The sequence below is a fragment of the Raineya orbicola genome, assembly GCF_002843425.1.
In the GTDB taxonomy this organism is placed as follows: domain Bacteria; phylum Bacteroidota; class Bacteroidia; order Cytophagales; family Thermonemataceae; genus Raineya; species Raineya orbicola.
Genome location: NZ_NKXO01000008.1, coordinates 1 through 56,999, shown reverse-complemented (window position 1 = coordinate 56,999; position 56,999 = coordinate 1). Strand labels below are relative to the sequence as shown.

57 protein-coding genes and 1 tRNA gene (1 of these 58 running past the window's edge) are annotated in these 56,999 nt (G+C 37.8%); 27 read left to right on the top strand and 31 right to left on the bottom strand.

The genetic code is table 11. The annotated features are described in order from the left end of the window. Together alaS and Rain11_RS03505 are read left to right on the top strand one after the other, a co-directional pair. A protein-coding gene (gene alaS, locus Rain11_RS03510; protein ID WP_101357953.1) for an alanine--tRNA ligase crosses the window boundary here: on the top strand, positions 1-1,703 show its 3' portion. 970 nt of this gene lie to the left of the window's left edge; 1,703 of the gene's 2,673 nt are visible here — the last part of the coding sequence; the start codon falls outside the window, past its left edge; the stop codon is at positions 1,701-1,703. Between the two features lie 93 nt (positions 1,704-1,796). Beyond that, entirely contained in the window at positions 1,797-2,456 is a 660-nt protein-coding gene (locus Rain11_RS03505) for a peroxiredoxin (RefSeq protein WP_101357952.1), read from the top strand. Positions 2,457-2,473: 17 nt separating this feature from the next. Here the strand turns inward: Rain11_RS03505 and Rain11_RS03500 are convergent, their stop codons facing one another. Both Rain11_RS03500 and Rain11_RS03495 read right to left on the bottom strand, forming a co-directional pair. Beyond that, a complete protein-coding gene (locus Rain11_RS03500; protein ID WP_101357951.1) occupies positions 2,474-2,905 on the bottom strand; it encodes a DUF2061 domain-containing protein in 432 nt (143 codons plus the stop codon). 140 nt (positions 2,906-3,045) lie between these two features. Next, the gene (locus Rain11_RS03495) at positions 3,046-4,983 is read right to left on the bottom strand and encodes a gliding motility-associated C-terminal domain-containing protein (RefSeq protein ID WP_101357950.1); all 1,938 of its coding nucleotides are present in this window, start codon (positions 4,981-4,983) and stop codon (positions 3,046-3,048) included. Between the two features lie 420 nt (positions 4,984-5,403). Between Rain11_RS03495 and Rain11_RS03490 the strand changes: the two genes are divergently transcribed. From Rain11_RS03490 to Rain11_RS03465, 5 genes are all read left to right on the top strand, one after another. Beyond that, on the top strand, positions 5,404-5,772 hold the full coding sequence (locus Rain11_RS03490) for a T9SS type A sorting domain-containing protein (RefSeq protein WP_101357949.1): 369 nt from the start codon (positions 5,404-5,406) through the stop codon (positions 5,770-5,772). Between the two features lie 44 nt (positions 5,773-5,816). Beyond that, the gene (locus Rain11_RS03485) at positions 5,817-6,638 is read left to right on the top strand and encodes an outer membrane protein assembly factor BamD (RefSeq protein WP_133121487.1); all 822 of its coding nucleotides are present in this window, start codon (positions 5,817-5,819) and stop codon (positions 6,636-6,638) included. Positions 6,639-6,892: 254 nt separating this feature from the next. Continuing rightward, entirely contained in the window at positions 6,893-7,171 is a 279-nt protein-coding gene (locus tag Rain11_RS03480) for a DNA-directed RNA polymerase subunit omega (protein WP_243390539.1), read from the top strand. Between the two features lie 1,072 nt (positions 7,172-8,243). Beyond that, positions 8,244-10,811 (top strand): choice-of-anchor D domain-containing protein, encoded by a 2,568-nt coding sequence (locus tag Rain11_RS03470; RefSeq protein WP_165778065.1) that lies wholly within the window; start codon positions 8,244-8,246, stop codon positions 10,809-10,811. A 138-nt stretch (positions 10,812-10,949) separates the two neighbouring features. After that, complete coding sequence (locus tag Rain11_RS03465) at positions 10,950-11,381, top strand: hypothetical protein (protein WP_133121486.1); 432 nt, start codon at positions 10,950-10,952, stop codon at positions 11,379-11,381. A gap of 41 nt (positions 11,382-11,422) precedes the next feature. Here Rain11_RS03465 and Rain11_RS03460 read toward each other — a convergent pair whose 3' ends face one another. Then, positions 11,423-11,821 carry a thiol-disulfide oxidoreductase DCC family protein gene (locus Rain11_RS03460; protein WP_101357943.1) on the bottom strand — a complete coding sequence of 133 codons (399 nt, stop codon included), beginning with the start codon at positions 11,819-11,821 and terminating at the stop codon, positions 11,423-11,425. Positions 11,822-12,660: 839 nt separating this feature from the next. On the opposite strand from Rain11_RS03460, the gene Rain11_RS03455 reads away from it, so the two are divergent. The 3 genes from Rain11_RS03455 to Rain11_RS03445 all read left to right on the top strand — a co-directional run bounded on the left by Rain11_RS03455 (position 12,661) and on the right by Rain11_RS03445 (position 15,651). Then, entirely contained in the window at positions 12,661-13,458 is a 798-nt protein-coding gene (locus Rain11_RS03455; RefSeq protein ID WP_101357942.1) for a hypothetical protein, read from the top strand. Positions 13,459-13,509: 51 nt separating this feature from the next. Further along, the gene (locus Rain11_RS03450) at positions 13,510-14,469 is read left to right on the top strand and encodes a glycosyltransferase family 9 protein (RefSeq protein WP_101357941.1); all 960 of its coding nucleotides are present in this window, start codon (positions 13,510-13,512) and stop codon (positions 14,467-14,469) included. Positions 14,470-14,544: 75 nt separating this feature from the next. Continuing rightward, positions 14,545-15,651: a vWA domain-containing protein gene (locus Rain11_RS03445; protein WP_101357940.1), complete on the top strand. Its 1,107-nt coding sequence runs from the start codon at positions 14,545-14,547 to the stop codon at positions 15,649-15,651. Position 15,652: 1 nt separating this feature from the next. Here Rain11_RS03445 and Rain11_RS03440 read toward each other — a convergent pair whose 3' ends face one another. From Rain11_RS03440 to Rain11_RS03430, 3 genes are all read right to left on the bottom strand, one after another. Further along, positions 15,653-16,453, bottom strand: a complete 801-nt coding sequence (locus Rain11_RS03440; RefSeq protein ID WP_101357939.1) for an ABC transporter permease subunit — start codon at positions 16,451-16,453, stop codon at positions 15,653-15,655. Between the two features lie 39 nt (positions 16,454-16,492). After that, the gene (locus Rain11_RS03435; protein WP_101357938.1) at positions 16,493-17,386 is read right to left on the bottom strand and encodes an ABC transporter ATP-binding protein; all 894 of its coding nucleotides are present in this window, start codon (positions 17,384-17,386) and stop codon (positions 16,493-16,495) included. Positions 17,387-17,749: 363 nt separating this feature from the next. Then, on the bottom strand, positions 17,750-18,103 hold the full coding sequence (locus Rain11_RS03430) for a hypothetical protein (RefSeq protein ID WP_101357937.1): 354 nt from the start codon (positions 18,101-18,103) through the stop codon (positions 17,750-17,752). 149 nt (positions 18,104-18,252) lie between these two features. Between Rain11_RS03430 and Rain11_RS03425 the strand changes: the two genes are divergently transcribed. The 7 genes from Rain11_RS03425 to Rain11_RS03395 all read left to right on the top strand — a co-directional run bounded on the left by Rain11_RS03425 (position 18,253) and on the right by Rain11_RS03395 (position 24,247). After that, a complete protein-coding gene (locus Rain11_RS03425; RefSeq protein WP_101357936.1) occupies positions 18,253-18,693 on the top strand; it encodes a single-stranded DNA-binding protein in 441 nt (146 codons plus the stop codon). 92 nt (positions 18,694-18,785) lie between these two features. Next, on the top strand, positions 18,786-19,889 hold the full coding sequence (gene hemH, locus Rain11_RS03420) for a ferrochelatase (protein WP_101357935.1): 1,104 nt from the start codon (positions 18,786-18,788) through the stop codon (positions 19,887-19,889). Positions 19,890-19,946: 57 nt separating this feature from the next. Continuing rightward, the gene (locus Rain11_RS03415) at positions 19,947-20,300 is read left to right on the top strand and encodes a carboxymuconolactone decarboxylase family protein (RefSeq protein ID WP_101357934.1); all 354 of its coding nucleotides are present in this window, start codon (positions 19,947-19,949) and stop codon (positions 20,298-20,300) included. 66 nt (positions 20,301-20,366) lie between these two features. Beyond that, on the top strand, positions 20,367-21,392 hold the full coding sequence (gene porQ / locus Rain11_RS03410) for a type IX secretion system protein PorQ (protein ID WP_101357933.1): 1,026 nt from the start codon (positions 20,367-20,369) through the stop codon (positions 21,390-21,392). A gap of 47 nt (positions 21,393-21,439) precedes the next feature. Beyond that, entirely contained in the window at positions 21,440-22,240 is an 801-nt protein-coding gene (locus Rain11_RS03405; protein ID WP_101357932.1) for an RMD1 family protein, read from the top strand. A gap of 126 nt (positions 22,241-22,366) precedes the next feature. Then, positions 22,367-23,647 (top strand): phosphoribosylamine--glycine ligase, encoded by a 1,281-nt coding sequence (gene purD, locus Rain11_RS03400; RefSeq protein WP_101357931.1) that lies wholly within the window; start codon positions 22,367-22,369, stop codon positions 23,645-23,647. A gap of 72 nt (positions 23,648-23,719) precedes the next feature. Continuing rightward, positions 23,720-24,247: a V-type ATP synthase subunit I gene (locus tag Rain11_RS03395; RefSeq protein WP_101357930.1), complete on the top strand. Its 528-nt coding sequence runs from the start codon at positions 23,720-23,722 to the stop codon at positions 24,245-24,247. Between the two features lie 140 nt (positions 24,248-24,387). Here the strand turns inward: Rain11_RS03395 and Rain11_RS03390 are convergent, their stop codons facing one another. Continuing rightward, positions 24,388-24,579 carry a hypothetical protein gene (locus Rain11_RS03390; RefSeq protein WP_101357929.1) on the bottom strand — a complete coding sequence of 64 codons (192 nt, stop codon included), beginning with the start codon at positions 24,577-24,579 and terminating at the stop codon, positions 24,388-24,390. 295 nt (positions 24,580-24,874) lie between these two features. Between Rain11_RS03390 and cysD the strand changes: the two genes are divergently transcribed. Continuing rightward, positions 24,875-25,777 carry a sulfate adenylyltransferase subunit CysD gene (cysD, locus tag Rain11_RS03380; protein WP_101357927.1) on the top strand — a complete coding sequence of 301 codons (903 nt, stop codon included), beginning with the start codon at positions 24,875-24,877 and terminating at the stop codon, positions 25,775-25,777. A gap of 56 nt (positions 25,778-25,833) precedes the next feature. Here the strand turns inward: cysD and Rain11_RS03375 are convergent, their stop codons facing one another. The 6 genes from Rain11_RS03375 to Rain11_RS03350 form a co-directional block, all read right to left on the bottom strand. After that, entirely contained in the window at positions 25,834-26,967 is a 1,134-nt protein-coding gene (locus Rain11_RS03375) for a site-specific DNA-methyltransferase (RefSeq protein WP_101357926.1), read from the bottom strand. A gap of 38 nt (positions 26,968-27,005) precedes the next feature. Then, positions 27,006-27,788: a restriction endonuclease gene (locus Rain11_RS03370; protein ID WP_101357925.1), complete on the bottom strand. Its 783-nt coding sequence runs from the start codon at positions 27,786-27,788 to the stop codon at positions 27,006-27,008. Positions 27,789-27,842: 54 nt separating this feature from the next. After that, positions 27,843-29,027 (bottom strand): class I SAM-dependent methyltransferase, encoded by a 1,185-nt coding sequence (locus tag Rain11_RS03365; protein ID WP_101357924.1) that lies wholly within the window; start codon positions 29,025-29,027, stop codon positions 27,843-27,845. A gap of 53 nt (positions 29,028-29,080) precedes the next feature. Beyond that, on the bottom strand, positions 29,081-29,359 hold the full coding sequence (locus Rain11_RS03360; protein ID WP_101357923.1) for a hypothetical protein: 279 nt from the start codon (positions 29,357-29,359) through the stop codon (positions 29,081-29,083). 68 nt (positions 29,360-29,427) lie between these two features. Further along, entirely contained in the window at positions 29,428-30,624 is a 1,197-nt protein-coding gene (locus Rain11_RS03355; protein WP_101357922.1) for a CaiB/BaiF CoA transferase family protein, read from the bottom strand. A 29-nt stretch (positions 30,625-30,653) separates the two neighbouring features. After that, the gene (locus tag Rain11_RS03350; protein ID WP_165778064.1) at positions 30,654-31,676 is read right to left on the bottom strand and encodes a WD40/YVTN/BNR-like repeat-containing protein; all 1,023 of its coding nucleotides are present in this window, start codon (positions 31,674-31,676) and stop codon (positions 30,654-30,656) included. Between the two features lie 168 nt (positions 31,677-31,844). Here Rain11_RS03350 and Rain11_RS03345 point away from each other — a divergent pair, with 168 nt between their 5' ends. Next, positions 31,845-33,596: an ABC transporter substrate-binding protein gene (locus Rain11_RS03345; RefSeq protein ID WP_101357920.1), complete on the top strand. Its 1,752-nt coding sequence runs from the start codon at positions 31,845-31,847 to the stop codon at positions 33,594-33,596. 8 nt (positions 33,597-33,604) lie between these two features. Then, positions 33,605-34,522 carry an aspartate carbamoyltransferase catalytic subunit gene (locus Rain11_RS03340; RefSeq protein WP_101357919.1) on the top strand — a complete coding sequence of 306 codons (918 nt, stop codon included), beginning with the start codon at positions 33,605-33,607 and terminating at the stop codon, positions 34,520-34,522. Between the two features lie 41 nt (positions 34,523-34,563). Here the strand turns inward: Rain11_RS03340 and Rain11_RS03335 are convergent, their stop codons facing one another. The 3 genes from Rain11_RS03335 to Rain11_RS03325 all read right to left on the bottom strand — a co-directional run bounded on the left by Rain11_RS03335 (position 34,564) and on the right by Rain11_RS03325 (position 37,772). Further along, complete coding sequence (locus tag Rain11_RS03335; protein WP_101357918.1) at positions 34,564-35,295, bottom strand: polyprenol monophosphomannose synthase; 732 nt, start codon at positions 35,293-35,295, stop codon at positions 34,564-34,566. A 99-nt stretch (positions 35,296-35,394) separates the two neighbouring features. Further along, complete coding sequence (locus Rain11_RS03330; protein ID WP_101357917.1) at positions 35,395-36,075, bottom strand: DUF4290 domain-containing protein; 681 nt, start codon at positions 36,073-36,075, stop codon at positions 35,395-35,397. A 71-nt stretch (positions 36,076-36,146) separates the two neighbouring features. Then, on the bottom strand, positions 36,147-37,772 hold the full coding sequence (locus tag Rain11_RS03325) for a CTP synthase (protein ID WP_101357974.1): 1,626 nt from the start codon (positions 37,770-37,772) through the stop codon (positions 36,147-36,149). 198 nt (positions 37,773-37,970) lie between these two features. Here Rain11_RS03325 and Rain11_RS03320 point away from each other — a divergent pair. Further along, positions 37,971-38,041: transfer RNA gene (locus Rain11_RS03320), tRNA-Gln, on the top strand. A 52-nt stretch (positions 38,042-38,093) separates the two neighbouring features. Here Rain11_RS03320 and rsmG read toward each other — a convergent pair. From rsmG to Rain11_RS03285, 7 genes are all read right to left on the bottom strand, one after another. Further along, on the bottom strand, positions 38,094-38,726 hold the full coding sequence (gene rsmG, locus Rain11_RS03315; protein WP_101357916.1) for a 16S rRNA (guanine(527)-N(7))-methyltransferase RsmG: 633 nt from the start codon (positions 38,724-38,726) through the stop codon (positions 38,094-38,096). 16 nt (positions 38,727-38,742) lie between these two features. Beyond that, the gene (locus Rain11_RS03310) at positions 38,743-40,050 is read right to left on the bottom strand and encodes a DUF1015 domain-containing protein (RefSeq protein ID WP_101357915.1); all 1,308 of its coding nucleotides are present in this window, start codon (positions 40,048-40,050) and stop codon (positions 38,743-38,745) included. Positions 40,051-40,186: 136 nt separating this feature from the next. Further along, positions 40,187-40,414: a hypothetical protein gene (locus tag Rain11_RS03305; RefSeq protein ID WP_101357914.1), complete on the bottom strand. Its 228-nt coding sequence runs from the start codon at positions 40,412-40,414 to the stop codon at positions 40,187-40,189. Positions 40,415-40,418: 4 nt separating this feature from the next. Continuing rightward, positions 40,419-40,655, bottom strand: a complete 237-nt coding sequence (locus tag Rain11_RS03300; RefSeq protein ID WP_101357913.1) for a hypothetical protein — start codon at positions 40,653-40,655, stop codon at positions 40,419-40,421. Positions 40,656-40,783: 128 nt separating this feature from the next. After that, complete coding sequence (locus Rain11_RS03295) at positions 40,784-42,616, bottom strand: MBOAT family O-acyltransferase (RefSeq protein WP_133121484.1); 1,833 nt, start codon at positions 42,614-42,616, stop codon at positions 40,784-40,786. Positions 42,617-42,678: 62 nt separating this feature from the next. Continuing rightward, complete coding sequence (gene ruvA / locus Rain11_RS03290; protein WP_101357911.1) at positions 42,679-43,275, bottom strand: Holliday junction branch migration protein RuvA; 597 nt, start codon at positions 43,273-43,275, stop codon at positions 42,679-42,681. Between the two features lie 44 nt (positions 43,276-43,319). Beyond that, entirely contained in the window at positions 43,320-45,614 is a 2,295-nt protein-coding gene (locus Rain11_RS03285; protein WP_101357910.1) for a PAS domain-containing sensor histidine kinase, read from the bottom strand. Between the two features lie 136 nt (positions 45,615-45,750). On the opposite strand from Rain11_RS03285, the gene Rain11_RS03280 reads away from it, so the two are divergent. Beyond that, positions 45,751-47,712: a KUP/HAK/KT family potassium transporter gene (locus Rain11_RS03280; protein WP_101357973.1), complete on the top strand. Its 1,962-nt coding sequence runs from the start codon at positions 45,751-45,753 to the stop codon at positions 47,710-47,712. Positions 47,713-47,750: 38 nt separating this feature from the next. On the opposite strand, the gene rplT is transcribed toward Rain11_RS03280, so the two are convergent. From rplT to Rain11_RS03265, 3 genes are all read right to left on the bottom strand, one after another. Then, positions 47,751-48,104 (bottom strand): 50S ribosomal protein L20, encoded by a 354-nt coding sequence (rplT, locus tag Rain11_RS03275; protein ID WP_101357909.1) that lies wholly within the window; start codon positions 48,102-48,104, stop codon positions 47,751-47,753. Positions 48,105-48,200: 96 nt separating this feature from the next. Next, positions 48,201-48,395, bottom strand: coding sequence for a 50S ribosomal protein L35 (gene rpmI, locus Rain11_RS03270; RefSeq protein ID WP_101357908.1), 195 nt, complete (start codon positions 48,393-48,395; stop codon positions 48,201-48,203). A gap of 83 nt (positions 48,396-48,478) precedes the next feature. After that, positions 48,479-48,907, bottom strand: coding sequence for a PaaI family thioesterase (locus tag Rain11_RS03265; protein WP_101357907.1), 429 nt, complete (start codon positions 48,905-48,907; stop codon positions 48,479-48,481). A 129-nt stretch (positions 48,908-49,036) separates the two neighbouring features. Between Rain11_RS03265 and Rain11_RS03260 the strand changes: the two genes are divergently transcribed. Together Rain11_RS03260 and Rain11_RS03255 are read left to right on the top strand one after the other, a co-directional pair. Beyond that, complete coding sequence (locus tag Rain11_RS03260; protein ID WP_101357906.1) at positions 49,037-49,408, top strand: DUF6686 family protein; 372 nt, start codon at positions 49,037-49,039, stop codon at positions 49,406-49,408. 10 nt (positions 49,409-49,418) lie between these two features. After that, positions 49,419-49,691, top strand: a complete 273-nt coding sequence (locus tag Rain11_RS03255) for a (2Fe-2S) ferredoxin domain-containing protein (protein WP_101357905.1) — start codon at positions 49,419-49,421, stop codon at positions 49,689-49,691. Positions 49,692-49,735: 44 nt separating this feature from the next. On the opposite strand, the gene Rain11_RS03250 is transcribed toward Rain11_RS03255, so the two are convergent. The 4 genes from Rain11_RS03250 to Rain11_RS03235 all read right to left on the bottom strand — a co-directional run bounded on the left by Rain11_RS03250 (position 49,736) and on the right by Rain11_RS03235 (position 54,484). Continuing rightward, on the bottom strand, positions 49,736-51,880 hold the full coding sequence (locus Rain11_RS03250; protein ID WP_101357904.1) for a GAF domain-containing protein: 2,145 nt from the start codon (positions 51,878-51,880) through the stop codon (positions 49,736-49,738). 41 nt (positions 51,881-51,921) lie between these two features. After that, positions 51,922-52,461: a hypothetical protein gene (locus Rain11_RS03245; protein ID WP_101357903.1), complete on the bottom strand. Its 540-nt coding sequence runs from the start codon at positions 52,459-52,461 to the stop codon at positions 51,922-51,924. Between the two features lie 111 nt (positions 52,462-52,572). Further along, entirely contained in the window at positions 52,573-53,712 is a 1,140-nt protein-coding gene (locus tag Rain11_RS03240; RefSeq protein ID WP_101357902.1) for a DUF4476 domain-containing protein, read from the bottom strand. A 79-nt stretch (positions 53,713-53,791) separates the two neighbouring features. Further along, complete coding sequence (locus Rain11_RS03235; protein ID WP_101357901.1) at positions 53,792-54,484, bottom strand: ATP-binding protein; 693 nt, start codon at positions 54,482-54,484, stop codon at positions 53,792-53,794. A gap of 138 nt (positions 54,485-54,622) precedes the next feature. On the opposite strand from Rain11_RS03235, the gene Rain11_RS03230 reads away from it, so the two are divergent. Genes Rain11_RS03230 through Rain11_RS03220 form a run of 3 tightly spaced genes read left to right on the top strand, consistent with a single transcriptional unit; the run spans position 54,623 to position 56,047 of the window. Further along, entirely contained in the window at positions 54,623-54,919 is a 297-nt protein-coding gene (locus tag Rain11_RS03230; protein WP_101357900.1) for a nucleotidyltransferase family protein, read from the top strand. A gap of 19 nt (positions 54,920-54,938) precedes the next feature. Next, entirely contained in the window at positions 54,939-55,415 is a 477-nt protein-coding gene (gene ribH, locus Rain11_RS03225; protein WP_101357899.1) for a 6,7-dimethyl-8-ribityllumazine synthase, read from the top strand. A gap of 14 nt (positions 55,416-55,429) precedes the next feature. After that, positions 55,430-56,047 (top strand): histidine phosphatase family protein, encoded by a 618-nt coding sequence (locus Rain11_RS03220; protein ID WP_101357898.1) that lies wholly within the window; start codon positions 55,430-55,432, stop codon positions 56,045-56,047. Between the two features lie 26 nt (positions 56,048-56,073). Here the strand turns inward: Rain11_RS03220 and surE are convergent, their stop codons facing one another. After that, positions 56,074-56,850 (bottom strand): 5'/3'-nucleotidase SurE, encoded by a 777-nt coding sequence (gene surE / locus Rain11_RS03215; RefSeq protein WP_101357897.1) that lies wholly within the window; start codon positions 56,848-56,850, stop codon positions 56,074-56,076. Positions 56,851-56,999 lie beyond the last annotated feature (149 nt).

Here is a 56,999-nt window from a genome sequence, read left to right as displayed (position 1 = left end):
ATTCGTATTTGGGTTTCAAAGAACCTTTCTTTAATGAAATTGTACCGCTTTTAGCTTCTCAATTTGAAAACGTGTTCCCTGAACTCAAAGCCCAAGAAAAATTTGTACAAAATGTGATTTTAGAGGAAGAAAAATCATTCTTGCGAACTTTGGAAAACGGCTTGCAAACCCTTTCGCAGGCACTTGCCAAAAATGAAAATTTGAAAGAAGGAAAGGTTTTAGAGGGAAAACTCGTTTTTGAGCTTTACGATACTTACGGCTTTCCTGTGGATTTAACAGCTCTGATTGCCAAAGAAAAAGGGCTTTCCATTGATACACAAGGCTTTGAAAGAGAGTTAGAAATTCAGCGAGAACGCTCTCGCAAAGCACAAGCCCAAGAAGCCTCAGATTGGGTGATACTTGCTCAAAATCACGCTGATGTGGAGTTTATTGGCTATGATTATGCACAAAGCACTGCTAAAATTTTGCGTTATCGTAAAGTAAAAGAAAAAAATAAAACCCTTTATCATTTCGTATTGGATAAAACGCCTTTCTATGCCGAAAGTGGTGGGCAAATAGGCGATTCGGGGACTTTCACCATATCCAACACCCAAGAAAAAATTTTCATTCAAGATACCAAAAAGGAAAATGACCTTATCATTCATATCTCTGAGGACAAACATTGCGAAAAATTTATTCAAGTTTTAGAGCAAAACCCCAATACAGAGGTGATAGCTCAAATTGATGAACCGAAACGACTGCTTACTCGTAAAAATCATTCGGCTACGCATTTGCTTCACGCCGCTTTGCGTAAAGTTTTGGGCAATCACGTACAGCAAAAAGGTTCATTAGTGAGCGATAAGCTCTTGCGTTTTGATTTTTCGCATTTTGCTAAACTTACCGATGCCGAAATTGAGCAAATTGAGCGGATAGTCAATGAAAAAATTCGCCAAAATATCACTCTTGACGAACGCCGCAATGTTCCGCTCAAAGAAGCTACCGAAAAATTAGGTGCTACGGCTCTTTTTGGTGAAAAATACGGCGATTTTGTGCGTGTCATTACTTTTGATGAAACCTTTTCTCGTGAGCTTTGTGGGGGCACTCACGTGCTTGCTACGGGGGAAATTGGATTTTTTAAGATTATTTCAGAAAGTTCTATTTCGGCAGGAGTAAGGCGTATTGAAGCCATTACGGCTTTGGAAGCTGAAAATTGGGTGCGTAACGAAGAAAAACTTTTGGAACAAATTCGTGAAATGCTCAAAAATCCCAAAGATTTACTGAAAGCTGTTCAGCAACTTAATGAACAAAAAAATCTACTTGAAAAGAAAGTTGAAAGTTACGAGCAAACACAAGCCCAAGCCGAAAAACAGAGAATTTTGAAAGAAAATTTACAAAAAATTGGTAGTATCCATTTGCTTGTTGCTCAAATTCAGGTGGCAAATGCAGATTTGATGAAACAAATTGCCTTTGAACTCAAAAATCAGATAGAAAACTTGGTGGCTGTTTTGGTGGCAAACATTCAAGAAAAACCGCAAATCGCTGTAATGATTTCTGAAAATTTGGTACAAGAAAAGGGATTAGATGCCTCCAAAATTATCAAAGAACTTGCCAAAGAAATTAGAGGCGGTGGTGGAGGGCAAAATTTCTTCGCCACAGCAGGAGGTAGCGATAGTAGTGGAATTAGCAAGGTGCTGGAAAAAGCTCCAAAACTCTTATCTTTATAGATAAAATCTATCAAAACAATAGAAAAAATAATTTTCTAAAACACAGAAATACCTGTTAAATTTGTTGATAAATAAATGTAAAAACATATTTATATGGAAGCACAAGAAAAAGTTTATGCAATGCCTCGTATAGGCGATAATGCCCCTGATTTTGAGGCAGTAACCACTATGGGAAAAATCAAATTTTCTGAATTTGCCAAAGGTAAATGGGTGATTTTATTTTCGCACCCTGCGGATTTTACGCCTGTATGCACTACTGAAATGAGCGGATTTGCTCAACGCAAAGCCGAGTTTGATGCTCTCAATACCGAACTTATTGGCTTGAGCATTGATAGTATCCATTCGCATCTTGCTTGGGTAAATAATGTACGCGAAAAAACAGGTGTATATTTCAATTTCCCTATTATTGCCGATTTGGATATGAAAGTTGCCAAACTTTACGGAATGTTGCAACCCAACGAAAGCGAAACCGCCGCAGTAAGAGCTGTTTTCTTCATTGACCCCGAAAAGAAAATCCGTCTGATTATGTACTATCCTTTGAGCGTAGGACGTAATATGGACGAAATCTTGCGTGCCTTGAAAGCCCTTCAATTTGCCGATAAGCACAAGGTAGCTATTCCTTTGAATTGGCAACCCGGCGACAAAGTGATTGTGCCTGCACCCAAAACTCTTGACGAAATGAACGAACGCCTCGCCAATACCGAATACGAAGTGATTGACTTCTATCTTTCTAAAAAAGTAGTGAAAGAGTAAGAATCACGGCGAAGGCTTTACACTTTACTAGTAAAGCCTTCTTTTTTTTGCGATTTTAGTCTTTTGTAGCTCAGGTATTGCCAAATTCTTTCGTGCAAGTAGTACAAAAAGATTTTGGAAAAGAATTCTACCGTTCCAATTTGGAGAGCCCAAATAAGTTTTTTAGTAAGGAAAAACGAAATAATCATAGTATCCAGTGTTCCTACTATACGCCAACTAAAAGCCTTCACAAAACTTCGGGTATGGCTTTCGGTGTTTTCCTTTTTACCCCAAGCTATTTTTTCCCAAGTTTTTTCGTGCAGATAGTACAAGAGGATTTTACTGGCAAACTCAATAACACTTATCGCCGTAGCCGTAGGAATATTTTGGGTAAAAAGCCAACCTACTACAAAGGTATCTACCGAACCCGTAATTCGCCAACTGATTGCTTTTGCTAAACTTCTACGCATTGCTCAAAAATTGGCTTCAAAGATAGCGAAATTTTGAATTTCTCTATTCTCCTGCTTCTTGCTTCTTGTTTCTTGTTTCTTGCTTCTTGCTTCTTGCTTCTTGTGTCTTGCTTCTTGTTTCCTGTTTCCTGTCTCCAAATTTAATACATTATCGTCAGCGTACCTTTGTAGGTGGTATTTTGGTAGTCAATGAGGTAAAAATATACGCCTGATGGTAGGTTTTCGCCATTCCAACGGAAATTTTTGTCAGAAGACTCAAAAACCATTTTGCCCCATCGGTTGTAGATTTTGATAGAAGCAAAGCGGTAAAAGCAATTTTCTTCGGGCAAATTATGCAAGAAATATTCATCATTGATGCCATCGCCGTTGGGGGTAAAAATATTGGCGGGCAGAAATTCGCTCAAATCCACGGGTTTATCTTCTAAAATGAGCTTAAAAGAAACTTTGGTATTGCTTTCATCGCATTCGTTGTTTTTTTCTCGCAAAATAAAATCAATATCATAATTTTGTACTTCACCATTTTGGCTAATGGTTCGGCAGTCGGGTTGCCAACGGAATTTTGAAACTAAATAACCATTGCGGCGTATGCTATCTAACAAAGTAAAACCCAAAATATTGGTAGTATCACCATTGATAAGCATTTCTAAAACGAGTTCGTCATTATTGGCATCAGTTCCTTGAAAAACTATTTCAATCAGTTCTCCTACCTGAACCCGAATTATTTTTTGGGCAATATTGACATTTGGGGTGCTTTGCAAAATGTTTAGGATAGGTGGGGCATTATTTTTCGGCAATACACGAAGTTTTACACGAAGCGTATCGGCACCAGGGCGTGGGCAAGCATCATCTTGTACAATGACTTCAAACACAAAAATATCGTCAGCATTTCGGCTGTAAAGGCACTTTATCCAACAAAACTCTACAAAAGCGACCCCTTGTCCATTGGTTCGTGTAGTGGTTACCTTGAAAGGATTGCTACGGAAGTTAAAATTACCGCTAATTTTGCGGGCTGTAATTTTGCTGATATTTTCGTTGGGGCTATCAGTAATTTTGAAATTAAAGCACAAATTGGCATCATTGCTGGCATCAATGGTGAGCGTATCGCCTTCTACGTAGTTTTGAGAAGGGTTATTGGGCAAAGGTAAAGATACCGTAGGGGGCGAGTTAGTTCTACATTCACGCACCAAAAACTGAAACTCTCGGCGACTTTCGCCTATTTTTACACCTCCTCTGAATTCTTCGCAACGAATTGCAAACACAAAAAGCCCTGTTCGGTTCGGATTGACACTCAAAGTGCCATTGTTGCTATCAATGCTTAATGGCATACCTACACTGCTGGTAATGGCATTGCTAGCCGAAAATCCTGGAAGCCAATTGATAGTAGGTGGTGGAAAGCCATAGGAAGATGGCACTCCCGAAGCAAAAGGATTCGGACTGCTACTGCTGGAATAGCCATTGAAGGGGGTAACCATTGAATAGACGAGCTGGTCGCCATCGGCATCGGTAGCTGAAAAGTTGGTTGTAACAAAATCTTGTCCTAAACATAAATAATCGCCATTGGGTATGCTAAACGCAGGAGAGTTATTGCGAAAAGCAGAGCCACCAATGTTGATAGCAGGAAACCATAAATAAAACACGCTACCTGCCGCTCCGGGGTTGGCTATATTACTGATGACGTTGTTTCGGCAACAACGTTCCCAAATGGCATAGTAGCCTTGGTCGTCGTTGTAGTTCGTAGGCGATAAATCCACATCAAGGCTGTAGCGTATCAGGCGAGTTCGCAAAAATTGGCTTTGACAAGCATCATTTTGGTATTGCACTTGCGTCTGTGAAGTTTTGGGTAAGGTGAAACTTTGCACCAATGTATTATTACGACGCCTGTAAATCCCTAAAATCACATTGGCATCTTCGGCTTCTTGGTTACCATTGATTTCATCAAAATATAAATTAACAATAAATCGGTAACGATTGCCCGAGCCTAAATACTGCATTTGCACATCACCGCCTACAATATGAGTGGCAAAATTGATTTGCACAAAAGAAAAGCAAATGAGTAGTATGGTATAAATTTTTTTCATAGAAAATGCTAATCCAAAGAGTTAATAATTTTTACTTGCTTGAAAAGTCTTGTTTTCCGTTTCTTGCTTTTATACGAGGTTGTTTAGGATTAAAAAAAGATTTCCGAATTTGTCGTTCAAAATCAAAATATTCTTTTATTATACCTGATAAACCGCCCCTTAATTCCCTCTTTGGAAAGGAGGGGAGATTACATACTCCTAAAATTTTGATTTTTAGGAGCTAAAACTCCCCTCCTCAACGAGGAGGGGTTGGGGGTGGTGTTTTTAATTCTAAACAACTGCACTCCCCAAAAAAGTAAAACTTTCACCAACAAATGTAAGATTTTTTATAGAAAACCCCAATAATTTTTGTAAAAAAAGCGTTTAAGATTTGAAAAGTTTGCATAAAATTTGTAAGATTGCAAAATAAACTTTTGTACTATGAAAAAAGTTATTCCTATTGTTTTATTTTTTGTTTTGAACGTATTGTTAGCTTGTGCGAGCAAGGTTGTAGAAATTACCCCTCCGCAAACAGGTAAGCTCTTTGAAAATCATCAGATAAGTGTTTCTTTACCTTATCCGTATCCTGCCAATGAGAGTGTAACTTTTCAGTATCAGCTTTTTCAGAATGTAGAAGCTCGCATTGTTCTCTATGATGTTTTAGGCAATGAAGTAGCTTCCTATCGTCTTTCCGCTGAAAATAATCGTTTGAGCATTTCTACCGCCGAACTCAAAACAGGTATGTATCTATACAGCCTTGTTTTGGAGGGCAAAAACGTGGCTACCAAAAAATTACTTGTTAGTCATTAAAAAAGTTTCTATCTTTGCACGAATTTTTATTTAGCGAAATTTCTATGAAAAAATTTTTGGTTACTTTGCTGATTTTATCAGCAGGTTTGTTGGGAGCTTGTAGCAAATTCAATAAAATTCGTAAAAGCAAAGACCCAATAGAAAAGTACAATGCCGCTATTGAATACTACGAAAAAAAATCTTACGACAAAGCTCTGATTTTACTTGAAGAAACCGAACCTTTATTAAGAGGTAAGAAAGAATATGAAAAGGCTCAATATCTGATGGCTCAGGCTTATTTCAAGAATAAAGAGTACGAAATGGCATCTTATACTTTCAAACGTTTTTACGAAACCTATCCGCGTAGCGAATGGGCTGAAGAGTGTTTGTATATGCACGCTTTTTCGCTCTACAGCCAATCGCCTGAAAGTGAGTTAGACCAGAAGCCTACTTTGGAGGCGATTCAGTCTATTCAGAGATACCTAAATACGTATCCGCAAAGCTCTAAAACCGAAGAGGCAAACAAAATCATTGAAGAATTGCGTAGCAAATTGGAAAAAAAGGCTTACGAGCAGGCTCTTTTGTATTACAAAAACAGCAATTACAAAGCCGCTATCAAGGCAATGACTAATTTTCAGAAAGATTTTCCCGATTCGGCATATATGGAGGAAATTTTATACAAACGCATTGAATGTGCTTACAATTTAGCTCGTGAAAGTATTTTTAGTAAGCAAAAAGAACGATTGCAAGAAACCTTAGAGCTTTGTGATGAATACAAGGACAAATTCCCTCAAAGCAAGTATTTGAAAGAGATTCAAGATATTTCTGCTTTGGCAACTCGCCAAATGGCTGAATTGAATAAAATTGATAACCAACAGCAAAATTAACTCAAAATACCTCTATTCCCCCTTCTCCAAAAGAGAGGGCTGGGGTTTTCCCCCTCTCCTTTGGAGAGGGGTTTGGGGTGAGGTATTTCCCCTCTCCTTTGGAGAGGGGCAGGGGGTGAGGTAAAAAACATTAACTCAAAAAACATATGAAACTAAAAAGCAAAAGCAACGGTGTTGCGAAAAATCAAGTTGTAGAAAAAAGCGAAAAAAAGCCTCTACCAAGCAATATTTCGGCTTCGCTGATTACACGTGATATGCGTGAGATAACCCAAAAAACGGGTAATGTGTATGAGTCGGTGTATATTATTGCACAAAGGGCAAAGCAGATTGCCGCCAAAACCAAAGAAGAGCTTACTGCCAAACTCAACGATTTCTCCTCGCCTATTGATAATTTAGAGGAAGTTTTTGAAAATAGAGAGCAGATAGAAATTTCCAAATTCTATGAAAAAATGCCCAAACCTACTACCATTGCTACGGAGGAATTTCTGGAAGATAAGCTCGCTTGGAAATATCCCGAAGAGATAGAAAATTAAAATTTTCAAAATAACTTGTTAGAACCTGTAAGATTTTCTTACAGGTTTTTTGTATTTTTGGGGACTTACAAGGGCAGGAGCAGTTAAGATTAAAAAAAGCCACGAATGCACGAATGTTTTTGATTGGATTTTTGAGTTTTTAGTTCTTAAATCTTTTTTACCTTCTTTATAAGGTGAGTTTCTCTCCCTCCTCTCCTTTGGAGAGGGGTTTGGGGTGAGGTATTTCCCCTCTCCTTTGGAGAGGGGCAGGGGGTGAGGTTAAAACCTCTGATTTTGAACACCTTACAAAAATATTACACAGCAAAGCAAAAATTTCTTTGTTTTTTTGCTCTTGATAAGGTGAGTTTCTCCCCCCCTCTCCTTTGGAGAGGAGTTTGGGGTGAGGTATTTCCCCTCTCCTTTGGAGAGGGGCAGGGGTGAGGTTAAAAACCTCTGATTTTGAATACCTTACAAAAATATTACACATCAAAGCAAAAATTTCTTTGTTTTTTTGCTCTTTATAAGGTGAGTTCCTCCCCCTCTCCTTTGGAGAGGGGTTTGGGGTGCGGTATTTCCCCTCTCCTTTGGAGAGGGGCAGGGGGTGAGGTTAAAAACCTCTGATTTTGAATACCTTACAAAAATATTACACATCAAAGCAAAAATTTCTTTGTTTTTTTGCTCTTTATAAGGTGAGTTCCTCCCCCTCTCCTTTGGAGAGGGGTTTGGGGTGCGGTATTTCCCCTCTCCTTTGGAGAGGGGCAGGGGGTGAGGTTAAAAACCTCTGATTTTGAATACCTTACAAAAATATTACACATCAAAGCAAAAATTTCTTTGTTTTTTTGCTCTTTATAAGGTGAGTTCCTCCCCCTCTCCTTTGGAGAGGGGTTTGGGGTGCGGTATTTCCCCTCTCCTTTGGAGAGGGGCAGGGGGTGAGGTTAAAAATCTCTGATTTTGACCACCTTACAAAAATATTACACATCAAAGCAAAAATTTCTTTGTTTTTTTTTGCTCTTTTTAGAAAAATATTTTAGCTTTGGCATTTAGTAAAAAACTTCTGCATTGTTTTGGTTTCACACATAAAAACTCTATGATTATGCGACACAAATACTTTACAAGTTGGAAAAACTACTTTTGGACGTGGCTTTTACTGCTTACCGCTTCGGTAAGCTGGGGGCAGGTGAGTTCTACTTATATTTTTTCCCAAGCCACAGGGACTTATACCCCAATAACGGGGGGTACTGTGTTAGGTACAGGTACAATAGTGGATGATAATAATTACAATAATCAACCAATAGGTTTTACTTTTAATTATAATGGAACTAATTATACCAATTTTTCTCTAAATGCTAATGGTTTTATAGCTATGGGGGCAACAGTTTCCAATTCCTATACAGCTATTTCAACTGGAGCTTCTAATAATGTAATAGCCGCATTGAATAGAGATTTACAGGGCACTGCAACGGGCGAAATACGATATGAAACCATTGGCACAGCACCAAATAGAGTATTGGTAATTCAGTGGACTGATTTCGCTTCATATAGTTCTACAGGCTCCGGAGCTGGTGATGATTTTGACTTTCAAATCAGGTTATTTGAAACCACTAATGAAATAAGAATTGTATATGGAAATTTTGTTAAAAATGCAACCAGTAGAACTGTTCAGGTTGGTTTGAGAGGCAATAGTAATACCGATTTCAATAATAGAACTACTACCACCAACTGGGCGTCAAGTGCTGCAGGGACAACCAATGGGGCTACGATGACATTATCAACAACTGTGCTTCCCAGTTCAGGTCTCACTTACATTTGGTCGGTTCCTACTCCTTGTTCAGGAACACCTCCCACGCAAACTGCTTCCGTATCCCCAACCTCTGCTTGCGTGGGTTCGCCTATTACTTTGAGTGTTCCCCCCGTAGTGGCTCTTAATATTGCGTACCAATGGCAATACAGCACTGATGGGGGAACAACTTGGAACAACATCGCTGGAGCTACTTCTGCCAGCTCAACCACTTCAATGCCTGCTGTAAGTGCAGTGTTTCGTTGCTTGGTAACTTGTACCAATTCCTCACAAACTACTCCTTCTACTACTACATCAGCAGTAACTCCTACGGGGGCACCTACTTATGCAACCCTGCCTTACTCTCAAAACTTTGAGGCTACTTGGCAAAGCTCTGCTTGTGTTGTGGCTCCTGCTGGACAGGATAGACCTGATGCATCTTGGGTAAATACACCAAGTCAGGGTAACCAATCATGGAGGCAAGATAACACTACGACTACATTAAGCGGTTGGAATTCAGTTCCATCTAGTCCTTATGGTTCAAATCCCACAGGTGCAAATGGTACTTCTCGCTCTGCTCGCTTCTGCTCTTATTGGGCTCCCTCTGGCTCAAATGGGCTATTAGATCTTTACATAAATCTAAGTTCTACAACTCTTAACAAGGTTTTATCTTTCTATTATATCAATCCGGGTGGAGTTGACAACTTAGCAGTGTTGATTTCAACAGATGGCGGTTTTTCCTTCACGCCCCTGACTACAACTCCTGCTAATCCATTAGGGGTACAAACACAGTGGACACTTGTAACGGCTACCATTACAAGTAGTTCTCCTACAACGGTTATTCGCTTCCGTGCCACCTCTGATTATAGCTCTACCGTTCATGATATTGGAATAGATGAAGTCAGCATTATCGTACCTCCTGATATTGAAGTATATGGTAATAGTATCCTTATTCCTAATGGTAGTGTGGTACTTTCAGTCGCCAATAATACAGATTTTGGTACCATTTCGGTAGCCTCTACGCCATTTGTAGATAGAACTTTCACTATTACTAACCCGGGTACTCAGCCGCTCAATATTACCTCTGTAACTTCTTCTAATGCTAATTTTATCATACAATCGCCTCCCAGCTCACCTATTGTATCAGGTAGCTCCAATTTTGTTGTACGCTTCCAGCCTTCTACTTTTGGTACATTCAGCAGCACCATCACTATCAACAACAATGTACCGGGTAAAAATCCTTATACTTTCCGTGTAGGGGGCGTGGCTACTGCTCCTACTATTGCTGTTTCGGGCTTGGGTAATAATATACCTAACAACAAAACGCTCACTATGGCAAGTGATGGTACATTCTTGGGAGTAGGCAATAATCTTACTTCTACCTTTACTATCACAAACAACGGAAACGAGAATCTTGGTATCAATAGCATTACTACGCCAAATGGCTCTTCTTTCTCGGTTTCAGGGGCTCCCTCATCAGTGGCGGCTAATGGAGGTACTGCAAACTTCAACGTAAGTTTCAATCCTGCCAATGGAGCGAAAATTGATACCGTAATTATTCGTTCTAATGCAGCCAATGCTCCTACTTTCCGCTTCTTGGTATCGGCGGGTGGGGTAGTATCTGCTCTGGATTTGAACGATGCCGAACTGCAAATCAGCCCTAATCCAAGCAATGGCATCTTTAATGTAAAAATCAACAATCCTATTTACAATAATATCAGTGCTGTGGTGTACGATGTTTCGGGTAGAGCGGTACAAACTTATCAAGTACCTCAATTCAATGGCTCAATGGACGTGGATTTGAGCAGGCTTGAAAAAGGTACTTACATATTGCTCATAGAAACTAACGGAGAGCGAGTGGCACGGAAACTCATAAAGCAGTAAGCAATTTCTACCAAAATCCTGAAAGAAGCTCTTTCAGGATTTTGTTTTTGGGTAGGAAAAGTTTTTTCAATAAAATTTGGAAAAAAGCAGAGAAACATTAGTTTTGCAACAATGTTAAACCATAAAACTTGATTTCTTATGAGAAAAAGCCATTTCCTTTTCGCTATTTTGCTAATGTTTTTGTTCGTAGGAAAAACAATAGCCCAAAACATTGAGGGTGCGGCTCGTATGGACGCAATGACAGCTGAAAATCTATCTTCAGAAAAAGTAAGCTCCGGAAAAGCTAGCGCTAGCAATTCAGTAAGCACCGTAAAACCCTTAGAGAAAACTGCCTCCATAGAAATTTCTAATGCCCCTCTTACTACCAGTAAAGCTGTAAAGGGTGAAAGAATCAAAAAGAATCTAAAACAAAGCAATCAGAGCGAGGTAAGCAAATTGGGCTTGGGTAAGCTGGGCATTGTTGGTTTAATTCTCATCATTATCGGTATTATATTGTTGCTTGTGTTCTGGCCACTGGGCGTTATTTTCACAATTATAGGTTTAGTTTTACTACTCTTGGAGTTAGTGTAAATAATGTAAAAAAGGAAGGTCGGTGGTTGTACCGACCTTTTTTATTCCAAAAATTTTTTTCTTATTTCAGTAGTTGGGAGCATACATTCATTTTTTTTACCAAACCACTTGTAACGATTTCTTGCAACAAAATCATACACAGCATCTCGTAAAGGTTTGGGCAGAAGCCAAAAAACCCCCCATAATCGCCAAAATCCACCTAAAAAACTGCAAACTTTCAGTGCCGCCGAAGAGCGTAAATATATCTTTTCGTCTATTATCAGCACGAAAGAATCATAATTTTGTGTGGGTAAATGAAACTTTTTCAAAAGTTTTTGCCCTGTCTCCGATTGCAAAGAAGCAAAACGAAATACATCTTTTTTATCATTTCGGATAAGAAACTTCACCGAACCCTCACAAAGGTTACAAATACCATCAAAAAGTACAATCGGATTTCGCATTACAGACAAACAATTTGGAAGTTGTTTAGGATTAAAAGAATCTTTTAGGGAAATCTTATGTAAAGATAGTACATTGTTGCATATTTCAACGTGATTCATATGCACTTTGTAAGGGTTTGTACATTTGCAAAATACTTTGGAATTATACTTCTTGATAAACCACCCCTTAATCCCCTCCTTGAAAAGGAGGGGAGATGACACCTCCCCTCCTCACTGAGGAGGGGTTGGGGGTGGTGTTTTAATCCAATCTATCAATCACGTTTGTAAAGATAGTACATTGTTGCATATTTCAACGTGATTCATATGCACTTTTAAGGGTTTGTACATTTGCAAAACACTTTGGAATTATACTTCTTGATAAACCACCCCTTAATCCCCTCCTTGAAAAGGAGGGGAGATGACACCTCCCCTCCTCACTGAGGAGGGGTTGGGGGTGGTGTTTTAATCCAATCTATCAATCACGTTTGTAAAGATAGTACATTGTTGCATATTTCAACGTGATTCATATGCACTTTTAAGGGTTTGTACATTTGCAAAACACTTTGGAATTATACTTCTTGATAAACCACCCCTTAATCCCCTCCTTGAAAAGGAGGGGAGATGACACCTCCCCTCCTCACTGAGGAGGGGTTGGGGGTGGTGTTTTAATCCAATCTATCAATCACGTTTTTTTCTTGTTTTTTTACGAATAGTAAATAAAAAATTACAATCCTAAAAACTTCTTGGTAAAAAATTATTTTCAATCAAGATAGTTTTTGGAAATCATCTTAACTTAGGCTTAATTTTGGTGCGATTTTTGCACGTAAAATTAACAAAGCTCGTGCAGAAAATCAGAAACAATGCTGAGAAATTATTGGGTCATATTCTTGTTTATTCTAAGCTATTCAACCATTCTGGCTCAAAGTAGTTACACCGACTACAAGCCTGAATACAAGAAATGGCACCCCGATTATATGATTGATAAAATTGACTACACCGATAAACGAATGATTATTCATTTTCGCTATGTAGCCAACTCAATGCCCAAAGAAACAAAATCCTTATTCAAAAATTTTTATACCATTACAAAAGTTACTTTTTTTGGCAAATATCATCACGAAAAATGGTATCTGGAAAATCATTTCAATTCTGACGAGGCTTTTCATTTTATTGATATCAAAAATATTCGTCGCAATGGCAAGTTAATGGCAAGCTCTATTGCGGGTAATTCTCAGTTAGATTACGAAGATATTGTAGCTAATGAAATTTTTACCTGCGAAATACATTTCAATCGTTTGCCCAAACACGTTAAACGTGTAAATCTTTTTGAAGGTGAAGAATACAAACACGATAAGAATCATTTTCACGTTTTGCAAATCAAAGTAAAACAAGAAAAAGACCCTGATTTAGGCGATTTTTCGGATATGGTGAAAAAAGTCCAAGATTTTGAACGTAAGCTCACAGGCTCGCCACGTAGTACTTTTTCTGTGCCTAAAAAAGAAAATAAGCCCCTTATTACTAAAAAAGATGAAAAAATTCCAACGCCTGCCCCTGTAATTGTCAAAAAACAGGAAAAACCGCAACCCGTCCTAAAACCTCGCTTACATAGCCCGCCAACACCGCCCGCCTATCCACAGGAAGCCCAAGCCCGAATGTAAGTCATTTTGCTTACTTGCAGAAAAGAGCTAACTTGCGGCAAAAAAACAACTTTGAAAGTATTAGTTATTCGTTTTTCGTCTATTGGAGATTGTATTTGGGTAACCCCCATTTTGCGATGCCTAAAAACACAGCTTGCCTGTGAAGTGCATTTTGTAACCAAAAAGCAATACGCACCACTTTTTGAGGTAAATCCTAACATTGACACTTTACATCTACTTGGTGAAAAAAGTCTTTCGCAACTTATCAGCCTTTGGCGAAAAGAAAAATTTGATTACATCATTGATTTACACAACAATTTGCGAAGTTTTTACATAAAAACAGCCTTATGGAATGTTCCTGCAAGAAGCTATCGGAAATTGCGTTGGCAAAAGTGGTTACTCGTTAATTTCAAAATCAACAAAATGCCCACTAATCACGTTGTAGATAGATATTTTGAAACCATTACCCCTTTGGGCGTACAACCTGATAGCAAAGGTTTAGAATTGCATATCCCTGAAAAATATCACTTGGGCAAAGATTTTTTTCCTCCTAAATTTCAAGAAAAATTTATTGCTTTTGTCATTGGGGCAAGCTATGCCACTAAAAAAATGCCTAACACGAAAATCATAGAATTCTGTAAGCAAATGCCTTTGCCCGTTGTTCTGATAGGCGGCAAAGAAGATGAAGCCGCAGGTGAGGAAATTGAGAGGTACTTTTTAACAAACAAAACTAATCTGGTGTGGAATTTATGTGGAAAGCTCAATCTGATGCAATCGGCTTGGGTAGTGAGCCAAGCCGAAATGGTCTATGGACACGATACAGGGCTTACACACATTGCCGCTTGTTTTCAGAAAAAAGTATATATGATTTTCGGCAGTACCACTCCCGAATTGGGGCTTTACCCTTATCAAACGCCCCACCAAATTATTGAAAATAAAAGTCTGAATTGTCGTCCTTGTTCTCGTTTGGGCAAACACACCTGCCCTAAAAAACATTTCAAATGTATGAACGATTTGAAGTTTGAAATTTAACCTTTTCGGCTCAAACCATTTTCTTGTAAAGAGTGTTTAATAGCAGAGAAATCACTCACCCAAACAGCAAATCCAATGATTGGCTATCGTTTTACCGAATATACCCCTGATGAGCAAATACAGCAAGGCAAAGCCAAATTTGAATCTTTGCTCAAACTTTTTTTAGAACTTGTCAGTATGACAGGGGGCAATGTAGCCGAAGCTCTGGCTTGGCTCAACAATTTAGATAAAAAATACCAACTCACCGATGATAGCTACGGCATAGGCGATTTTATTGAAGATTTGAAGCGAAAAGGTTACATAGAAGAAAATCCGCAAAAAGCAGGTGTTTTGCAAATTACCCCCAAAAGCGAGCAGAATATTCGCCGTAATGCTTTGGAAGAAATTTTTGGAAAGCTCAAAAAAGCCAAACCGGGCAACCATCAAACTAAAAAATCAGGAGTAGGGGACGAAAGAGGAGTAGAAAAAAGAAATTTTGAATTTGGTGATGAGTTAGATAATATTGCCTTCACAGAGTCTATTCGTAATGCCCAAATCAATCACGGTTACGAGGATTTTTTCCTCACTCACGAGGATTTGGAAATTATTGAAACCGAGTACAAAGCACAAACTTCCACCGTGCTGATGATTGATATTTCTCACTCTATGATTTTGTACGGCGAAGATAGAATTACACCTGCCAAAAAAGTAGCAATGGCTCTTGCCGAACTCATTACAAGCAAATACCCCAAAGATACTTTGGATATCATTGTGTTTGGTAATGATGCTTGGCAAATTTCTATCAAAGATTTACCTTATTTGCAAGTGGGTCCCTATCATACCAACACCGTAGCAGGTTTGGAACTAGCTATGGATTTGCTCCGCAGACGTAAAAATGCCAATAAACAGATTTTTATGATAACCGATGGCAAACCTACTTGCCTCAAAGAAGGTTTGCGATATTACAAAAATAGCTTTGGTTTGGATAGAAAAATTTTAAACCGAACGCTCAATTTGGCGGCTCAATGCCGTAGGCTAAAAATTCCTATCACTACTTTTATGATTGCTTCTGACCCTTATTTACAGGAATTTGTCAGAGAATTTACGCAAGTAAATCAGGGGAGAGCCTATTACAGCTCGCTCAAAGGACTTGGACACTATATTTTTGAGGATTATCAACGCAATCGGAAGAAAAATATTTGATTTACAAATCTTTTTTCTCAAATCTCCAAAATGTAAATACCCAAAGCAAGGTACTTTCAAGCATTGTGTAAAATATCTGCTCTTGAATAGCATCTGTTCTTTTTTTGTACTCTTCGGGAGAAAAAAACTTAAAAACTTCGGGGGGTAAAATCAATCTGTCAGAAACTTCAAGAGGCAGAAAAGGTACAATAGAATCTAATCCATTTTTTTTCAGAAACCATATAAGCAGTGGCTCGGCAATAAGCATATAGGCGATAAATATCGTTACTGCCAGTACAGAGCGTTTTATCCATAAAGCCACCACAAAAGCTATGCTTAATTGAGTAAACAAAAGGATTGCAAAGTAAAAAATCGTATTAGAAAATTCCCATTCTCCTGATGCCACAAATAAATTAGCAAGCACATAGAAAAAAGTAAATATCAAAGTTAGCACTAAAAGCCATATAAGTTTTGAGAGCAAAAACTCTTTTCTATTAAGTCCTTCAATGATATGCTGGCGGAGCATCTTACTGCTCCATTCGTTATTGATGTTCAAAATAACTAAAATAGCCGAAAGTGGCACAAGAAATGAAAGAAAAAAAGCAGAAGTTTGCCAAATTTCAGGATAACTGAATGGTTTTTCAAAAAAAGGTCTCAATATCTCTATTTTGCCATTCTTTTCTTCCGATGATGTTACATTACGATAGGTATTAGCAATCACCTGCAAAAAACCTACGAAAGCAAGTAAATTCAAGAATAAAATAATCCAAAATGCCCTATTACTGCGTATTTTGAACCATTCCAGTTGTAAAAATCTTAACATATCTGCCTGTAAGTTAAAAAAGTGTTTTCTAAATCTTGTTTAATTTTCTGTTAGTTCTAAAAAGGCTGTTTCAAGGGTTTTTCTTCGTAAAGCAAGATGATGCAAAATTATGCCATTTTCAAAGCAGGATTGGTTCAGAGAAGCAAGGTTAATGCTATCGGTTTCAATCACTAATTGCAGCACCTCATTTTCTTTCTTGATAGTTGCTTGTGGGAATTTATTTTGCAGAAAATTGGCTAATTCTGTCAGGGAACTGCTTGCGATTTCAATTGTTAGCCCCTTTCCTAAAATTTCATCAACTTTACCATAGGAGAGCAGTTTGCCTTGTTTGAGAATAGCTGTATGGGTACAAACCTTTTCAACCTCATCAAGTAAATGACTTGCTAAAATAATGGTATAGTTTTGCTCACGAAGCTCTAAAATCAAATCACGAATTTCTACAATACCTGCAGGGTCTAATCCGTTGGTGGGTTCATCTAAAATGAGAACTTGGGGTTTGCCGAGCAACGAGGCGGCAATGGCAAGTCTTTGTTTCATTCCCAAGCTGTATGTTTTGGCGGGTGATTTGGCTCTTTCAGAAAGTTTTACCACTTCCAAAACCTCTTGAATGTCTTTGAGAGAACCCCTCTGATGGATTTTTTGTCGCAAAAGTAAATTATCATAGCCCGAAAGATAAGGGTAAAAATTTGGGGTTTCCAAAAGAGTGCCTATTTGCTTGCGAATAGTGGCACTTGCCACCTTGCCAAACCAAAGGAAATTACCCGCTGAGGCTTTCAGAACCTCTGTTACGATGCCAAGTAGGGTAGTTTTCCCACTGCCGTTGGGTCCGAGTATGCCGAAAACACTTCCTTGGGGTACTTCAAAAGAGACTTGGTCTAATGCTTGAATATTGCCAAAGTTTTTGGAAAGAGCATTTACTTGTAAGACACTCATAAACTGATTTACTCGTAATTATTGAGATTTGGGTTAGATATTTAGAGATAAGACATCGGATAAAAAAACAAAACTATTGATTTTTAGATGCTTATAAAACGTGAATTATGAAATCAAAAGCCTGCTTTTCAATAATTTGCTTGAATTTCATTTGCTTATTTAATTTTTGAAAAAAATAGCAACTTATACATAAGTTTATGCTTTTCAGGTGTATAACTCCCCTCTCCTTTGGAGAGGGGTTGGGGGTGAGGTTAAGAAATGGCAAATTTTGGTAAAAAGCTCAATAATTTTTTATTCTTAAATTTGTGTTTTTCAGTTACTTGACTTCATAACTCACGTTTATAAATTAAATTATGTTATATTTTACTCTTTCATAGTTTTTTCTTTGCCCGGATATTTGGCTTTACCTGAAAAAGTATGCCAATCTTCTTTGTTTCGGGCTCGGTGTTGATGCCAATTGAAATTTTTGTACTTCAAACCATTTTCGGTATAATAATTTTTCTTAAAAAGCCTGCGGTACCAGGGCATACCCGAGACTACTTGCAAATTACCTTCTTGTAGGGCTTCTTCTTTGGTAGCCATTCTGCCATCGCCACGTTCGGCACCGAAGAAATGCACGTGATCGTGTATCATTTTACAACCTTGTACTTTACAAGGTTTCACACAAGCCGAAAAACCTATCAGCAGAAGCAAAAATAACCCGATATAACGAAACATTGAATTTCAATTTTTACAAAAATAAAAATCCTTTGGTAAAGTTCCAACTGAAAAGCTATTTTCAAAAAAAATTTTTATGAAATTTTGCCAAAAAGCAAATTATGTATAACTTTATGAAGTTTTGTATTTAGTTCAAAAAATCAATATGTATGGCAGGCGTAAATAAAGTAATCCTGATTGGCAATGTAGGCAAAGACCCTGATATTATTTCCTTTGAATCGGGTAGAAAAGCAACTTTCCCGCTAGCAACTTCTGAAAAATACAAAGACCGTGAGGGCAAACCTGTGGAAAAAACAGAATGGCATAATATTGTATTTTGGGGTCCTGTGGTTGATGTGATTGAAAAGTACGTAAAAAAAGGCAAACAAGTATTTATTGAAGGAAAGCTCGCTACTCGTTCTTATGAAAAAGACGGACAAACTCGCTATATTACCGAAGTTATAGGGCAAAACTTAACGCTTTTGGGTAGTGGCTTGGGCGGAGGTAATACGTCAAATACCGAAAATACTTCTTCTAATAGTCAAGAAGATAATACCCCTTACGTACCTCCTACCGTAGAAAGTAGCCCTAGCGACGATTTACCTTTCTGAATTTTTGGTAGATATTTTCTCAAAAATCATCTTTTTGCAAACTTTCTTTGCAGATAGATGGTTTTTGTGTTTGAAAATTAGCTTCAACCTCTATGGAACTTTCTGTTTCTCCTCGTTTTGGTGTTTTGCTCGTCAATTTAGGTACTCCCGATTCGCCACGTGTGCCTGATGTACGCAGGTATTTACGTGAATTTCTGATGGATAAGCGTGTCATAGACATTCCTCTGCTTTCCCGTTGGTTGCTGGTAAATTTGATAATCGCCAATTTCAGGGCACCTAAGTCCGCAAAAGTTTATCAAAAAGTCTGGACGCAAGAAGGCTCTCCGCTCAAATATTACGGCTTTCGCACCCAAGCACTTTTGCAAGAGGCTTTGGGCGAGGAATATTTCGTCAGACTTGCAATGCGTTACCAAAAACCAAGCATCAAGTCAGTTTTGAAAGAATTTGAGGGCAAACATTGGGAAAAACTTATCATTATTCCTTTATTTCCGCAGTACGCTTCGGCTACTACGGGTTCGGTAAAAGAAGCCGTAATGAAAGAATTGAGCCGCTGGCAAACTATTCCTGCGGTGGAGTTTGTACAGCAATTCTATCAACACCCGCTTTTTATCAAGGCTTTTGCAGAACTCGGCAGAAAACACATTGAAGCCCACCCTTACGACCACTATCTCTTTACTTATCACGGCTTGCCCGAAAGACAAATTCGCAAGGCAGATAAGCATAATTATTGCCTCACACACGCCAATACTGCTGAAATAGGCTGTTGCAGTAGTCTAAATGCTAAAAATTCGGTTTGTTATAGAAGTCAGTGTTTTGCTACAACAAGATTGCTGGCAAAAGCTCTCAATTTGCCCGAAGGCAGTTATAGTACGGCTTTTCAGTCGCGTTTGGGAAAAGCCATATGGATACAGCCTTACACGGAAGACGTCGTAAAAAAACTTGCCCAAGAAGGCAAAAAAAGTGTACTTGCTTTTTCACCTTCTTTCGTTGCCGATTGTTTGGAAACTACTATTGAAGTAGGTGAAGAATACAAAGAACTTTTTGAAGAGTACGGCGGGGAGCATTGGCAACTCGTAGAAAGTCTGAACGATAGCCCTACTTGGATAGAACTGCTACGACAAATGGTCTTAGAACGCACTACCAAGCCCAAGGCATTAGATTTGATGTTGCAAGTTATTGCAGAGGAAAAAGAATAATTTTGGTTAGTCATAGATAAAAACTCTCACCCTTTAAACCTAAATTTTTTTTCAGCTATGAGCAAATTAGTAGAAGAGTTTAACGCTTACCGAAGTAAAATGAACCAAAAAATCCTTGATGCGGATAATTTGGTTATCAAGCGGATTTTCAATTTAGATACGAATTGCTATACCGAAGGAGCATTGAGCGTAGCCACCAAAGAAATGATTGCTTTGGCTTGTTCTATGGTTTTGCGTTGCGATGATTGTGTGAGGTATCATTTAGGGAAATGCAAAGAATTAGGACTTACTACGCAGGAAGTATTTGAGGTGTTTGCTATTGCCAACCTTATCGGTGGAACAATTGTTATTCCTCATCTTCGCAGGGCTGTTGAATATTGGGAGGCTTTGCAAGAAAATGCAAGCTCATAGAATTTACTTCAAGGTTTAGCAAATTTGTGCAACATCTTTTGTATCTTTGGCAAAAATTGCAAAACCTTGAAAGTTCGGCTTGTCATTTTACTTGTAGTTTTGGGTATTCATTCGCTTTCGGCTCAAATCGGGGGTAGAACTTCTTTTGAGTTTTTAGATATTTCCGCCAATCCGCGTATAATGGGGTTGGGAGGAGCGAATGTGAGTTTGGCTCAGGCAGATGTGAATATGTTTTTGAGTAACCCCGCCGTATTGGATAGCTCAATGGCAGGTGTTGCTTCACTGAATTATAGTCCTTTTTTTGGCAGAATGCCCCATTTTTTGCTTGCGTATGCCCACGATTTTGGTGGCAAAGTTGGTGTAGTTGGAGCAGGTTTGCAGTATATTCGTTATGGCAAAATTCAAGAAACTGATGAAGCGGGTAACGTTATAGGCGAATTTTTAGCCGCCGATTATGCCCTTACTTTGGGAAAATCTTTTCAGGCGGATAATTTCCAATTCGGAGTAAATTTCAAACTCGTTGGTTCGCAGATTGCTTCTTACAATGCTTTTGGCATAGCCACTGATTTAGGCGTAAGTTTCAAACACCCTGAAAAAGATTTTAGAGCGGGTTTAGTAATTGCTAATTTGGGCGGTGTTTTCAAAAAGTATTTGCCCAATTATACCCTACGAATGCCTTTTGATGTACGTTTAGGCTTATCCTTCAAGCCCTACAAAATGCCTTTTCGTTTTTCGGTTACGGCTTATCATTTGTATCGTTGGGATATTTCTTACAACGACCCCGCCTTTGCCATTACCACAGACCCCCTGACAGGGCAAACCCAAACCCGCAAGATTAGCTTTGCTAATAACTTATTTCGCCATTTTGTTTTTGGAACAGAAATTATTTTGCATAAAAATTTCCATTTGCGTTTAGGATACAATCATTTACGCAACCAAGAGCTTAAATTCAAGGAAATTACAGCGTTAGCGGGTTTTTCGGGAGGTTTGGCTTTTAGGGTAAAGGGTTATGAAATAGCTTTCACGCGTGCAGGTTTTGCCCGCAGAGGACTTACCTGCATAAGTTTGAGTAAAAACTTGAATGATTTCTGAAAAAACTCATACAAAAATCCTTTAATTTCGTAAAATCTCAATTTTTTATGCTCATTGATGCCTACCAAATAGCAGAAACAATTCATCTGAAACGTTTTCGCAACGATTTCCTGCACGAGCCTGCTCACGCCAGCAGTTGGGATATTTTTTATGTTGAGGAAGAAGAAAAACGCTTTCTACACGTTTTCAGCTATGGTGTAGTAGTTTTTGTAGGTTATGATGCCGTAGGCAAAAGCAATCTGCTTGATTTTATCAAGAAATACGCTGAAAATCCCGTCAATCTTGATGTAAATGATTATTTTACGCTTTTAGTAGATAAATCTCTCTCGCGAGCCATAGTAAAAAACGACTCTATCACACTGCCTCAAATTCAGTTAGATGCAATTCGTATTATCACGCTCAATGTGGCTCAATCGGTGGCTATGGATTATTACGAGACTTTAAGCCTTGAAATTCTTAATGCCAGTAAAGTCTATATTGACCAATTGGAGGAATTTGGCAAGGTGAAAATCTCTAAACGTGATTTGCTCAAATTTATCGGGAAAGTTAAAAACATCAAAAATAGCATTATTGATAACCTTTACATTCTTGACGACCCCAACATTGTTTGGGACAATGAAGAACTGCAACGCCTGCACCGACAGCTCAAAGATAATTTTGACATCAGCCCGCGTTTTCGTGATTTGGACTATCGTCTGCGAATTGTAGAGGAAAATTTAGTCTTGCTTACCGATTTGCTCCAACATCGCGAAAGCTCTCGTTTGGAATGGATTATCATTATTTTGATTTTGGTAGAAGTGCTGAATGTTTTTTTTAGTGAATGGCTTCGCAAGCTATGGTCGCATTAAAACACAGAATCGCAAGAAGTAGGAAACAAGAAATAGGAAGCAGGATTGTTTATTGGTGGATTTCCAAAGGTACTTTGTACTTAATACTTAATACTCAATACTCAATACTAATCATCTGTACAAGCTATGAACATTTTGCTTTTAGGCTCGGGAGGACGAGAGCACGCCTTTGCGTGGAAAATCACTCAAAGCTCTTTGTGTAAAAAATTGTATGTTGCCACAGGCAATGCAGGCACTGCTCAAATCGCTGAAAATGTACCTATCAAACCTACTGATTTCTCTGCTTTATCAACTTTTTGCAAAGAAAAAAATATTCAAATGCTTGTGGTAGGCAACGAAGAACCTCTGGTAGCAGGTATTTGGGATTTTTTCAAAAATCAAAAGGATTTGGAGCATATTCACCTCATAGCTCCCTCGCAGGCAGGGGCAATGTTGGAAGGTAGTAAGGATTTCGCCAAACAATTAATGTTTGAATTTCAAATTCCAACGGCAAGCTATCATTCTTTTGGGGCTGATGATTTTGAAAAAGCCTTGCAATACATCTACAACCACTCTTTACCGATTGTACTCAAAGCCGATGGACTTGCCGCAGGAAAAGGCGTACTGATTTGCCCCACGTACAGCCACGCCGAAAAGGCTCTTAAAGAAATGCTCTTGGACAAAAAATTTGGCAAGGCAAGCGAAAAAGTAGTGATTGAACAATTTTTAGAAGGCATAGAACTTTCTGTTTTTGTACTTACTGACGGCAAAAATTACAAAATTCTCCCCGAAGCCAAAGATTACAAACGCATAGGCGAAAATGATACAGGACTAAATACAGGTGGAATGGGGGCTGTTTCTCCCGTGCCTTTTGCTGATAGGGCTTTTATGCAGAAAGTTGAGCAAAAAATTGTTATACCTACTCTGCAAGCCTTGCGAGCGAAAAATATTGCTTACGTAGGTTTTTTGTTTATTGGTTTGATGAAAGTAGGTAATGAGCCTTATGTCATTGAGTTTAACTGCCGAATGGGCGACCCTGAAACGCAAGTCGTTTTTCCAAGAATTGAAAACGATTTAGTAGAATTGCTTTTGGCTACGGCTACGCAAAAACTTGATGAAATAGAGCTGAAAATGAAGCCTGAAACTGCTGTTACAACGATTGTAGTATCGGCAGGCTATCCCGAAAATTACGAAACAGGCAAAGAAATCAAAAATTTAGAGCAAATTGAAAATGCTTTGATTTTTCACGCAGGCACTAAACAAGAAAACGGCAAACTGCTCACGAATGGTGGCAGAGTAATGGCTCTGACTGCCCTTGCCGAAAATTTGCCCAACGCCATTCAGAAATCCCAAAAAGCCGCCCAGTGTGTTAGCTTTGAAAACAAATACTTTCGCAAAGATATAGGGCAAGATTTACTAAACTTGTAAAATTTCAAAATGTCCATTAAACCTCAGGCTGTGTTTTACATCAAAGCAATAAATCACTTAAATTATAGTCTTATGAAAAAATCTGCATTCAGTTTTGTTTTTCTTATTATTTGGGGCGTATTTTTTGTTGCCGAGGCACAAAGAATGCCGATGCGAAAAAATAATCGCAATTTCCAACCTAAAACTCCCGAAGAGCGTGCTAAAATCCTTACCAACAACCTGACAAAGCGTTTGAGCTTGAACGGAGAGCAAAAGGAGCAAATCTATCAAATCAATCTCAACACAGCTCGCGAAATTGATAGATTACGCAAAGAAGCCAAGGCTCAAAGAGAACGTGGCGAAAAACCAGAAAAAGGATTTTATGCCAAACAAGTCAGGGAACTTAACCAACAAAGAGACCAAAATATTTCAGCCTTGCTCAACAATCAGCAAAAAGTTGAATATGAAAAATTAAAGCAAGAGCGAAAAGAAAAAATGAGAAAACGAATGGAAAAGCGTCGCCAGATGCGTAAAAAATTAAATAAACAAGACTCGGGATTTCTTGAAAATGATGAAGATTTTGAAGAAATGGTGCTTGATGAGGTAGAAGATGAAATTTAGTAGCCTCCCTACAAAGCCAAAAAATGCCCTCTAATTCGTTGGAGGGCATTGCTTTTTTGGCTTAACTTATCAAGATTTTTTAAATCTTTGCTATGAGTGAAATTGCTACTTGTTGGCTATATTATTCAAAACAAAGCCAATTATCCTTTACCTTCCGAGCAAGCGATTTCTTTATCGCTATCTCCCCCCTCAATAGATGTATTAAAGTTATCACCATCTAAATCGGGGCGAGTTTCTACGATAAGGGCTTCGCTATGGGCTTGGTTTTGCACCATAGTATCCACACCGAGCCAAATTGTAGGGCATTTGTTGGTTTTGATTAAGTTTTCCATAGCGGTTAAATTTAAGGGTGAAACAAAAAAACCTGAACTTTGAGTGGTTCAGGTTTGCTTTTATGAATAAAGTTTTTTATTCTAAATACATCAGCAATTTCCTGAACCAAAGGGCGAGCCAAAAGGCACAAGCACTTCACGCTTTGAAGCTCTGTAAATACTTTTGGCAATATGGTTACAACATTTTAGCATTTCTTTCCTTTTTTTGGCAATCTTGCAAATTTTATTTTAGACAAACAAATTTTTTGGAGAATTTTTTTGCAAAAAATTTCTACTTTTGTAAAAAACAAACATTATGCCAAACAATTGGAAATATTTGGATATTTTAGAAGCGGAATCCATTCATATAATTAGAGAAGTGGCAGGGCAATTTCAAAGACCTGCATTGCTTTTTTCGGGTGGAAAGGATTCTATCACTTTGGTTCATCTGGTACGCAAGGCTTTTTATCCTATGCCTTTTCCTTTTCCGCTTGTGCATATAGATACAGGGCATAACTTCCCTGAAACCATTATTTTTCGCGACAATTTGGTTAAAAATATTCGTGCAGAACTGATTGTAGGCTATGTTCAGGATTCTATTGATAGAGGTACAGTAGTAGAAAAAAAAGGAAAAGGAGCAAGCAGAAACACTTTACAAAGCGTTACTTTACTTGAAACCATTGAAAAATATGAATTAGATGCCTGCATAGGTGGTGCTCGTCGCGATGAAGAAAAAGCTCGTGCCAAAGAAAGAGTTTTTTCGCCTCGTGATGAGTTTGGGCAATGGAATCCCAAAAACCAGCGTCCTGAGCTTTGGAACATCTACAATGGCAGACTTCACAAGGGCGAAAATATGCGTGTTTTCCCTTTGAGCAATTGGACAGAATTAGATGTTTGGCGGTATATTTTACGAGAAAATATTGCTTTGCCTGCTTTGTATTTTGCTCATAAACGCAAGTGTATTATCAGAGGCTCACAAATTTTGCCCTATGCCGAGTTTATTTTTACTGATGAAAGCGACATTTTGGCAGAAAAAAACGTCAGATTTCGCACCGTAGGTGATATGACCTGCACTGCCGCCATTGAAAGCACTGCCGATACCATTGAAAAAGTTATTGCTGAAATTGAAAGTCTTGCCATTTCGGAAAGAGGTCTGCGTATGGACGACAAAATCTCGGAAACCGCTATGGAGGATAGAAAAAAGGAAGGGTATTTTTAGCAAAATTTATACATTTATTGGTAACCTATTCACAGAATACCAACAACAAACAGAAACTATCTTTTTTCTTCACATCTGATTATTTCGTAAGTTGGTTTTGTTGTGAATATGTCTCCTGTAATGCTATTTAACTTTTTTATGCAAATCTTGATAGCTTGCTCGGATTGGTCTATGCCTATCCAATTTCTGCCTAAAAGATGTGCCGATTTCAAAGTAGTTCCTGAACCACAAAAACAATCCAATACATAACTTTCAGGATTGGAAGAAGTTTTAATAATTAAATCCAGCAATTCAGAATTCTTTTCTGTGGGGTATAACGGATATTGAGGGTCTTTCATATCCCATATGTCTTGAACTCGCTTTCCATCTTGTTCGTCTAAATAAATTTTTTTTCGTGGATTTCCATTATCCGACCACTCAATAAGCCCCTGCTCGTCCCAAAGTTCTAATGTAACTACATCGGTTCGCCAGTGTCTGCCTTTGGGGGGAAATATTCCTTTGAAACTTTGGGAGGTTTTACCATTTTGCGTTTCACCGGGAGCGTGTAATGGGATAGTTGTATATCTTTTGCCGTTTTTATCTATTTTAGGGAAAAGTTTGATTTTATCTGCTTCTGTGTAAGGCGTTTTAGGTTCATTCCAAATCGGGTTCTCACCTTTGGAGTAAAACAAAATTAAATCTTTGATATTGCCATAACCTATTCTTGCAAAGTTTTTAGGGTTGCATTTTATACGCGTAATGTCGTTTCTAAAATTTTCTATACCAAAAACTTCGTCCATAATGATTTTTACATAATGTCCAATTTTATAGTCTGTGTGCAAATAAATAGAACCTTGTTCTGATAAAAGCACTTTAAGCAAAACTAATCTTTCACGTAAAAACTCTAAAAATTCTGCCCCTTGCAGTTTATCCGAATAAGCAATTTTTCCATTTTTTTCATTGCTAATGGTACTTGTTCTTTTTTCTGAAAAGGTAAAAGTATTATTGGTAGCAAAAGGCGGGTCTATGTAAATAAGGTCTATTTTGCCTGCTAAACCTTGTTTCTCTATTAAGTTTTTAATTACAAGCGAGTTTTCTCCAAAAATTAATTTATTTGGACTTACTTCGTTATTGCTTTTAATAAACTCGCTATCAGGAATTTGTGTGTAAATCTTACTTTCTGTTTTTTTATTTGGATAATTCAAAAACATAGGTTTTGTTTTCTTTTTGTAAAGATATACAAAAGTCCTTAAAGTTGATATAAAAATTCCCTTAACACCAAAGCACTCATAATATTGTAATTTTTGTATTTAGTGGTAAGTTCTTTATACATTTTATTTTCTCCTTTGATGTATAGCACTCCATCAAGAATAGCGATTTTTATAGCATTCACGTTTGGGGTTTGCAAAGTAGCTATGGCATCTGCAAATTGTGCATTTTGATGCCCACCAAAGTCTGTTAAAAATTTGCTTTCACCTATAATATACTGCTTGTTGAAGCGTGCTACAAAGTCAAGCCCTTTTTCTCGTTGATAGTTCAAAACATTTCGGGCAAAATTAGCCAGTTCTTGATCACTGCCTTCTAAAATGGCATCTTCATCAGAACTTATAAATTTATCTAATCCAACAGGTTGTATGCCTAATGTTCTTTTGTTAAGCCATCTGCGAAATAAAGGTCCAATTTGCCGATTAGTTTCCTTCGGCTCTGTGCATTTTTCAAAAATTTTTTCAAGTCCCATTTCGTATAATCTTCCACAAATTCGGTTTATTGTTTTAGGATTTCTCTCTATGGCGGAACTATCTCTTTTCAAAAAAGCAATATAGCTGTCTTTGATAGGAAATAAATCCAATTTGAGTAGTTCTCTGATAAGCGAAATATTATCTTGACTTTCAAAAGCCTGTTCTACCTTTTTCCAAATTGTTTGATTGATTTCCCTAATGCCTTCGGGAATAGTAGGATATACTTGAAATAAATCATCAAGATAAGATTTTTGATTAGCATACTCTATGCTTAATTCTGTCCAATAATTCATAATCACTTATTTTCTGAAATTTACATTTTTATTGGGTTTGTACTAACAATGACTTTATACAATTCTTTCTGCCCAAACAAGTACTTTTCTATTGTCTTGCATTGTAGTTGCTATTAGGAACTCATTTCCACCTTCTTGCAGTTTGTATTTTTTGCAAATCTCTGCTACGGAAAGTGGATAGTTTCTTGCTAAAATATTCCATTTTGAGCCTATTTCAGCAAGCTCTCTTTGGGGATTACTTAACATCTTTTTTACTCTAAAAATCCTTCCCGCAAAATCTGTTATGATTTCTTTATGTGTGTATAAATGTGTGTGAGGGTGTAATTTTTGCAAGGCAAATCTTTCAGCGATGCTCTTGAAAAAACCTGCTTTCAAGATAGCAGAATTAGGCTCGTACAAATACTCCGAAAGGGTATTAGCCAAATTTACTGATAGTTCGCTTTCCTTTGCATAAGTGGCTGTAAAGCTCTCTGTTTGATTTTCAAGCAAATTGTAAGTATGAATAGGGACGTTGTGCCATTGGGTTTGAGTATTTTTTTGTAAAAGATAAAGCACTTCTTTGCACTCGTTCTGAACACTCACAACATAAACACTTGCTACGTTGGGTAGAATTTTCAAAGCCTCTTTGATTTCAAACATAGGAGAGGTTTTGAGTAGAATTTTTTCTGTTTTTTCAAAAAGTTGGGGTAAAAGCTCTAAAATATTGGGTTCTGTATCGGTGATTTGAGCAATAGATTTGCCTTGTTTATCACGGCGGGCGGGGTCTAAATAAATACTATCTACTTTTTCGTGAAAATTTTGTAAAAAATCTTGTGCCGTTTGGTTATGTAGAGAAACATTTGTAAGCCCAAGAACTTCAAAATTATGCTTGGTAATTTGAAACAAATCAGGATTTTTTTCTACATACCACACTTTTTCAAAGGTTTGAGCGAAAGCCCAAGTATCTACGCCAAAGCCCCCTGTAAGGTCTATCAGGGTTTTGCCTGAAAGTAAATTTGCCTTGAAAAAGGCGGTTTTTTCGGAAGAGCATTGTTCTACGCTCAAAGTAGCAGGGAAAAGCAAATCTGAAATTTTCTGCCAAGAAGGAATTTTATGCTGTATTTTTTTTCTACCTTCAATTTGTTCTATCAGCATTTTCCGCAATGGGGCGGGGTATTTTTGCAGTACAAAAGGTAATTTTTCCCAAGAAACATTTAAGCATTGTTTAAGCAGGGTTTGAAGTTCATTTAAATTTTGCATAAACGTAAAAATTCAATAAAAAAACCTTCAATTTTGAAGGTTTTTTGAGGTCTTTACTGCACTTTTTTGCTTGAACAGCAACCGCTTTTCTTTTCGGTGGTGGCAGTAGAGCAAGATTTGCCGTCTTTGGTTTCAGTAGTAGTGGCGGCGGCATCTTTCTTTTCTGTGCTACAAGATGATTTACTCTCTGTGGTACAGCAAGAGCCTTTTTTCTTTTTCTTCTTTTTCTTGAAGATAAATTCTGTGCTTTCAGCATTGTTGAAAGTTGAAGCTACCACTACCGTTCCACTCACCAAAGCGAAAAGGGACAAAGCCAATGCGATTTTTTTCATAAGCGTATTTTTTTAGGTTAAACGAAAAAGCAACTCAAAAAGTTCATATTTGCTGTGTTTTTTACTTTTCAAACAATATTCTGGCTTTTGAATTTTTCAATTTCAGTAGTAGAAAAGCCTATTTCTTGCAAAATTTTTTCGGTATCTGCACCCAATTCGGGAGCTATATTTTGCGGAAATGTAGGAGATTCGGAAAATTTAATCGGAAAAGCCAAAGAAAGGACATCGCCAATTTGGGGGTGTTGCATTTTTATGAACATATTGCGTTCTTGCAGGTGCTTGTCTTGTTCAATTTCGTCTATTTCATACACAGGGCTAATGAGTAAATCGTGTTCTTGGCTTAATTTGAGCCAGTAGTTTCTTTCTTGTGTTAGAAAAAAGGTTTGCAGAGTAGCTTTATTTTTTTGCATCTCTTCGGGTTCTTGGGGCATAGCAAAGCCTAAAAATTCAGGTTTTTGTACTATGTTGCAAAATTTTATCCAAAATTTAGGCTCTAATGTGGCAAGTGAGATGTATTTGCCGTCTTTACACATATAGACATTGTAATTAGGAAAAGCCCCCGAAAGAGGTGTTTCACCACGTTTTTGAGCTTGTTTTGTAGCTTGATAATGCGTAAAAGGGACAATTAGAAGGGGCATAACGCCTTCGGTCATTGAAATATCTACGTGTTGCCCTTTGTGTGTATGGGTGCGAGCTTGCAAAGCCGCAAGTGTTCCAATCATTGCCATATAAGAACCGCCCGCAATATCTGCAAGTTGTACAGCAGGAAGCGAAGGGGCTTTGCCTGCTTCGCCAATCAAGCCTAAAATACCCGAGTAACTTAAATAATTGAGGTCGTGCCCAGCTAAATGGCTATATGAGCCTGTTTGTCCGTAGCCTGTGATAGAAACATAAATGATTTTTTGATTTACTTTTTGGGCTTCGTTGTAACCAATGCCCAATTTATCCAAATATCCCGGACGGAATTGCTCTACTATTACATCTGCTGTTTGTACAAGTTTCCAAAAAATCTCCTTGCCTTCAGGTTGGGTATAATCCAAGGTTAAGCTTTTTTTAGACCGATTGAAAGCTAAATAGTTTGCTGAAAATTCTTTACCTTCAGCTTCATAGACAGGCGGGAAATTGCGTACATAGTCGGGTTGCGAAGGGTTTTCAACTTTGATAACTTCTGCCCCCATATCTGCCATAAACATAGTAGCCAAAGGACCGGGCAAAAGTCTGCTTAAATCTAAAATTCTGATACCTTCTAAAGGGCGTTTGCTCATAGCAAAATTTTAGGGTTTATGTTTTAGTTTTATTTCAGAATGATTTTAGCAAGTTTTCCTTTATTTCCTATTGCCCAACCAATGTTCCCTTCACGAATGAAACGTACCGTATGAAACCCTTCGGTTGAGATATTTTTCCATTTTTTTCCTCCGTCTTTGCTAAAATCTATGCCATTTGAACCTACGGCAATGTAGGTTTTCTTACGTATGTACGAAACACAAGAACGATAACCTTTGGGAGGTATTTTGGCAATTTTCCAAGATTTGCCTCCATCAGAAGTGTAAATTGCGGTTTTTTCGGAAAAATTGGGTTGTGTATAATCACCGCCTACGGCAACACCATTTTTCAAATCCTGAAAAACTACCGAAAAAATTCCTTGTGAAGCTTTTCCACTCAAAATAGGCACTTCTACGCTTTGCCAAGTATTTCCTAAATCAGTTGAAAGCAAAATACGAGCTTTTTCGCCCCCACCAGTGCCTATCCAGATATGCGAAGGTTCTCTGAAACGCATAATCGTACCGCTTGCCGCAAACCCCGCTTCATTTTTTTGTGCTTTGGGTAAATTTTTCCCAATATTTGTCCAAGTATTGCCTCCGTCTTCAGATTTAAGCAAAGTAAAATTAGCTTCGTTATCAGGGTCTCCGAAAACAAAACCAATTTTTTCTCCAAAAAATCCAATATCATTCAAAAATGCGTTTTTAGAAGTATCCTGATACACTATTTGCCAATTGTTACCGCCGTCAGTGGTTTTGAGAATATAAGCAGGCGAACCTGCATTGATAACAAAGGCTCGTTTTTCATCAAAAGCAACAATATCCCGAAAATCTTTGTCTTCAAAGCCTTTGATTGGCAAGTTTTGCCAACTTTTTCCGCCGTTGGTAGTTTTAATGATTGTGCCTTTCGTACCACTTGCCCAAACTACATTTTCATCAACTACCCACAACCCCCTAAAATTGTTTTCTGAAACAGGATTTTGTAAAATCACCTCTAATTCCTGCGAAAAAGTAACCGCAGAAAGGAATAGCAACAAAGCAAGTAAATATTTTTGCATAATTTTTTGTTTGTATTTCAGTAAAAACAAAGTTTTTTTGAAAAAAGACATTGCAAGTTAGCCTTTTTGTTTGTATTATCAAAAAAATGTAATTTTGAAAAATAAGACTGAAAGTGTTATCAAATATTTTTGAACTTGTTGTAAATTTGAGCCGTAAATCTTCAACCAATGAAAAAAACTTTAATTATTGTTTGTTTGAGTTTCTTTTCAATTAGTGTGATTGCTCAAAACAAAAAACTTGCAGAGCAATATCAGAAAGCCAAAACTTTTCTCAATAACAAAGACTATCAGGAAGCTCTTTTAGCTTTTGACCCCCTACTGAAAAAAAGTAAAGGGAATATCTATCAGGAGTATGCTCATTATTATTCAGCACTCTGTTATTTTTATCTTAAAAAATGGAAAGAAGCTGAAAAACTATTAGAAAAACTTTCCGAGCAATATCCGCAATGGGATAAAATGCAAGAAGTTTTGTATCTGCAAGCCAATATTGCCTTTGAGCGAAAAGAAGATAATATTGCCTTGAGTTATGTTGAAAAAATCAGAGGCTCGCTGAAAGCCAAAGCCGAAGTGATGAAGGCTCATTATTTGGGGAAAAGGGAAGTTTCGGTGCTGAAAAACTTACAAATTGTTTATCCCAACGATAAAACCATAGCTCAAATTCTGGTAGATAAATTAGCCACAGAAGTTGATAACATCAAAGATTTAGAACTTTTGGAGGAGCTTGTACAAAAATATAATTTGGAAAAGCCTGAAAATGTACGTTTGCAAAGAGTAGAAAAAAACGTTTATCGCCGAAAGTCCGATACATTGAATATTGCATTGTTTTTGCCAATTAACTTCAAAGAATATAAAGACCCCAAAAAACGCACTCCCGCCACGAATCTTTCCATAGATTTTTATCAAGGAATGAGAATAGCTCAACGAATATTGGATACAACCCTCAAAAAGCCTACTCGCCTTGTGGTATATGATGTTTATCAAAATCCTGATACTTTGGAATTGATGTATAAAAATAATGAATTTGTAAAAATTGATATGTTCGTAGGACCTTTCTACGATGAAGATTTTGCCAAAGCCCTTGAAATTGCTGAGAAAAAAGATATTCCTATCATCAATCCATTTCTGACCAACCCAAAATTTTTGAAAAGTAAAAATGCGTTTTTTTTGCAACCTTCCATAGAAACGCAAGGCAGGCAGTCGGCTCGGTTTGCTGTGAATACTTTTGGTAAAAATGTAATCATTTTCCATAGCGAATTGCCTGAAGAATTGAAATTGCTGAATGCTCACAAAAGCGAATTAGAAAAATTAGGGGGTAAAATTTTACATCAACACAAAATTTCAGTTACCACGATACCACAAATAGAACAAATACTTTCTAATCCTGAATATAAAGACGTAAATTATATTTTCGTAACAAGTTCCAGTCAAGCCGCCGCCGAGAAAATAATGGAAATAATGAAGGAAAAGTTACCCAATGTGCCGATTCTTACCACGCTTGCTTGGCGTAAAATTCCTGAACTCAAACCTGCGGATTTAGAAAAGCAAAATGTTCATTTCATAGACCCTGACTATACACGTCTGAGCGGCGATAGAGAGCCATTCAGAGTAGAATACAATCAAAGAGTAAAATTTGTAGAAATATACAGCAATATGTCTGCCCCTCCTGTTGCCAGCCACAAAGGCTATGATGTGATGATTTCTTTTGTAAAATACCTGCATCTTTATCCACGAGATTTTTACAAAAAAATTGTGGAAAGTGAAGATTTCAAAAAGACATTCAGGGGCTATCTTTTCACCGAAAGCGAAAGAGATAATCAATACGTGCCTATTTTGAAATTTTTGGATAAGAAGTTAGTAGTGGCAAACCCTTTAAGCACAGAACCCGTTGAAGTAAAACCCAAACCTAAAAAGGAAAAGTAAAAAATTATATGCTTTCCACCAGACATCTTTTGGGAATAAAAAACATTACCGAAAAGGATATTGAAAAAATCTTTGAAACAGCTCGTTACTTCAAGGAGGTTATCAATCGTCCTATTAAAAAAGTACCTTCTTTGCGAGATGTAACCATTGCCAATGTGTTTTTTGAAAATTCTACGCGTACGCGTCTTTCTTTTGAGCTTGCTGAAAAGCGTCTTTCTGCTGATGTAATCAATTTTTCGGCTTCGGGGAGTTCGGTAAAGAAGGGAGAAACCTTGCTGGATACGGTGAATAACATTTTGGCAATGAAAGTAGATATGCTCGTGATGCGTCATAGTAGCGTTGGTTCGCCTCATTTTTTAGCCAAACACATCAAAGCTAATATCATCAATGCAGGCGATGGCACACACGAACACCCTACGCAGGCTCTTTTAGATTGTTTTTCCATTCAAGAAAAGTTGGGTTCGGTGGCAGGCAGAAAGGTGGCAATTATTGGCGATATTTTACACTCTCGTGTCGCTCTTTCTAATATTTTTGCTTTGCAAAAACTGGGGGCAGAAATAATGCTTTGTGCTCCTGCTACACTTATTCCCAAATATGCCAAGGATTTGGGCGTGAAAATTACTTACAATGTACGCGAGGCTTTGCGTTGGTGTGAGGTAGCCAATGTGCTTCGTATTCAATTGGAAAGGCAACAAATCAAGTATTTCCCTTCGTTGCGAGAATATACACTTTATTTTGGTATCAACAGAAAGCTATTGGAAGAGTTGGATAAGGAAATTATCATAATGCACCCAGGTCCTATCAATAGAGGCATAGAATTGAGTAGCGATGTAGCCGATAGCCCACACTCTATTATTTTAGACCAAGTAGAAAATGGTGTAGCTATCCGTATGGCGGTGCTGTACCTACTTGCTCAAAGTAATTGAAGTAGCTATCAGCGACAACATCGCTATTAGCGATGTTGTCGCTAAACTTGATATTTTTTGAAAAAACTACTGATTTTGAGAGAAATAACCCCCCAAAAAGCCTCTTTGAAGATTTTGAAACTCATTTTGGAAACGCCTCGCTCTCTTTCGGTGAAAATAATGGGAATTTCTTTGATACGGAAACCATATTTCCACGTCTGAAACTTCATTTCAATCTGAAAAGCATAGCCTACAAATTTGATTTTATTTAAATCAATGGTTTCTAAAACTTTTCGGCGATAACACTTAAAACCCGCCGTAGGGTCGGAAATGGGCATACCTGTAATAAAACGCACATATTTACCTGCAAAATAAGACATCAAAACTCGCTTCATAGGCCAATTGACAACATTTACACCCGAAACGTAACGAGAACCTATCACCAAATCGTAATTTTCTTGCGAGGCAGTACGATACAAACGCACTAAATCATCGGGGTTATGCGAAAAATCGGCGTCCATTTCAAAAATATACTCATAATTTCTTTGCAAAGCCCAACGGAAGCCGTGAATGTAAGCTGTGCCTAAACCCTGCTTACCTGTACGTTGTTCCAAAAAAAGCCTGCTTGCAAATTCTTTTTGTAAATCTTTTACTTTTTCGGCAGTACCATCGGGAGAGCCATCATCTACAATAAGTAAATCGAAAGGCAATACAAGCGAAAAAATTTTACGAATGATAGCCTCAATATTTTCTATTTCGTTGTATGTAGGAATAATTATCAGTGCATCGGACATTGATGAGCAAACTTACGTATGTTTGGAAGATTGAGGTTAGTAGTCAAAGTTTCAAACCTTGAACTTTCAAACTTTGAGCCCTTAAGCCTTTTGAACCTCTTAATATTTCCCCTTGTTTTTGTTGTTCCAGTTTTTATTTTTTTTATTGCCATTGAAGGCATTTTTTTTGTTTTTCTTGTTATGATTGCTACTGCTTGTGTTTGTGGCTTTTAGGTTTTTCGTTTCTTGCGAACTGCTCACGATAGGGTTGCCATAGAGTTCGTCAAGATTGCATTGGATAGCTCCGTCAGAAAGGTCTTTGATTTGCTCTACGAGTACGCTATCTTCAATATTATCTTTTTGCCAAGCCTGATGAAAGGATTTCATCAGATTGAAAAGGTGTGCTTCCAACTCTTTTTTTCTTTCGCCTTCGGGTAAGTGGGCTACGGCTTGCACAAGCAACTGAATATTTTTCCCATAATGCCGAAACTTGATATTATTGGTGCTATACGCTACGCGTTCGGGTTTTTTGCCAAGCATATCTTTTTCGGGCATAGGGTAGGGGGCATCAATATCTAAATCAAATTGGGCAATAATGAACAAATCGTCCCAAAATTTGCTTGGTGTTTCTTGAAATTCTTTGAAATTTGGGTGGATTTGCTTCATCATTTCTACTACCAGATAGGCTTTTTCGGTACGTTCTTGCCTATCGGGAATAGTTTTGAGATATTCCACCATTTTCTGAATGTTTCTGCCGTACTCTTTGAGTATTACGGTATCACTGCTCGTGTATTCGTACATAACTGCGGTTTTAAGCCTCAAACTTACAAGATTTAACGCAAAAAAAGAAATCTTGTTGCGAAATAGTTTGCTTAAATCATTTTCTGGCTTGTTTTATGCTCCATAGCGGCTTTTACAAAACGCATAAAAAGCGGATGCGGGCTGGCAACAGTGCTTTTGAGCTCAGGGTGAAACTGCACGCCCACAAACCAAGGATGTGAGGGCAGTTCAATCACTTCTACAAGATTGCTATCAGGGTTAAAGCCACTAAATACCAAACCTCCTTTTTCAAATTGTTCTAAAAATTGGTTATTAAACTCGTAGCGGTGGCGGTGGCGTTCGCTAATGAGGGTTTTACCATAGGCTTGATGTACTTTTGTACCTTTTTGCAACTTGCAAGGATAAGCCCCCAGACGCATAGTGCCGCCTTTGGCAGTTACTTTCTTTTGCTCTTCCATTAGGTCAATGACAGGGTAGGGGGTTTGTGGGTTCATTTCAGTAGAATGGGCGTTTTCTAAACCCAAAACGTTGCGAGCAAACTCAATGACAGCACATTGCATACCCAAGCAAATTCCCAAAAAAGGGATTTTCTGCTCACGAGCAAAACGAACAGCTGTAATTTTGCCTTCAATACCTCTTTCCCCAAAGCCGGGGGCAACCAAAATGCCGTGCATTTGCCCTAAAATATCTTTGACATTGCTTTCGTCAATTTTTTCGGAGTGTATCCAGTGCAGTTTTACTTTACATTCGTTGTAAGCTCCTGCGTGTGTAAAGGCTTCGGCAATGGATTTGTAAGCATCGTGTAGCTCTACGTATTTGCCTACAAGAGCAATATCTACATTTTCGGTGGGGTTTTTGAGTCTGCCCAAAAACTCTTTCCAAGCCTCAATGTTGGGTTCTTTTTTGTAAGGATAGCGTAATTTGGCAAGCACTCGCTCATCAAGTTTTTCTTTACGCATCAGCAAGGGTACATCATAAATCGTTTCAGCATCAATGGCTTCAATCACCGAATTGACGCTCACCCCTGTAAAAAGGGCAATTTTTTTCCTAATTTCCAAAGGGATAGGTCTTTCGGAACGGCACACAATAATATCAGGTTGCACACCAGCTTCGGAAAGGGCTTTTACGGAGTGTTGTGTAGGTTTGGTTTTGAGCTCGCCTGCGGCGGCAAGATAAGGCAAAAGTGTAAGATGAATGACTACAACATCATTGCTTCCCAATTCCCATTTGAGCTGACGCAAGGCTTCAATGAAAGGAAGCGACTCAATATCGCCAACGCAACCGCCAATTTCAGTAATTACGATATCGTACTTGCCTGTTTCGTCAAGCAAAAGAATATTGCGTTTGATTTCATCGGTGATATGTGGAACTACCTGCACGGTTTTGCCCAAATATGCCCCTTGACGTTCTTTGGTGATAACATTGTAGTAAATTCTGCCCGTAGTAACATTATTGGCTTGCGAGGTAGGGGTATTTAAAAATCTTTCGTAATGTCCTAAATCTAAGTCCGTTTCGGCACCATCATCGGTTACATAACATTCTCCGTGTTCGTAAGGGTTGAGCGTACCGGGGTCTATGTTGATGTAGGGGTCAAATTTTTGAATAGTTACTGAAAAACCGCGTGCTTGTAGAAGGGTAGCCAATGACGAAGCGATAATACCCTTACCAAGCGAAGAAGTAACGCCTCCTGTTACGAAAATGTGTTTTGCTTGTGCCATAATAAAAGTTTGCGTCAGGGTTTGGTCTTTTACTATGGAGTGCAAAGTTAGGAGAAAATCAAATTCACAAAAACCTTGTGCAAAATTTTTTATTTTGAGTTTGAAAATCAAGGAATTGTTAAGTGAGATTAAATTTTTTTGCTTAAAAATTTGCTTGGAATATTTTTTTACACTACCTTTGCACCACTAAAAAATGATTGCCCGATCGTCTAATGGCAGGACTGCAGATTTTGGTTCTGCGTGTGTTGGTTCGAATCCAGCTCGGGCAACAAAAAAACGCCTCATAACGCAATGAAGGCGTTTTTTTATTTGTTATTCTGACTAAAAGCGAGGGATATACACTACTTTCTTGGTTTCAAAGAAAGGTTCTTGAAAAAAGTCTGAAAGATTGAAAATTTTGTATTTCCGCTTGATTTTAGCAAGCTCTTCGGTCAAATCCCCTCCTTTGAGATGTAGAATGCCATTAGGAAGTTTATTATATTGGTTTTTGCTAAATTTATTTTTTACCCACTCCCCAAAAACATCAGCTTGCGTAACAGCACGGCTTAAAACAAAGTCATACATATTGTTTTCTACTTGCTCGGCACGAATCTGACGATATTGCACATTTTCAAGACCAAGTTCTTTTGCAACCCCTTCTACTACTTTTATTTTTTTACCGATAGAATCAATGAGGTGAAATTCTACTTTTTCTTGCAGAATAGCGAGCGGAATGCCCGGAAAGCCCCCCCCCGTGCCTACATCAAGCACCATTGTCATAGGTTCAAACATTATTATTTTGGCAATTCCCAAAGAATGAAGGACGTGATGTGTGTAAAATTCGTCCATATCCTTGCGTGAAATCACGTTGATTTTAGCGTTCCAGTTCTGATAAAGTGGCAAAAGTGCCTCAAAACGTTGTTTTTGCTTTTCTGAAAGATTGGGAAAATATTTCTCTATCAATGCAACAGACATACAAAGTTTGAAAGTTTTAAGAGGTTTTTCTGAAAAATTTATCCGCCATAGTGGCATTTTCGCTTTCGGTAATGCTTGCAAATACAAAACCACACACTACTTTTGGGTAAAAATATGTAGATTTTTGAGGCATTGTATAACCGCTTTCGCATACTTTTTTTACCTCTTCAATGCTTACGCCTTGTGTGATGAGAGCAATTTGGGCTTTTTGATGTTCAACTTTTTCCAAACACTCGTGAAAATTCCGAACAAAAGAAAGATACTTGCCTTGTTGTTGTTCTTCTTTGCTGATGCCCAAAACTTTGTAAAGCACAAAATAGTGTAAAATGGTTAAATCTAAACGTTTCACCACTTCGGGAAAATGCCAAGTCATTTGGTCTAAAACTTCGGCACGGAGGCGAATTTTGCAAGAAAGATTTTGTGTAACCAAGCCAAAAGTCCAAGTTTTGCCCGCAATCACTTCTTCCAAAGTTTCGGGTTCAATGACAGGCTTTATATCAAAATATTGGTGTAGTTTATCAATAAGGTTCTGTTCATTGAAATTAGGCAAATCTTGTACTAATCGGTGAGTAGGCAAGATTTTCAAATCATCACTTTCGGTATTGGTAAAATACATCAGGTGGTAGTTGTAGATTTCCTTGCCCGTGTGATGAGGATTTTTCTTACGCATTTCTTTGGCGTATTCCAAAGAACTCGTATAACGATGATGCCCATCGGCAAGGATAATTTTAGATTGAGCAATTACTTCCTGAAATTTGGCAATTATTCGGGCATCTTGAATGATGCTTAATACATCTCTAACCCCCTGATAATCTTCGGTTTCGTAGATAGGAGCGAGCATACTTTCGTCCATAAAAGGCTCAAGTTGGTGCAATGTATCAGTATAAAGTCCGTGAGTAGGAGCGATATTCATTTGAGTAGCTCGTAGTAGTTCTATGCGGTCATTGACAGAATGAGGGAGTATGTTTTCGTGTCTTAAAATCTGATTTTCATTCCATTCGTAAATGCGTACCATTGCAATAAAACCTTTACGGCAAAAAGTTTTATTGGAGTTGGGCAAAGAAAAATATTGGTAATACACGTATATGGCGGGCAATTCATCTTGGCGAAGTACACCTTCTTTTTTCCATTTTTCTTGTAAATCAGCGATTTCTTGATAACTCACCCCCATTGCAGGTACAGAAAGATGAATACTATTATACTCTTGGGCATACAGAGCTTTGATTTGCTTTTCAGAAACTACATCAAAAAGGGGAGAAGTGAGTTCATCAATAGGTAAATGAGGAGCATATCGCCAAGCCCTAAAAGGTATAATTTCAGCCATTTTGTAAGTTTTTGGGCAAAAATACAAAAAAGAAAAATGTATCCTCAAATATAAAGCAAAAAAGGAAGCATTTTCTTGAAAACGCTTCCTGTGATACTTAAATATTATAACTCAATTATGCTTATGGAATGTATCATTAAGCGAGTACGCTTTCGGGAAGTTCCATTTGATACATTTCTTTGATAGAGTTTTTGATGGCATCTATCATTGCGGTATCCAACATCATTCCTGCATTGGGGTTATTGGCTTCTGCCAGTCCCCATCCTTTGGCTTTGAAGAGGTCTAAATTTTTCATTACTATTCTTTGCCAAGCCATAGGTGTAATGTTGGCATCGCACCATTCTTTAATTTTGAGAGCATTCATTGTATTAAGCGGTTACAAGTTCGGGTAAAATTTCAGTCTGATACAATTCTTTTACAACTGCATCAATTACTTCAAAAGCCTTCTCTGAAAGTATAAGCGTTTCAGACGGATTCATCAGGGCATTTAGCTCAAAGCCCATTTCTTTGAGCGTAGGCAAAGCCTTCAAAATAATTCTTTGCCAAGCAAGTGGCGAAATTACTTCTTCGCTCCAAGATTTCAGTTTTAATGCAGACACTTTCATAGCAGTAGCATTTTTGAGATTTAACAAAAGACATTTCAAATGTAAAGGATTTATTTGTAAAAAGCAAGCCTTACTTGCTGATTTTTATCAATTTTCTCGGTGAAACTTGTAATTTTCTCGGCGAAATTTCAGAATTGAAAATAGATAAATGGCTGATTTTGCAAAGAGCGTACTTGGTAATAAAAAAATATTATCCACAAAGAAATAAGCGTAGCTTTTGCCCAATCGGGAGTTTGTGTGAATTTTTCTTGTAAAAAAAGTTTCCATTTTGGGGGCAAAAAGTACAGAAAATAAGCTAAAAACATCATACCGAGGACATTTTGGTATGCTACAACAATTTCCCAAATACTTTCCCAAGCAAATTGCTTGGTGATTTTGAATAGTATAATCTGAGCCACCTCAAAGGCAGAAATCACTTTGCCATTACCTACTTCAATAGGATTTGCTCTAAAAAATACCCAAGTCAAACAAACAAAATGAAATGTAAGAATTAGCGAAATAAAGTTCCAAAGTTTACTTTTTTTCAGGCTAAATTTTTCGGAAATAGGTATCCAAGATTTATGTACTCCCAAAGCCAAGCCGTGCATAGCTCCCCATACTATAAACCGCAGATCCGCTCCGTGCCAAAGCCCTCCCAAAAGCATTGTGAGCATCAGATTAGCATCGGTACTTAACGTGAGCCTTCGGTTACTGCTCCAAATAGCAGAAAGCCACATCAAAAACACAAATATAATGCTAAAAAAACTAATGAAGGCTTGTTGGGTGTAAAGAAAGCCCGCCCAAATTACTAAAATATGCAAACCCGCATATCCCCAAAAATCTTTGAACTTGCGAATCCAAAAAAGCCAAAAAATAGCACTCAAACCTCCAAAAAAAAGTGAGGCTGGCTCTAATCCGTCCAGAAGCAGTGCAATGGCTATCCCCACCCACAGCATAAGATAAGTAAAAAATGAAGCTCTACGATTACCACCCAAAGAGATATACAAATAATCACGAAGCCAAGAAGATAGCGAAATGTGCCAACGTCGCCAAAATTCTGTGATATTGATACTATGATAGGGTTTAAGAAAATTTAATGGCAAACGAAAACCCAAAAGTAAAGCCAATCCTATTGCAATATCGGTATAACCTGAAAAGTCAAAGTAAATTTGTATAGCAAAGCCATATACGCCTATCAGATGTTCAAAGCCTGAATAAGTGTAGGGGTTTTCAAAAGTTCGGCTCACCCAATTTACACTGATGTAATCGGCGAGGATTTTTTTGGTCATTCCTGCCAAAATAAGCCATAAAGCCTGACTAACCTCTTTCTTTTCTACCTCATAAGGATTTTGAATTTGGGGTAAAAATTCGGTAGCTCGTACTATGGGACCTGCTACAAGTTGAGGAAAAAAGCTCACAAAAAGTGCAAAATCTTGCAAATTTCGTGTGGCAGAAATTTTGCCTCTATACACGTCTATTGTATAGCTCAAAGTCTGAAACACGTAAAAAGAAATTCCTACGGGTAAAAATATCTGGCTAACATCAAAATTTGAGCCTGTAAGTGTGTTTGTGAGCTCAGCCAAATAATCTTTGGCAAGCCAATGTGTTCCCAAAAGCCTGTTCAAGAAATTAGTCAGCAAGTAGGCATACTTGTAATAGGCTAAAATCCCCAAATTGCAAATTACGCTCAAAAATAAAAAAGTTTTTTTAAGAAAGCGTTTTTGGGTTTTTTCAATCCAAATAGCGAAATAAAAATCTGTGATAGTGCTGAAAACAAGAAGCCAAAAGTAAAAACCACTAGATTTGTAGTAAAAGAAAAGACTAAATATGAGCAAAATAAAATTTCGCAGAGCAATCTTTTGGTAAGTGATAGAAAATAGCAGAAAAAGCAAGCCAAAAGCAATCCAAAAGCTTTCTTGTAGAAAGTCCCAAGGCGTGGCAGTATTGTAGGTGAAAAAGTTGAAAAAGTCTTGTAAATTCAAGAATATAAATTTTATTCAACAAAAGTAACAAAATAATCTTTGGCGTTCAAAATTGTTTTGGATTACATTTTTAGAGCTAATTTGATGACCTCTTCCACCGTAGCATTCCCGTCTTTAAGTTTGAGAATTGCTTCGACGTTTTTTTCGGCAATATTGCGAGCAAGCCCTAAAACGACAAGTGCCGTAACAGCTTCTTCCTTTACAGACCTGTAAAAAGGTACGGGTTGGGTGGTTTTTCCGCTTTCTGCCAAAAACTCTTTTTTCATTTTGTCTTTAAGCTCCAAAATAACTCTTTGAGCTGTTTTAGCCCCTATACCCTTAATTGCTTGTAGGGTTTTAATATCTTCATTGGCAATAGCTTGCTGAATTTCGGTAGGAGTTGCCGAAGAGAGCATTACCAAAGCAGTGTTGGCACCAATGCCTGAAATATTGATAAGTTCTAAAAATAATTTTTTTTCAGAAAGTTCTGCAAAGCCAAAAAGATTGTGAGCATTTTCTTGCACCTGCAAATGCGTATGTAAAAAGGCTTCTTTTTCTACTTCACCAAGTAGGCTGTAAGTATGTAAAGAAATTCTAATAAAATATCCCACGCCTGCGGTTTCAACAATGGCGTGAGTATGCTCTTTGTGTGTGAGTATTCCACGTACGTAAGCGAACATTGCTTTATAGTTTGGTTTAACAAGATAAAAAAACCAACGGAGGGCTAACTTTTTGCCAAATTCGGAACAACAAAATGTATCCTTGTCCCTTTACCAAGTTCTGACTCCAAAGAGATTTCACCGCCTAATTTGTTGATAGCTTCTTTCACGATGTACAAGCCTAAACCTGAGCCTGCCAGCATATCATTGGCTCGGTAGAACATATTGAATACCTTATCTAAGTGGTCTTTATGAATACCTATGCCGTTATCTTGTATAATTACTTTGGCTTGTTTGCGTGTAACTTCTACTTTTACATCAATGAAAGGCTCTTGCTGACGCATATTGGCATATTTGATAGCATTGGAAAGCAGATTATTGAAAACAATATTCAAACGGCTTTTATCGGAATAAAAGGGCATTTTTCCCTTGATTTCAATGAGTTTTGAAATACGTTTGGAGTTTTCCATATAGTTATATTGTTCAAAACAATTTTCAATAAGTTCTTGAAAGTTAATAAGTTCTGGTTGAATATCCAAACGAGCATTCCGAGAGTAGTCTAAAATATCTTTGATAAAGTTATCCAATCGGCGGATACTTTTTTCTTGCAAACCTAAATACTCTTGAATTTGGGACATATTGTCGGTCATACGGGCAAGTTGGATAAGCCCCAAAAGTGAAGAGATAGGGGCTCTTAAATCGTGAGAAACACTATACACAAATCTATCCAACTCCGAATTGGCTTTGCTTAGCTCCTCATTCGCCTGACGAATTTTTTCTTCTGCAATTTTTCTTTCGTGAATATCCAGTGTAATGCCCGAAACTCCTATCAATTCGCCATTTTCTTTGATAGCCTGTGCTTTGGTAAGAAACCATTTGTAACTATCTTGGTTTTTCTGATATTGGCGAAGTTCTAACTCGTAGTTATCAATTTCTCCTGCGACAATTTTATCAAAATGTTCGGCGAGTTTAGTTCTATCATCTGGGTGTATGAGGGTTTTAAGCTCCAGCCTGCCATTAGGGGCTTTGTCGGTATCGGGGTTCATTCCGAAGGAAATAAAAGTTTGTCTTGACCAAAAAATTTCGCCTGTTTTGGTATTGATATACCAAGACCCCATTTTGGCAAAAGTTTGAGCATCTTCCAGAACTTGGTTAGCTTTTTTGAGTTCGTTTTCTTTTTGGCGTACCAGTTCCAGAGTGTTTTTCAGGCGTTCCTCGCGTTTGGCAAGTTCTTCATTGAGGCGTTTTTCATTTTCAAGAGCTTGAATGATTTTCTCTTCGGCAAGGGTTTGTTGCGTTACATTATGAATAATGACCAAAACAGCATTGATAGTAGGTTCGCGAAGCAGATTTTTGGCTTTTATTTCCATCCAATGGGCAGAGCCATCTTTGAACACAATGCGAAAAGTGGTGCGAAATAGCTTTCGGCGTGTATTGATGACTTCAAAAAAGATTTTTTGAGCCAGTGAAGAATCGTAAGGATGAACTAAATCAAAAAAATTTTCGCCGTGTAGTTCATTACTCTGAAAGCCCCAACTTTTATGAGCCGCAGGCGAGGCATATAAAATGGTAGCGGCTTCATCTAGCAAAAGAACAGAGTCTTCTAAATTTTCTATGAGTAGCTGGAATTTCTTATTTTGGCTGTCCAATAGCTCCTCCACGAACTTATCCTGACTGCTAATATCCCGAAAAACTACACACACATAAGCCTCTCCATCGTTTTCGTCATAAAAAACTTCCGCTTTTACAGGGATGGTAGAGCCATCTTTTTGTTGAAAAAGCGAAATCATCTCGTAGGGTTCGGGGTTACGCTGTTTTATTTCAATCAGGAAACGCTTCCAAGCATTAGAACTTTTTTGTTGGATAAGGTCATTTTCAATTTCTGTAAATTTTTTGGTACGAATTTCTTCTAAATTGTTGTAACGCAAATATTTCAAAGCAGAGTTATTGGCTTGTAAAATACTGCCACTTTCAATATCAACAAATAAAACACCTTCGCTGATTTCTTGCAGTGCTTTTTGCAGTTTAGGAGCGATGTAGCTTCCTGTTTCCGAAATTTGCGGATATATTGCCCAAAGCCATTGTTTAGACTCTGTAAAGGGAATAATTTGCGTAAAAAAAGGCTTTTCAGAAACTTTGTAGCTCAAGTCGCCTGTCCAAGTTTTTGTGGGTAGGTTTTCTACCAAAGACTCATTTAAGCAATTTTTTAGAAAACTAAACTGCTTCAAGTGTTTGCTTGATAGTTGAAAAATTCGTTGAGCTACCGCATTGGCTTGCAAAAGAAATCCTTTTTCATCAATGATTATTCCTGCACAGGTATCGCCCAATATTGTAAGCATTTGTTCTGCATCAGAAAGCATAATAGCAAAGTTTGTTTATGTATTATGAAACAGGCGTTTAGTGTTTTTTGAAATATTTTTTCAAAATATGCCAAAAAAGCCTTTAATTTGGCACTAAAATACAAATTTTTTGAAAAACAATCGTAAAAATTCAATTATGGGACACGACCAAAAAGATTTGCACAAATTTTCGGTGGCAGGGGCGTTAGTTACGTTAGGAATTATTTTTGGCGATATTGGTACTTCACCGCTCTATGTGATGTCGGCGGTAATTAGTACGATTGAAAAAAACGGAGGAGTGGCTAACAAGGATTTCATCTTTGGTGCAGTTTCGGCAGTTTTCTGGACGCTTACGATGCAAACCACACTCAAATACGTAGTAATTACCTTACGAGCCGATAATAAAGGTGAAGGGGGTATTTTTTCGCTTTATACACTAGTACGCAGACGTGCAAAGTGGTTGGTAGTGGTAGCTATGATTGGCGGTTCTATGCTTCTTGCCGATGGGATTATCACACCGCCTATTTCAGTAGTTTCGGCGATTGAGGGTTTGAGGCAAATCAATCCTGATATAAAACAAACGCATATCTTGGTGCTTGCTACGCTGATAATCACGTTTATTTTCTTTTTGCAACGTTTCGGGACATCCTTTGTGGGCAAGAGCTTTGGACCTATTATGCTGGTGTGGTTCAGTATGCTGGGGATTTTAGGAATTTTTCAGATTGTACGTTATCCTGAAATCCTGAAAGCTATCAATCCGTACTACGCTTATCAAATGCTTACCCAAATGCCGAATGGTTTTTGGTTACTTGGAGCTGTTTTTCTCTGTACCACGGGGGCAGAGGCATTATATTCGGATTTGGGGCATTGTGGTAGAGGGAATGTGAGAGTGAGTTGGGGCTTTGTGAAGACAATGCTTTTGCTGAATTATTTTGGACAAGGAGCTTGGCTTATATCACTACCTAAAATCAAAAGTGGTATCAATCCTTTTTATGGCATAATGCCCGAATGGTTTGTGATTACAGGCGTAATTATTGCTACTTTGGCGGCAATTATTGCCAGTCAAGCCCTTATTTCAGGTTCATTCACGCTTGTCAGCGAGGCTATTCGGCTCAATCTTTTCCCCAAATTAAAAATTAATTATCCTTCCAAGTTCAAAGGGCAGTTGTACATACCCAGTGTCAATACCATACTTTATTTGGGTTGTACAGGGGTGGTATGGTTTTTCAAGGAGTCGGCGGCAATGGAAGCCGCCTATGGACTTGCAGTGACTACTACTATGCTGATGACAACCATTTTGCTTTTGTATTTTTTACAATTGAGGCGGGTACCTTTATGGGGGATAGTAATTTTTGTGCTGATTTACGCTTCTATTGAACTATCTTTTTGTTTTACAAACCTTATCAAATTTGCTCACGGAGGGTACGTTACATTTGTGATAGCTTCTGCAATTTTATTTGTAATGTGGGTGCGTAGCCAAGCTGTTGAAATTAAGCGAAGACTTACCGAATATGTAAAAATTACAGATTACTTGGAACAAATCAAAGAATTGAGTAAAGACATCAGCGTACCTAAATATGCTACGCATCTTGTTTTTTTAAGTACGATGCGAAGCGATGACAAAGTGGAACAGAAAATTATTTATTCCATTTTACAAAAACAGCCCAAACGTGCCGATATTTACTGGTTTGTGCATATTGAAGTAACCGACGAGCCTTATACAATGGAGTATAGAGCGAAAATTATTGCCGATAATGATTTAGTGAAAGTGGAATTTCGTTTAGGTTTCCGTGTAGAACAAAAAGTGAGTTTGTTTTTGCGATTAGTTATTCAGGATATGGTGCGAAATGGCGAAATAGATGTTCGCAGTCGTTATCATTCACTCAAAGGTAGAAATGTAATTGGTGATTTTCGCTTTGTTATTTTGGAAGAAGTGCTTTCTTCGGATAATGATTTGCCCTTTATGGAGCAATTTATTCTAAATACCGATATTGCCATAAAGAACTGGACTGCCTCTCCTGAAAAATGGTTTGGCTTGGATACCAGCCTTGTAACCATTGAAAAAGTGCCACTGGTAATTAACCCGATTCGTGATATAACGCTAACACGTGTGCAGTAAAAACAAAGCCTCTGTTTGTATCAGAGGCTTGATGTTTTCTATGCTGATTGTTTTACTTTATCCACTACTGCTTTGAAGGCTTCGGGGTGGTTCATTGCCAAATCAGCAAGTACTTTTCTGTTCATTGCTAAACCTGCCTTGTTGTACATACCCATAAAACGCGAGTAAGAAAGTCCGTATTGGCGAACTCCCGCATTGATACGAGCTATCCAAAGGCGGCGGAAATCTCTTTTACGTTGTTTTCTATCGCGGTAGGCATATTGCCAAGCTCTTTCTACGGCGTTTTTGGCAATTGTCCAAACGTTTTTACGTCTGCCAAAAAAACCTTTGGCAAACTTCATCATTTTTTTTCTTTTAGCACGAGAGGCTACTACATTAACTGAACGTGGCATAATTTTTTGTTGTTTTTTGATTTTTGGCGTTGCAAAAGCAAACTTTTAGCCAAAAAATCGGGTGAAACCATAGAACCAAATAAAATTTTGTGTGAATTAAAGATTCAAAAGTGCCTTCACACGGGGCATATCGGCATCTGAAACAAGGGTAAAATGCGACAAACGACGCTTCTGTTTGGTTTCTTTTTTGGTAAGAATGTGATTTTTGTAAGCGTGCTTGCGACGAACTTTACCAGTGCCTGTGATGCGAAAACGCTTTTTCGCACCCGAATTGGTCTTTACTTTGGGCATTTTCGTACAAGTTTAGTTGAACAGAAATTTTGAGGGGGCAAAGTTAGTAAAATTTTTTATTTTACCCAAAAATCTATGCAAGATTATTTTGGTAAAAGGTTGAGCATATTGGAAGTAGCTTGAGCAATGAGTGTGCCGTTGGGGTGTAGAATTTCTCCTTTCATCTGAATAATTTGTCTTCCCTTACGAATAGCAACAGCCTTAGCCACAATGGTATCGCCTTTTTGGGCTTTGCCGATAAAATCTACTGACAAATTGATAGAAACCGAAGGATAAGGCTTTTCCATTGCCGCTACCGTCATACCGATTACTTCGTCCAGAATGAGTGCTTGCACGCCTCCGTGAAGAAGCCCTAATGGGTTACACATATCTTCACGTACCAAAATGTGCATTTCAGCAGAACCTTCCTCTATGTGTTTAAGCGTTCCATTTATCCATTTGAGCACAGGCGGGGCAAAATCAGGAATAGGTTGATTGATAAAACTTTGGAGTGTCTGTAATATTGGGTTCATAGCCTTTGTATTTATTAACCTGCAAAGGTAGCAAAATATCACACTTTACAAAAATTTATTACAAAAATCATCTGTTTTTATTTGGATTTTTTCTAAATAACCTTTAACTTTGTTAAAATTTTTGTAAAAATGAAAAGCAAAGCCTCGTGGGTAGAGTTGTATCGCAATAAAAAAGGAGTTATTTATCAGTGCGAAAATACTCATAAATTTATTGTTGAGTTTGGCGGAACAACTACTTTTTTCACATTCCAGCAATTCAAAGATTTTGGACGAGTGATTGCTCAAATCAACCTAAATGTAATGCTGGAACGCATAGAAAGAGCTTTTGATGTAGAAATTATCTATTTACCCCAAAATGACCAAATCTATCAGTTAGAAGTTTGTGAAGTATATTATTTGAAAGATTTGCTTGCAGGGGCAAAGGCTTTTTTGGAACTCAATAGCCTCTTGCACGAACTTGCTATCAGTGCTTTTGAAACGGAAAATTGTTCTATTGCTTAAAAGATTAAGAATGAGCAAAAAATATGAATTACCTTCCCAAGTAGTTTGTATGTGTATGGGAAGTAAATGCCGAAAATATAACAAAGACTATTACAAAGACTTGAAAGATGCCTTGAAAAAGAGCCATTTGCATCATCAGGTAGAAATTTTGAAAACAGATTGTACAGGGCGATGCAAATTTGCTCCTGTGGTTTGCTTTCAGCCTCAAAATCGTTGGCTCATTGATTTTTCTGAAAAAGAGTGGCAAAAAAATATTCAAGATTTATTTGAAATTAAGCTATAAAAAGCAAAAAGAGCTTTGCAGAGAGAAAAAGCTCTTTTTGCTTATCAATTTTGAGAAAGGAAACTATCTCCTTTATTGAACATAGCAACGTCTTCTTGCGAAAGTTCATTGAATAGGAAAACGTAAAAGATTTTGCGTTCTACTTCCAATTTTCCTGCCACCATTTGCACCAAAGTTTGGTTTCCGAATTGGTCAATGATTTTTCCTGTGGTACGCTTGTTGAGAACCTTGTAATTGAGTTGGAACTTGCGGTCTTTGAGGTCAATGATATTTTTGTAATCGGCTTCTATGAGTACATCTACGGATTGCCCTTCTAATTGACTTCGTTTATAGCGAAACTTTCGCAAAATAAAGGTATTTACTTTCAGAATGGTAAATTTTTCGTCTGTGATAATAATACCATCATAGATTTTACCTAAAATCATTTGAAAAATAGCCGATTCTTCGGAAACATTGTTCAATTTGGCTTCAAATTCTTGCATCCAAGTATCGTACTCTTTTACACGTCTTTGCAATTCTAATTCTTTTTCTTCAATTTGCTTATTGAAATCTTGGGCTTCTGCAAGGAGTTTGAGGTTTTTCTCGTTGGCTTTTACAGCGGCAATATTGGTAGCAATACGGCGAGAAAGACGTTCAATGAAGTCAATGACGTATTGTTCATAGACTTGCATAGAGGCAAGTTCCAAAACACCTTCAATTTTTTCATCGGTTTTAATGGGTACAATCAGAATAGCCGTAGGTTTCAGAATTCCAGTACCCGATTTGATGAAAGTGTAATCTTCGGGAATATCAGTAATTAGTTTGGTATCTCCTTCACGCCAAGTTTCACCGATAAGTCCTTCACCAAAATTGATTCGTTTTTTGAGGTATTTTTGTCTATCATAAGCATAAGCGGCAGTAAGTTCTAAGTAGGGAGCTTCATCGCTACCGCTTACAATAAACAAACCTCCTTGTACGGAATTAGTACGTTTGGTGAGTTCGGTGATAATTTCATAAGATTGCTTAACGATATTGTCGTTGTTGTTTTTCAAAATTTCGCCGAACACTGCAAAACCTTCATTTTCCCAACTGCGTTGCTTTTCTTGACTGATAAATTCTTGGAGTTGTTCGTTGCGTTGTTCTGCTTCTTGAATACTGGTTCGCAATTTTTGAAGCATAATTTTGAAGTTTTTGGCAAGGTCGCCTACTTCGTCATCGGTGGTTATTCTGTCTAAAAACTCGTCTTGGCTACGCAAACCTTTTACAACAGATTTGGCAACTCTATCCAGTACAATAATAGGTTGTGAAATACTAAAAGAGAAATACACCGCAAAAAATCCGCCTGTAACAAGCATAATGATGAGAGCGGCAATTACAATGAGGCGAGCTCTGAAAATGAGCCCTTCAACATAGAATGAAATTACCTCAAAAAGCGATTGTACTTCGTTATTGATTTGTTCATAGATTTTGGCAAGTTCCCCACGCAACCCTTTTTTGCTATCAAAACCGATTTCTTGCTCTATTTCTACAATCAAATCAAACATTTTTTCATAGTCGGCGATATATTCCATAAAAGTCTCCTTGCGTTTATCATCAAGGGGGCTATCTACGATTTTACGTTTGAGTTTATCGGCAGTTTGGTGGAGTTTAGTTTTGTAATCTAAATCTTTACGCAAGAAAAAGTCTTTTTCGTGCCTTCGGAGTTGCAAAACAAGCTCCTTATCTACATCAACTTTTTCTAAGAAATGCACATAATCTCTCATTCTGCCCTCCATACCAAAACTTTTGAACCCTCTTTCTCTAATTCTTTTACGGAGCAATTCAAAAAGGCGATTGTATTTTTCACGAGCTTCGGTAAGGGCTTGAATTTTTTGGTTAAGATTAAACTCTTTGGTAGTAGGGTTTTCGTTGAGGCGGGCAAGTAGTTTTTTACTTTCTCTGATATTGGTTTCAATGAGCGTGATATTTTTACTTTTACCGCTTCCCATAAAAACCTCATCGCGAGCATCTACTACAATAAAATCTTTCTGCAAAACATCTATTTGAGCCATCAGGTGTCTTAATTCATTCAGATCGTCTTTGTAGGCTTGATAGCGATTGATACTTCCTTGATACAAAAAGGCAATCCCTCCAATTACCCCTGCCAGTGTGATAAGAAGTAAAAAGGAAAGTAAAATTTTTGTTTGAACCCTACGAAAAGATATTTTCATATACCTAATTTTTTAACTTCAAAACATAAAAGCCAAGCAACTTACTCTTCCTCTTCTAAACTAAACGAATACAAATTTTTATCCAATTGCAAAGAACCTTCTTGGTAGTTTTTGATAAAAGTTTCAATTTCAGTTTTATCAATTTTATCTCGGTTCAGGGCTACGGTCATCAGCACAAAAGCATCTTCAGCTTCGTAGTCTTCGTCATCATATTCAATAAACTCTTGTACTTTTAGCTCGCCTTCGGCTTCTAATTCTGCAATAATTTCGGCTTTATATTCCCAGATTTCTTCCCAACGTTTTTCAGAAAGTTGGCTTTCATAACCTTTGTAATCAGGAAATATTTTTTGAGCCTCTTCATCAGCTTTCTCTTCCAAAACTGCCATATAATGCAAATGCAAAGGCATAAGGGCTACATCAAACAAAACTTCTTTATCTTTATATTTGCCTATGAAAAAAAAGTAAGCAGTTTCCTCGTCTTGTTCTTCATTGGGGTTATATACCCAACGCAAATTATTTTCTTTCAAATACTTTTTGATGCTCAAAGCGTTGTTTGCGTCGAAATGAGTGTTGTGTTTCATTTTTCAAATGTAAGATTTTCAGAAGTAAAAACAAAGATTTTAGTCACAAAATTCAAAAAAAAATGCCTACGAAAGAAAAAATCGTAAGCACAAAATATAAAATTTAATGATCTATCTTTGTGAGTTGATAAACTCTTGTAGCTCTTCGCGAGTACTACTGAACGAAAATTCATTGGCTACCATAAAGTATTGACGGCGTTCTTCAATAGACGTGTATTCGTAGAGATATTTAGCGATTTCAAGGCGTTGCTCATCAAAATTAAAAAGTTTTACGATACCTCGTACTTGTTCTACCGAAAAGCAATTGAAATTGCGTGTGATATTTTTAGCTACTCTCATTCGGTTATCGGATATGTTTTCACGGCGAATGGATTGCACAATATTGGCATATTCGTTGTTACTTACCACGCAGGGCGTACCGGGCAAAGTGTTGTTAGGATTTCCTGTTTGATTTTGCTGTAAAAATGCTTCCCATTGCTGATAATTCACACGATTCTGAAAAACTTGTGAGGCGGTGAGCAAATTTCCGACATCATAAATGTTGGGATAAGAAAGACGCATTGCCTCTAAACGATTGTTTTCATTATTGAGCAAAGAAACCAGTCGCATCAGTTGAGAAACTGCCAAGCAATTGCTTTGTACAGCTTGCCGAACGGCATTAAAACGCATATTTTCATTCATAGCTCCGCGTACTCGCATAGCAAGGTTCTGAAACACACTCTCAGAGATAGGAGCAGAACAATTTTTAGTCCCCCAATAATTTTGATAGTCAGGGTAGTTGTAAAGTGGATAACCCGTAAAATCGGGGTTATTAGGATTAGTAGGATTTACAGGGTTTGTAGGATTGTTGGGATTTGTGGGATTATTAGGATAAATATTGATAGGCGTTCCCCCTTTGTTGATGAAATCATATAAAATCACTACCGAAGAAAATTTCGTAAAGCCGTCATACACTACGTAATAGTTTTCGGGGTCAAAGACGGTAGCATAAGCATTTTCGGCAAGAGCAAGGCGATTTTGTTCTTCACGAAACAAAGACATCAGCTCACGAATTTGCTCAGCAGAAAGGCAATTATCTTGCGAAAAGCGTACTGTCTCTTGTAATTTGCGGGCTTCATTGCCAATTGCACTTATTTGCTGTTTGCGTTGTTGAAACAGGCTATTTGCTAGCGGGCGAGAGCAACGATTTTGAGCTTGCAAAACAATCATAATGCTCAAAAAAGACATTAGAGTAAGTAAAAACTTTTTCATACAATTTTGGGGCTTAAGTTAGAAAACGATAAACAATCAGCGTGAGTAAAAGAATAACACGCTTATATTTCAAAGACAATTAGCTTGCCAAAGTGGTATTTTTTTGTGTAATTTTCTCAAAATCCTCACTCAAAGAAAACTCATCTTCACATTCTTTTGCATTGACTTTCAGAACTTTTGCAAGTGTAAGAAGTACCAAAGTACGAGAGGCGGTTTGAGGTGAAATCCCTGCTATTTTAGAAAATTGCTTTACGGTGATAATGGGGTGCGAAGCCAAATACTGCATTAGTTTGTGTTCTTTTTCGCCATAATGAAAGCGGTAATTTTTATTTTTTTTACGCTCTTTCAGGTAGCTACGCATTTCTTTGCTGGCTTGTATACTTTGTTCGCCCACGCGTACATATACTTTGCCTTTGTCTTCGCCCTTGATAATCTGGTGGGGTAGGCTTTCGCTTTTAGGAATATGAAACAATAAAACTTCGCGTTCGGAGTCTTCATCAAGAGGTAAGCGTTCTATTTGATAAGAAATTTCAGGAAAGCAGTATTCGGCAATGGCTTTTTTCAAGATGTACTCATCTTCTTCGGGGAATTTTGCACCGATAATTTGCCTATCATCACTTACGCCAATAATGAGCATACCTCCATCGGTATTGGCAAAGGCAACTACCTCACGAACAATTTTTTCGGGGTGTTTGGTTTTGAGTTTGAACTCTACGTTCAATCCTTCACCTTGCTTGACAATTTTGCGGAGTGTTGCTAAATCCGTTTGCATTTCCGCTGTATTTAGCTACCTGCAAATAAAACATTTTTTTCCGAAAAAACGTTATCAAAATCTAAAATTATTGTTGAATTACCTTGAAAAATGCTCAATTATTAGCAAGAATGATTATTTTTGCAACAAAACTTATTTATGAAACTGAAAGAAGAAAAAATAAAACAGATACAAAAACTTTGTGAGCAAAATAACGTAAAGTCTTTGTATGTGTTTGGTTCTGTTTTGAGAGAAGACTTCAATGATACTTCTGATATTGATTTTTTGATTGATTTTAGTGAAAACGACCCTTTCCGTTACACAGACCTTTATTTTTCTTTCAAACAAATGCTTGAAGAGATTGTACAACGAAAGATAGATTTATTGGAAGAAAGAGCCATTAGAAACCCACTTCTAAAAAATCATATTGATAGCAACAAGCAGAAACTCTACTAAAAAATAGTCAAGGATAATTATGGCAACTCACCTAAAAAATTTAAGCGAATATTCACCAGTAAATGTGGCAGATGTAAGCCACAAGCGTTTTGGGATAGTTGTAGCAGAGTGGAATAGCGAAGTTACAGAGGCACTTTTAAGCGGTGCTACCAAAACTTTACAAAATTATGGTGCAAAAACAGAAAACATCGTCATCAAAAGAGTAGCAGGAAGTTTTGAATTGCCATTGGCTTCGCAGTGGCTTGCTCAAAGAGCCGATATTGATGCTGTCATTGCGATTGGGTGCATTATACAAGGCGAAACAAGGCATTTTGATTTTATTGCTCAGGCTGTTGCCGAAGGCATTATGCAAGTGGGTTTGAAGCATAATAAGCCCGTTATTTTTGGAGTGCTTACGACCAACAATTTGGAGCAGGCTCTTGAAAGAGCAGGGGGCAAACACGGCAACAAAGGCGAAGAAGCCGCTATTACGGCAATCAAGATGATACATTTTTAAGGTTTTGACAAGTTATGGTTAAGAACATTTATCTCATTCGGCACGGAGAAACCGACTACAATCGCAAGGGAATGGTACAAGGCAGAGGAATTGATGCTGATTTGAACGATGTTGGTAGAAAACAAGCTCAAGCCTTTTTTCAAAAATATCAGCATCTGCCCATTGAAAAAATATATCATTCTACGCTCAAAAGAAGCTATCAAACGGTTTTACCTTTTATAGAAAAAGGCATAGCTTGTCTTGCACACGAAGGTTTAGATGAAATCAGTTGGGGCATACACGAAGGAAAACCTTTCAGCCAAGAAGCACATCAGGAATATCTGCATTACATACATCAGTGGCGTGCAGGTAATACGAATGTAGCAATTGCCGAAGCCGAAACCCCCGAAGAAGTTCGCCGAAGGCAAGAGGAATTTACTAAAATTTTGCTTGCAAGTCCTGAAAAGAATGTACTTATCTGCTCACACGGCAGAGCAATGCGTATTCTTTTAGCGTGGTGGCTGGGCTATCCGCTTTCGCAAATGGATATTTTTCAGCATTTCAATCTTTCGCTATATCATTTGCAACATACAGGCACAATGTTTCGGATTATCAGACACAATTGCCTTGAACATTTGAAAAACAAATCTTAATTTTATTTCATACTTTCACTAAAATTTCACAACTCCCATTGCGAAATAGCGGGAAAACTCTCGTAACAGGTCATATCAAAACGGCAGGGGACAATAGAAATATAGCCATTATCCAAAGCCCATACATCGGTATCTTGTCCGGGGTCTTCGTTGATAAAATCGCCTACAAGCCAATAGTATAGCCTGCCGTGAGGGTCTTTGCGTTCGTCAAAATTTTCTTGCCAACGAGCCCGAGCTTGTCTGCAAATTTTAATGCCTTTGATTTCGCCTTGCATAATTGCAGGAAAATTTACATTCAGGGCTACGTATTTGGGAATTCCATTCCGTAAGGCTTCGGAGGCGATACGCTTCACATACCCGCGTATGTGAGAAAAATCGGCATTGTGGGCATAATCGCAGAGCGAAAACCCTATGGCGGGAAGTCCTTCTATGGCGGCTTCTATTGCCGCCGACATCGTACCCGAATACAAAACATTCACCGAAATATTGCTACCGTGATTGATACCGCTTACTACCAAATCAGGTTTTCTATCTTTGAGAACGTGATGCTTGGCAAGTTTTACACAATCGGCGGGGGTTCCTGAACACTCGTAAGCCTCTACGCCCAAATCCTCAAAAACATCTGTTTTGTACAGGCGTAGGCTTTCATTTACCGTGATAGCGTGTCCCATTCCCGATTGGGGCTTATCAGGAGCTACCACCACTACTTCGCCCAGTTCAGACATTAGTTCTACCAGTGTTCTTATACCTTTTGAAGTAATGCCGTCGTCATTGGAAATCAAAATCAAAGGTTTGGTTTTCATTATTTTTTGAGTTGAAATATTACAATATGACCGCCAAGTTATGAATTAGTGGATATTGACGGCGTTTAATTTAACAAAATTAAGAAAGATTTCATCATTAAGAAAATCCTTATTGTTTTTTTGTGAGGTATAAAAAAAATACTTATAGC

Bases quoted from the DNA above. Each gene is read 5' to 3' on its own strand.
- Rain11_RS03505 (WP_101357952.1), top strand. From the start codon at position 1,797: ATGGAAGCACAAGAAAAAGTTTATGCAATGCCTCGTATAGGCGATAAT.
- Rain11_RS03500 (WP_101357951.1), bottom strand. From the start codon at position 2,905: ATGCGTAGAAGTTTAGCAAAAGCAATCAGTTGGCGAATTACGGGTTCG.
- Rain11_RS03495 (WP_101357950.1), bottom strand. From the start codon at position 4,983: ATGAAAAAAATTTATACCATACTACTCATTTGCTTTTCTTTTGTGCAA.
- Rain11_RS03490 (WP_101357949.1), top strand. From the start codon at position 5,404: ATGAAAAAAGTTATTCCTATTGTTTTATTTTTTGTTTTGAACGTATTG.
- Rain11_RS03485 (WP_133121487.1), top strand. From the start codon at position 5,817: ATGAAAAAATTTTTGGTTACTTTGCTGATTTTATCAGCAGGTTTGTTG.
- Rain11_RS03480 (WP_243390539.1), top strand. From the start codon at position 6,893: ATGCGTGAGATAACCCAAAAAACGGGTAATGTGTATGAGTCGGTGTAT.
- Rain11_RS03470 (WP_165778065.1), top strand. From the start codon at position 8,244: ATGCGACACAAATACTTTACAAGTTGGAAAAACTACTTTTGGACGTGG.
- Rain11_RS03465 (WP_133121486.1), top strand. From the start codon at position 10,950: ATGAGAAAAAGCCATTTCCTTTTCGCTATTTTGCTAATGTTTTTGTTC.
- Rain11_RS03460 (WP_101357943.1), bottom strand. From the start codon at position 11,821: ATGCGAAATCCGATTGTACTTTTTGATGGTATTTGTAACCTTTGTGAG.
- Rain11_RS03455 (WP_101357942.1), top strand. From the start codon at position 12,661: ATGCTGAGAAATTATTGGGTCATATTCTTGTTTATTCTAAGCTATTCA.
- Rain11_RS03445 (WP_101357940.1), top strand. From the start codon at position 14,545: ATGATTGGCTATCGTTTTACCGAATATACCCCTGATGAGCAAATACAG.
- Rain11_RS03440 (WP_101357939.1), bottom strand. From the start codon at position 16,453: ATGTTAAGATTTTTACAACTGGAATGGTTCAAAATACGCAGTAATAGG.
- Rain11_RS03435 (WP_101357938.1), bottom strand. From the start codon at position 17,386: ATGAGTGTCTTACAAGTAAATGCTCTTTCCAAAAACTTTGGCAATATT.
- Rain11_RS03430 (WP_101357937.1), bottom strand. From the start codon at position 18,103: ATGTTTCGTTATATCGGGTTATTTTTGCTTCTGCTGATAGGTTTTTCG.
- Rain11_RS03425 (WP_101357936.1), top strand. From the start codon at position 18,253: ATGGCAGGCGTAAATAAAGTAATCCTGATTGGCAATGTAGGCAAAGAC.
- hemH (WP_101357935.1), top strand. From the start codon at position 18,786: ATGGAACTTTCTGTTTCTCCTCGTTTTGGTGTTTTGCTCGTCAATTTA.
- Rain11_RS03415 (WP_101357934.1), top strand. From the start codon at position 19,947: ATGAGCAAATTAGTAGAAGAGTTTAACGCTTACCGAAGTAAAATGAAC.
- Rain11_RS03405 (WP_101357932.1), top strand. From the start codon at position 21,440: ATGCTCATTGATGCCTACCAAATAGCAGAAACAATTCATCTGAAACGT.
- purD (WP_101357931.1), top strand. From the start codon at position 22,367: ATGAACATTTTGCTTTTAGGCTCGGGAGGACGAGAGCACGCCTTTGCG.
- Rain11_RS03395 (WP_101357930.1), top strand. From the start codon at position 23,720: ATGAAAAAATCTGCATTCAGTTTTGTTTTTCTTATTATTTGGGGCGTA.
- Rain11_RS03390 (WP_101357929.1), bottom strand. From the start codon at position 24,579: ATGGAAAACTTAATCAAAACCAACAAATGCCCTACAATTTGGCTCGGT.
- cysD (WP_101357927.1), top strand. From the start codon at position 24,875: ATGCCAAACAATTGGAAATATTTGGATATTTTAGAAGCGGAATCCATT.
- Rain11_RS03375 (WP_101357926.1), bottom strand. From the start codon at position 26,967: ATGTTTTTGAATTATCCAAATAAAAAAACAGAAAGTAAGATTTACACA.
- Rain11_RS03370 (WP_101357925.1), bottom strand. From the start codon at position 27,788: ATGAATTATTGGACAGAATTAAGCATAGAGTATGCTAATCAAAAATCT.
- Rain11_RS03365 (WP_101357924.1), bottom strand. From the start codon at position 29,027: ATGCAAAATTTAAATGAACTTCAAACCCTGCTTAAACAATGCTTAAAT.
- Rain11_RS03360 (WP_101357923.1), bottom strand. From the start codon at position 29,359: ATGAAAAAAATCGCATTGGCTTTGTCCCTTTTCGCTTTGGTGAGTGGA.
- Rain11_RS03355 (WP_101357922.1), bottom strand. From the start codon at position 30,624: ATGAGCAAACGCCCTTTAGAAGGTATCAGAATTTTAGATTTAAGCAGA.
- Rain11_RS03350 (WP_165778064.1), bottom strand. From the start codon at position 31,676: ATGCAAAAATATTTACTTGCTTTGTTGCTATTCCTTTCTGCGGTTACT.
- Rain11_RS03345 (WP_101357920.1), top strand. From the start codon at position 31,845: ATGAAAAAAACTTTAATTATTGTTTGTTTGAGTTTCTTTTCAATTAGT.
- Rain11_RS03340 (WP_101357919.1), top strand. From the start codon at position 33,605: ATGCTTTCCACCAGACATCTTTTGGGAATAAAAAACATTACCGAAAAG.
- Rain11_RS03335 (WP_101357918.1), bottom strand. From the start codon at position 35,295: ATGTCCGATGCACTGATAATTATTCCTACATACAACGAAATAGAAAAT.
- Rain11_RS03330 (WP_101357917.1), bottom strand. From the start codon at position 36,075: ATGTACGAATACACGAGCAGTGATACCGTAATACTCAAAGAGTACGGC.
- Rain11_RS03325 (WP_101357974.1), bottom strand. From the start codon at position 37,772: ATGGCACAAGCAAAACACATTTTCGTAACAGGAGGCGTTACTTCTTCG.
- rsmG (WP_101357916.1), bottom strand. From the start codon at position 38,726: ATGTCTGTTGCATTGATAGAGAAATATTTTCCCAATCTTTCAGAAAAG.
- Rain11_RS03310 (WP_101357915.1), bottom strand. From the start codon at position 40,050: ATGGCTGAAATTATACCTTTTAGGGCTTGGCGATATGCTCCTCATTTA.
- Rain11_RS03305 (WP_101357914.1), bottom strand. From the start codon at position 40,414: ATGAATGCTCTCAAAATTAAAGAATGGTGCGATGCCAACATTACACCT.
- Rain11_RS03300 (WP_101357913.1), bottom strand. From the start codon at position 40,655: ATGAAAGTGTCTGCATTAAAACTGAAATCTTGGAGCGAAGAAGTAATT.
- ruvA (WP_101357911.1), bottom strand. From the start codon at position 43,275: ATGTTCGCTTACGTACGTGGAATACTCACACACAAAGAGCATACTCAC.
- Rain11_RS03285 (WP_101357910.1), bottom strand. From the start codon at position 45,614: ATGCTTTCTGATGCAGAACAAATGCTTACAATATTGGGCGATACCTGT.
- Rain11_RS03280 (WP_101357973.1), top strand. From the start codon at position 45,751: ATGGGACACGACCAAAAAGATTTGCACAAATTTTCGGTGGCAGGGGCG.
- rplT (WP_101357909.1), bottom strand. From the start codon at position 48,104: ATGCCACGTTCAGTTAATGTAGTAGCCTCTCGTGCTAAAAGAAAAAAA.
- rpmI (WP_101357908.1), bottom strand. From the start codon at position 48,395: ATGCCCAAAGTAAAGACCAATTCGGGTGCGAAAAAGCGTTTTCGCATC.
- Rain11_RS03265 (WP_101357907.1), bottom strand. From the start codon at position 48,907: ATGAACCCAATATTACAGACACTCCAAAGTTTTATCAATCAACCTATT.
- Rain11_RS03260 (WP_101357906.1), top strand. From the start codon at position 49,037: ATGAAAAGCAAAGCCTCGTGGGTAGAGTTGTATCGCAATAAAAAAGGA.
- Rain11_RS03255 (WP_101357905.1), top strand. From the start codon at position 49,419: ATGAGCAAAAAATATGAATTACCTTCCCAAGTAGTTTGTATGTGTATG.
- Rain11_RS03250 (WP_101357904.1), bottom strand. From the start codon at position 51,880: ATGAAAATATCTTTTCGTAGGGTTCAAACAAAAATTTTACTTTCCTTT.
- Rain11_RS03245 (WP_101357903.1), bottom strand. From the start codon at position 52,461: ATGAAACACAACACTCATTTCGACGCAAACAACGCTTTGAGCATCAAA.
- Rain11_RS03240 (WP_101357902.1), bottom strand. From the start codon at position 53,712: ATGAAAAAGTTTTTACTTACTCTAATGTCTTTTTTGAGCATTATGATT.
- Rain11_RS03235 (WP_101357901.1), bottom strand. From the start codon at position 54,484: ATGCAAACGGATTTAGCAACACTCCGCAAAATTGTCAAGCAAGGTGAA.
- Rain11_RS03230 (WP_101357900.1), top strand. From the start codon at position 54,623: ATGAAACTGAAAGAAGAAAAAATAAAACAGATACAAAAACTTTGTGAG.
- ribH (WP_101357899.1), top strand. From the start codon at position 54,939: ATGGCAACTCACCTAAAAAATTTAAGCGAATATTCACCAGTAAATGTG.
- Rain11_RS03220 (WP_101357898.1), top strand. From the start codon at position 55,430: ATGGTTAAGAACATTTATCTCATTCGGCACGGAGAAACCGACTACAAT.
- surE (WP_101357897.1), bottom strand. From the start codon at position 56,850: ATGAAAACCAAACCTTTGATTTTGATTTCCAATGACGACGGCATTACT.